The 57,671-nt window shown below is 40.7% G+C and carries 52 protein-coding genes, 11 pseudogenes and 1 riboswitch (1 of these 64 running past the window's edge); of the genes and pseudogenes, 48 read left to right on the top strand and 15 right to left on the bottom strand.

From position 1 onward, the window contains the following. On the top strand, nucleotides 1-224 hold the end of the coding sequence (locus tag BTR1S_RS11355) for a class I SAM-dependent methyltransferase (protein ID WP_029419310.1). The gene continues 373 nt to the left of window position 1, outside the view; 224 of the gene's 597 nt are visible here — the last part of the coding sequence; the start codon falls outside the window, past its left edge; the stop codon is at nucleotides 222-224. A gap of 11 nt (nucleotides 225-235) precedes the next feature. Here the strand turns inward: BTR1S_RS11355 and BTR1S_RS23250 are convergent. Next, nucleotides 236-537, bottom strand: a pseudogene (locus BTR1S_RS23250) (sigma factor-like helix-turn-helix DNA-binding protein); the annotation flags it as partial. A 105-nt stretch (nucleotides 538-642) separates the two neighbouring features. Between BTR1S_RS23250 and BTR1S_RS11350 the strand changes: the two are divergent. Continuing rightward, a complete protein-coding gene (locus tag BTR1S_RS11350; RefSeq protein WP_255265713.1) occupies nucleotides 643-1,383 on the top strand; it encodes a hypothetical protein in 741 nt (246 codons plus the stop codon). Between the two features lie 454 nt (nucleotides 1,384-1,837). Here the strand turns inward: BTR1S_RS11350 and BTR1S_RS23245 are convergent. Further along, a pseudogene (locus tag BTR1S_RS23245) lies at nucleotides 1,838-1,942 on the bottom strand (sigma factor-like helix-turn-helix DNA-binding protein); the annotation flags it as partial. Nucleotides 1,943-2,419: 477 nt separating this feature from the next. On the opposite strand from BTR1S_RS23245, the gene BTR1S_RS11340 reads away from it, so the two are divergent. The 3 genes from BTR1S_RS11340 to BTR1S_RS21925 all read left to right on the top strand — a co-directional run bounded on the left by BTR1S_RS11340 (nucleotide 2,420) and on the right by BTR1S_RS21925 (nucleotide 4,403). Next, nucleotides 2,420-3,265 (top strand): MerR family transcriptional regulator, encoded by an 846-nt coding sequence (locus tag BTR1S_RS11340; RefSeq protein WP_029419313.1) that lies wholly within the window; start codon nucleotides 2,420-2,422, stop codon nucleotides 3,263-3,265. Between the two features lie 255 nt (nucleotides 3,266-3,520). Continuing rightward, on the top strand, nucleotides 3,521-4,075 hold the full coding sequence (locus BTR1S_RS11335; protein ID WP_034326419.1) for a flavin reductase family protein: 555 nt from the start codon (nucleotides 3,521-3,523) through the stop codon (nucleotides 4,073-4,075). 19 nt (nucleotides 4,076-4,094) lie between these two features. Continuing rightward, the gene (locus BTR1S_RS21925; RefSeq protein ID WP_309521103.1) at nucleotides 4,095-4,403 is read left to right on the top strand and encodes a MarR family winged helix-turn-helix transcriptional regulator; all 309 of its coding nucleotides are present in this window, start codon (nucleotides 4,095-4,097) and stop codon (nucleotides 4,401-4,403) included. A 312-nt stretch (nucleotides 4,404-4,715) separates the two neighbouring features. On the opposite strand, the pseudogene BTR1S_RS21920 reads toward BTR1S_RS21925, so the two are convergent. Beyond that, nucleotides 4,716-4,979: pseudogene (locus BTR1S_RS21920) on the bottom strand (LysR family transcriptional regulator substrate-binding protein); the annotation flags it as partial. Nucleotides 4,980-5,710: 731 nt separating this feature from the next. Between BTR1S_RS21920 and BTR1S_RS11325 the strand changes: the two are divergent. From BTR1S_RS11325 to isdG, 11 genes are all read left to right on the top strand, one after another. Further along, nucleotides 5,711-6,169, top strand: coding sequence for an NEAT domain-containing protein (locus BTR1S_RS11325; protein WP_006637682.1), 459 nt, complete (start codon nucleotides 5,711-5,713; stop codon nucleotides 6,167-6,169). Nucleotides 6,170-6,189: 20 nt separating this feature from the next. Further along, complete coding sequence (gene isdC, locus BTR1S_RS11320) at nucleotides 6,190-6,861, top strand: heme uptake protein IsdC (protein WP_029419314.1); 672 nt, start codon at nucleotides 6,190-6,192, stop codon at nucleotides 6,859-6,861. Nucleotides 6,862-6,882: 21 nt separating this feature from the next. Beyond that, nucleotides 6,883-8,682 (top strand): NEAT domain-containing protein, encoded by a 1,800-nt coding sequence (locus BTR1S_RS11315; protein WP_029419315.1) that lies wholly within the window; start codon nucleotides 6,883-6,885, stop codon nucleotides 8,680-8,682. A gap of 73 nt (nucleotides 8,683-8,755) precedes the next feature. After that, nucleotides 8,756-9,640 (top strand): heme ABC transporter substrate-binding protein IsdE, encoded by an 885-nt coding sequence (gene isdE / locus BTR1S_RS11310; RefSeq protein WP_029419316.1) that lies wholly within the window; start codon nucleotides 8,756-8,758, stop codon nucleotides 9,638-9,640. Nucleotides 9,641-9,677: 37 nt separating this feature from the next. Further along, complete coding sequence (locus BTR1S_RS11305; protein WP_006637678.1) at nucleotides 9,678-10,664, top strand: FecCD family ABC transporter permease; 987 nt, start codon at nucleotides 9,678-9,680, stop codon at nucleotides 10,662-10,664. Beyond that, nucleotides 10,651-11,424 (top strand): ABC transporter ATP-binding protein, encoded by a 774-nt coding sequence (locus BTR1S_RS11300; RefSeq protein WP_006637677.1) that lies wholly within the window; start codon nucleotides 10,651-10,653, stop codon nucleotides 11,422-11,424. The genes BTR1S_RS11305 and BTR1S_RS11300 overlap by 14 nt, the downstream gene beginning before the upstream one ends. Nucleotides 11,425-11,440: 16 nt before the next feature. Further along, a complete protein-coding gene (gene srtB / locus BTR1S_RS11295; RefSeq protein ID WP_006637676.1) occupies nucleotides 11,441-12,208 on the top strand; it encodes a class B sortase in 768 nt (255 codons plus the stop codon). Between the two features lie 74 nt (nucleotides 12,209-12,282). Next, nucleotides 12,283-13,194, top strand: coding sequence for an ABC transporter substrate-binding protein (locus tag BTR1S_RS11290; protein WP_034326494.1), 912 nt, complete (start codon nucleotides 12,283-12,285; stop codon nucleotides 13,192-13,194). Continuing rightward, nucleotides 13,191-14,204, top strand: a complete 1,014-nt coding sequence (locus tag BTR1S_RS11285; RefSeq protein ID WP_006637674.1) for a FecCD family ABC transporter permease — start codon at nucleotides 13,191-13,193, stop codon at nucleotides 14,202-14,204. Before BTR1S_RS11290 ends, BTR1S_RS11285 begins: the two co-directional genes overlap by 4 nt. Before the next feature lies 1 nt (nucleotide 14,205). Next, nucleotides 14,206-15,003: an ABC transporter ATP-binding protein gene (locus tag BTR1S_RS11280; RefSeq protein WP_006637673.1), complete on the top strand. Its 798-nt coding sequence runs from the start codon at nucleotides 14,206-14,208 to the stop codon at nucleotides 15,001-15,003. Continuing rightward, a complete protein-coding gene (gene isdG, locus BTR1S_RS11275) occupies nucleotides 15,000-15,323 on the top strand; it encodes a heme oxygenase (protein ID WP_006637672.1) in 324 nt (107 codons plus the stop codon). The genes BTR1S_RS11280 and isdG overlap by 4 nt, the downstream gene beginning before the upstream one ends. 266 nt (nucleotides 15,324-15,589) lie before the next feature. Here the strand turns inward: isdG and BTR1S_RS23570 are convergent. Next, nucleotides 15,590-15,823, bottom strand: a pseudogene (locus BTR1S_RS23570) (RNA polymerase subunit sigma-70); the annotation flags it as partial. 206 nt (nucleotides 15,824-16,029) lie between these two features. Here BTR1S_RS23570 and BTR1S_RS11270 point away from each other — a divergent pair. From BTR1S_RS11270 to BTR1S_RS11260, 3 genes are all read left to right on the top strand, one after another. Continuing rightward, on the top strand, nucleotides 16,030-16,368 hold the full coding sequence (locus BTR1S_RS11270; protein WP_224254547.1) for an SMI1/KNR4 family protein: 339 nt from the start codon (nucleotides 16,030-16,032) through the stop codon (nucleotides 16,366-16,368). A gap of 23 nt (nucleotides 16,369-16,391) precedes the next feature. Next, nucleotides 16,392-16,586 carry a bacteriocin immunity protein gene (locus tag BTR1S_RS11265; RefSeq protein WP_034326497.1) on the top strand — a complete coding sequence of 65 codons (195 nt, stop codon included), beginning with the start codon at nucleotides 16,392-16,394 and terminating at the stop codon, nucleotides 16,584-16,586. Between the two features lie 143 nt (nucleotides 16,587-16,729). After that, nucleotides 16,730-16,918, top strand: a complete 189-nt coding sequence (locus tag BTR1S_RS11260) for a hypothetical protein (RefSeq protein ID WP_006637669.1) — start codon at nucleotides 16,730-16,732, stop codon at nucleotides 16,916-16,918. Between the two features lie 57 nt (nucleotides 16,919-16,975). Here BTR1S_RS11260 and BTR1S_RS11255 read toward each other — a convergent pair whose 3' ends face one another. After that, nucleotides 16,976-17,962: a sugar-binding transcriptional regulator gene (locus BTR1S_RS11255; protein ID WP_006637668.1), complete on the bottom strand. Its 987-nt coding sequence runs from the start codon at nucleotides 17,960-17,962 to the stop codon at nucleotides 16,976-16,978. A 291-nt stretch (nucleotides 17,963-18,253) separates the two neighbouring features. Between BTR1S_RS11255 and trpB the strand changes: the two genes are divergently transcribed. The 7 genes from trpB (at nucleotide 18,254) to BTR1S_RS11220 (ending at nucleotide 24,761) form a co-directional block, all read left to right on the top strand. Continuing rightward, nucleotides 18,254-19,444 carry a tryptophan synthase subunit beta gene (gene trpB / locus BTR1S_RS11250; protein WP_006637667.1) on the top strand — a complete coding sequence of 397 codons (1,191 nt, stop codon included), beginning with the start codon at nucleotides 18,254-18,256 and terminating at the stop codon, nucleotides 19,442-19,444. Then, a complete protein-coding gene (trpA, locus tag BTR1S_RS11245; RefSeq protein ID WP_006637666.1) occupies nucleotides 19,441-20,250 on the top strand; it encodes a tryptophan synthase subunit alpha in 810 nt (269 codons plus the stop codon). Before trpB ends, trpA begins: the two co-directional genes overlap by 4 nt. 115 nt (nucleotides 20,251-20,365) lie before the next feature. Beyond that, nucleotides 20,366-21,718 carry a radical SAM protein gene (locus BTR1S_RS11240; RefSeq protein ID WP_006637665.1) on the top strand — a complete coding sequence of 451 codons (1,353 nt, stop codon included), beginning with the start codon at nucleotides 20,366-20,368 and terminating at the stop codon, nucleotides 21,716-21,718. A gap of 527 nt (nucleotides 21,719-22,245) precedes the next feature. Then, a complete protein-coding gene (locus BTR1S_RS11235; RefSeq protein ID WP_006637664.1) occupies nucleotides 22,246-22,566 on the top strand; it encodes a PadR family transcriptional regulator in 321 nt (106 codons plus the stop codon). A 72-nt stretch (nucleotides 22,567-22,638) separates the two neighbouring features. Then, a complete protein-coding gene (locus tag BTR1S_RS11230; RefSeq protein WP_006637663.1) occupies nucleotides 22,639-22,980 on the top strand; it encodes a DUF1048 domain-containing protein in 342 nt (113 codons plus the stop codon). Nucleotides 22,981-23,249: 269 nt separating this feature from the next. Further along, nucleotides 23,250-24,011, top strand: a complete 762-nt coding sequence (locus tag BTR1S_RS11225; protein ID WP_029419318.1) for an ABC transporter ATP-binding protein — start codon at nucleotides 23,250-23,252, stop codon at nucleotides 24,009-24,011. Next, entirely contained in the window at nucleotides 24,012-24,761 is a 750-nt protein-coding gene (locus BTR1S_RS11220; RefSeq protein WP_006637661.1) for an ABC transporter permease, read from the top strand. 100 nt (nucleotides 24,762-24,861) lie between these two features. On the opposite strand, the gene BTR1S_RS11215 is transcribed toward BTR1S_RS11220, so the two are convergent. The 3 genes and pseudogenes from BTR1S_RS11215 to BTR1S_RS23715 all read right to left on the bottom strand — a co-directional run. Continuing rightward, nucleotides 24,862-25,905: a nitronate monooxygenase gene (locus tag BTR1S_RS11215; protein WP_029419319.1), complete on the bottom strand. Its 1,044-nt coding sequence runs from the start codon at nucleotides 25,903-25,905 to the stop codon at nucleotides 24,862-24,864. Nucleotides 25,906-26,005: 100 nt separating this feature from the next. After that, nucleotides 26,006-26,244: pseudogene (locus tag BTR1S_RS21910) on the bottom strand (LysR substrate-binding domain-containing protein); the annotation flags it as partial. A gap of 4 nt (nucleotides 26,245-26,248) precedes the next feature. Further along, nucleotides 26,249-26,359: pseudogene (locus BTR1S_RS23715) on the bottom strand (sigma-70 family RNA polymerase sigma factor); the annotation flags it as partial. Between the two features lie 185 nt (nucleotides 26,360-26,544). Here BTR1S_RS23715 and BTR1S_RS11205 point away from each other — a divergent pair. Beyond that, nucleotides 26,545-27,237, top strand: coding sequence for a FadR/GntR family transcriptional regulator (locus tag BTR1S_RS11205; RefSeq protein ID WP_029419321.1), 693 nt, complete (start codon nucleotides 26,545-26,547; stop codon nucleotides 27,235-27,237). Further along, on the top strand, nucleotides 27,234-28,442 hold the full coding sequence (locus BTR1S_RS11200; RefSeq protein ID WP_029419322.1) for a CynX/NimT family MFS transporter: 1,209 nt from the start codon (nucleotides 27,234-27,236) through the stop codon (nucleotides 28,440-28,442). The genes BTR1S_RS11205 and BTR1S_RS11200 overlap by 4 nt, the downstream gene beginning before the upstream one ends. Nucleotides 28,443-28,620: 178 nt before the next feature. Here the strand turns inward: BTR1S_RS11200 and BTR1S_RS21900 are convergent. After that, a pseudogene (locus BTR1S_RS21900) lies at nucleotides 28,621-28,904 on the bottom strand (aspartate phosphatase); the annotation flags it as partial. Between the two features lie 208 nt (nucleotides 28,905-29,112). Here BTR1S_RS21900 and BTR1S_RS11195 point away from each other — a divergent pair. Together BTR1S_RS11195 and prpF are read left to right on the top strand one after the other, a co-directional pair. Further along, nucleotides 29,113-29,399, top strand: a pseudogene (locus BTR1S_RS11195) (ArsR/SmtB family transcription factor). Nucleotides 29,400-29,783: 384 nt separating this feature from the next. Next, entirely contained in the window at nucleotides 29,784-30,941 is a 1,158-nt protein-coding gene (gene prpF, locus BTR1S_RS11190) for a 2-methylaconitate cis-trans isomerase PrpF (RefSeq protein ID WP_029419323.1), read from the top strand. Between the two features lie 49 nt (nucleotides 30,942-30,990). On the opposite strand, the gene BTR1S_RS11185 is transcribed toward prpF, so the two are convergent. Then, a complete protein-coding gene (locus tag BTR1S_RS11185) occupies nucleotides 30,991-31,608 on the bottom strand; it encodes an RraA family protein (protein ID WP_029419324.1) in 618 nt (205 codons plus the stop codon). Between the two features lie 127 nt (nucleotides 31,609-31,735). Here BTR1S_RS11185 and BTR1S_RS11180 point away from each other — a divergent pair, with 127 nt between their 5' ends. The 6 genes and pseudogenes from BTR1S_RS11180 (at nucleotide 31,736) to BTR1S_RS22490 (ending at nucleotide 37,607) form a co-directional block, all read left to right on the top strand. Continuing rightward, on the top strand, nucleotides 31,736-32,599 hold the full coding sequence (locus BTR1S_RS11180) for a LysR family transcriptional regulator (RefSeq protein ID WP_006637652.1): 864 nt from the start codon (nucleotides 31,736-31,738) through the stop codon (nucleotides 32,597-32,599). Nucleotides 32,600-32,760: 161 nt separating this feature from the next. After that, nucleotides 32,761-33,597, top strand: coding sequence for a DUF6282 family protein (locus BTR1S_RS11175; RefSeq protein ID WP_029419325.1), 837 nt, complete (start codon nucleotides 32,761-32,763; stop codon nucleotides 33,595-33,597). An 8-nt stretch (nucleotides 33,598-33,605) separates the two neighbouring features. Further along, nucleotides 33,606-36,320, top strand: coding sequence for an aconitate hydratase AcnA (acnA, locus tag BTR1S_RS11170; protein ID WP_034326500.1), 2,715 nt, complete (start codon nucleotides 33,606-33,608; stop codon nucleotides 36,318-36,320). A 392-nt stretch (nucleotides 36,321-36,712) separates the two neighbouring features. Next, on the top strand, nucleotides 36,713-36,868 hold the full coding sequence (sda, locus tag BTR1S_RS21885; protein ID WP_081723755.1) for a sporulation histidine kinase inhibitor Sda: 156 nt from the start codon (nucleotides 36,713-36,715) through the stop codon (nucleotides 36,866-36,868). A gap of 206 nt (nucleotides 36,869-37,074) precedes the next feature. Beyond that, a pseudogene (locus BTR1S_RS11165) lies at nucleotides 37,075-37,260 on the top strand (DUF1304 family protein); the annotation flags it as partial. Nucleotides 37,261-37,493: 233 nt separating this feature from the next. After that, nucleotides 37,494-37,607: an AbrB/MazE/SpoVT family DNA-binding domain-containing protein gene (locus BTR1S_RS22490; protein ID WP_155910175.1), complete on the top strand. Its 114-nt coding sequence runs from the start codon at nucleotides 37,494-37,496 to the stop codon at nucleotides 37,605-37,607. 604 nt (nucleotides 37,608-38,211) lie between these two features. Here BTR1S_RS22490 and BTR1S_RS11160 read toward each other — a convergent pair. Next, nucleotides 38,212-39,292: pseudogene (locus BTR1S_RS11160) on the bottom strand (class II aldolase/adducin family protein). Nucleotides 39,293-39,518: 226 nt separating this feature from the next. Between BTR1S_RS11160 and BTR1S_RS11155 the strand changes: the two are divergent. From BTR1S_RS11155 to BTR1S_RS11140, 4 genes are all read left to right on the top strand, one after another. Further along, nucleotides 39,519-40,439, top strand: a complete 921-nt coding sequence (locus BTR1S_RS11155) for a diacylglycerol/lipid kinase family protein (protein WP_326187296.1) — start codon at nucleotides 39,519-39,521, stop codon at nucleotides 40,437-40,439. Between the two features lie 107 nt (nucleotides 40,440-40,546). Then, nucleotides 40,547-41,443, top strand: a complete 897-nt coding sequence (locus tag BTR1S_RS11150; RefSeq protein ID WP_029419329.1) for a diacylglycerol/lipid kinase family protein — start codon at nucleotides 40,547-40,549, stop codon at nucleotides 41,441-41,443. 938 nt (nucleotides 41,444-42,381) lie between these two features. Continuing rightward, nucleotides 42,382-43,593, top strand: a complete 1,212-nt coding sequence (locus BTR1S_RS11145; RefSeq protein ID WP_034326426.1) for a dicarboxylate/amino acid:cation symporter — start codon at nucleotides 42,382-42,384, stop codon at nucleotides 43,591-43,593. Nucleotides 43,594-43,667: 74 nt separating this feature from the next. Further along, nucleotides 43,668-44,462 (top strand): PhzF family phenazine biosynthesis protein, encoded by a 795-nt coding sequence (locus BTR1S_RS11140; RefSeq protein WP_029419331.1) that lies wholly within the window; start codon nucleotides 43,668-43,670, stop codon nucleotides 44,460-44,462. 464 nt (nucleotides 44,463-44,926) lie between these two features. Here the strand turns inward: BTR1S_RS11140 and BTR1S_RS11135 are convergent, their stop codons facing one another. Together BTR1S_RS11135 and BTR1S_RS11130 are read right to left on the bottom strand one after the other, a co-directional pair. Further along, complete coding sequence (locus tag BTR1S_RS11135; protein ID WP_029419332.1) at nucleotides 44,927-45,811, bottom strand: DMT family transporter; 885 nt, start codon at nucleotides 45,809-45,811, stop codon at nucleotides 44,927-44,929. Nucleotides 45,812-46,105: 294 nt separating this feature from the next. Beyond that, the gene (locus BTR1S_RS11130; RefSeq protein ID WP_029419333.1) at nucleotides 46,106-47,494 is read right to left on the bottom strand and encodes a sigma-54 interaction domain-containing protein; all 1,389 of its coding nucleotides are present in this window, start codon (nucleotides 47,492-47,494) and stop codon (nucleotides 46,106-46,108) included. Between the two features lie 277 nt (nucleotides 47,495-47,771). Between BTR1S_RS11130 and BTR1S_RS11125 the strand changes: the two genes are divergently transcribed. The 7 genes from BTR1S_RS11125 to BTR1S_RS11095 all read left to right on the top strand — a co-directional run bounded on the left by BTR1S_RS11125 (nucleotide 47,772) and on the right by BTR1S_RS11095 (nucleotide 55,319). Continuing rightward, nucleotides 47,772-48,773: a proline racemase family protein gene (locus BTR1S_RS11125; protein ID WP_029419334.1), complete on the top strand. Its 1,002-nt coding sequence runs from the start codon at nucleotides 47,772-47,774 to the stop codon at nucleotides 48,771-48,773. A gap of 29 nt (nucleotides 48,774-48,802) precedes the next feature. After that, nucleotides 48,803-50,416 carry an APC family permease gene (locus tag BTR1S_RS11120; protein WP_029419335.1) on the top strand — a complete coding sequence of 538 codons (1,614 nt, stop codon included), beginning with the start codon at nucleotides 48,803-48,805 and terminating at the stop codon, nucleotides 50,414-50,416. 76 nt (nucleotides 50,417-50,492) lie between these two features. Then, nucleotides 50,493-51,467 carry an ornithine cyclodeaminase family protein gene (locus BTR1S_RS11115; RefSeq protein ID WP_029419336.1) on the top strand — a complete coding sequence of 325 codons (975 nt, stop codon included), beginning with the start codon at nucleotides 50,493-50,495 and terminating at the stop codon, nucleotides 51,465-51,467. Between the two features lie 267 nt (nucleotides 51,468-51,734). After that, nucleotides 51,735-51,838: riboswitch (TPP riboswitch) on the top strand. Between the two features lie 78 nt (nucleotides 51,839-51,916). Beyond that, nucleotides 51,917-52,228, top strand: coding sequence for a nucleoside 2-deoxyribosyltransferase domain-containing protein (locus BTR1S_RS11110; RefSeq protein ID WP_236835364.1), 312 nt, complete (start codon nucleotides 51,917-51,919; stop codon nucleotides 52,226-52,228). Nucleotides 52,229-52,604: 376 nt separating this feature from the next. Then, entirely contained in the window at nucleotides 52,605-53,009 is a 405-nt protein-coding gene (locus BTR1S_RS23235; RefSeq protein WP_236835366.1) for a class I SAM-dependent methyltransferase, read from the top strand. A gap of 244 nt (nucleotides 53,010-53,253) precedes the next feature. Continuing rightward, on the top strand, nucleotides 53,254-54,072 hold the full coding sequence (gene thiD / locus BTR1S_RS11100) for a bifunctional hydroxymethylpyrimidine kinase/phosphomethylpyrimidine kinase (protein ID WP_029419337.1): 819 nt from the start codon (nucleotides 53,254-53,256) through the stop codon (nucleotides 54,070-54,072). Nucleotides 54,073-54,083: 11 nt separating this feature from the next. Further along, nucleotides 54,084-55,319: an HAD-IIA family hydrolase gene (locus tag BTR1S_RS11095; RefSeq protein ID WP_029419338.1), complete on the top strand. Its 1,236-nt coding sequence runs from the start codon at nucleotides 54,084-54,086 to the stop codon at nucleotides 55,317-55,319. Between the two features lie 440 nt (nucleotides 55,320-55,759). Here BTR1S_RS11095 and BTR1S_RS11090 read toward each other — a convergent pair. Further along, nucleotides 55,760-56,069, bottom strand: a pseudogene (locus tag BTR1S_RS11090) (sigma factor-like helix-turn-helix DNA-binding protein); the annotation flags it as partial. A gap of 140 nt (nucleotides 56,070-56,209) precedes the next feature. Here BTR1S_RS11090 and BTR1S_RS11085 point away from each other — a divergent pair. Continuing rightward, nucleotides 56,210-56,752, top strand: coding sequence for a GNAT family N-acetyltransferase (locus BTR1S_RS11085; protein ID WP_029419340.1), 543 nt, complete (start codon nucleotides 56,210-56,212; stop codon nucleotides 56,750-56,752). 682 nt (nucleotides 56,753-57,434) lie between these two features. Here the strand turns inward: BTR1S_RS11085 and BTR1S_RS11080 are convergent. Next, a partial coding sequence (locus tag BTR1S_RS11080) for a sigma-70 family RNA polymerase sigma factor (protein WP_156483220.1) occupies nucleotides 57,435-57,671 on the bottom strand: 237 nt, incomplete at its 5' end.

Genomic DNA, 57,671 nt, shown 5'->3' with positions numbered 1-57,671 from the left:
TGTTCGGCATTTTAAATGATGGTGGCAAGCTTATAATTATTGATTTTGACAAAAACGATAAAATACAACATCCGAACGTTCATAGCGGTTTTTCGCACGAAGAATTGAAAAAAAGATTATCCGATGTTGGATTTAAAACAACTGAAATGAAGACATTTTATCATGGTCATCGTATTTTTATGAATCAGGATGCCTCAATGTTTATATCGAGCAGCATAAAGTGATTTCTTGTTTTTTATAGAGAAAGCCGGAAAATGAGATCCGGCTTCTTCTGCTTTTCCGCCCGATAAAACTCATGAAACATCTTCATCAGCACCCGTTTTTCACAAGTCCGGACATGTGCTCCGCGAAAATCCCGAGCTCCTTCGCGATTTCGCGTTGCGTTTTTTCTTTAATCAATGCCGAAGCGGCCGACGATGATTTCTTTTCAATAACGTCCAAGATGATGGTTTATTTATTACCTTTTTCAAGTCCGCGCCTAAGCTTAGTGTCGATAAAATCTTCGTTTTCCGATTTTAAGGCATCGATAAGGCAGATTTAGATGCAACCCATAGGTTACCTGTTTGGAATTCAGTTATAAAAAGATCTTTCCAATAACCTGTGGCATACAAAAAGCGATTTATTGACTTTGGGAAATTGATATTGACAAAAGTATTGTGTAAAATAACCCCTTTTTATAAAATAAAAAGTAATTATTTGGATATGGAAGGGGAGAGAAGTGTGAAAAAGAAAATGTATTTTTTAATCGTACTGCTTTTTGCAGGTGCTTGTTTTGTGACTCCGTATGACTTTGTCTCGGCTGAAGGGTTTTTAGACCATAAAACTGCCATTGACGATCTATATTACTCAGGGAAAAAGACAAGGGAAATTGTAAAGGATGGGCAGATGCATTTTACGCTGGAAACAACATACCATGAAAATGGAATCGTTGAAGCCATCGTTACGGAAAATAAACATACGACTCATATTCAATATAACCCTGCAACGGGCATGACCTTATTAAACGGTGTAATATTAGAATCAAAGAAAGAATTTGAAATGGGTTTGTCAGCGTACAAAGAAGTATACATGGGGACTGTAACAAATAACGTCCCGGCAGGCACTTTGGTTGGAGCGGCAATTTCCTTGACAAGTATATGGACCAGGGTTCCTGCGAGCAGAGTAAAACAAACAGTTTTAACCCTAACTTCATTGGCTGTAGGAGAGACGCTTGATAAATTAATAAAGGTAAAAATCAAGCAATATAGAACTTCGAAGCCTGTCAAAGATGGAAGCATGTGTTACAAACAATATAAATATAAGCATAAGTCCACATGGTATTACAAGAAAAAACAAAGCAAACAACAAAGCTCATGCTGGTTTTTACAAAGTAAGCCCTGTTAAGGAGAGAGGAAATGAGCAAATGTCCGGTATGCAGGAAACCGTTTACTTTTAGAGAAAAATATAAGCTTATTAGAACAAAGACGCCAACTTGCCCCAGCTGTAAAAGTCCACTAAAGGAAACAACAGCTTCAAAATTGCTTTTTGGTTTGATTTTTATTTTGCCAATACTTTATTATATATCTTTTTGGAGCGGGTGGGATTCAATATTAAAGTGGTTTTTTCTTTTTATTTGGATTGTGTTTTGTTTATATATTTTGCAGCCTGTACTTTATCGTTATGATAAGACAAAAAAGCTAAAGGGCTGAATCGAACAAATATTCAGCTCTTCAGCCTGTCAGGGAACTATGAATGTGCAAAAAATCCTCAGCGTATTCTTTTTTCATGTAAGATGCCAGGTTTATTTCATCCTGCCAGAGTCTCTTCACTGAATATCACTTCCTCTTCACCCATTTCTCAGATTCGAGTCATAGCTTCGCGAGATCCCGAGCTCCTTCGCGATTTCGCGTTGCGTTTTCTCTTTCTTCAAATCAAGGCCGAAACGGCCGACGATGACTTCCTTTTAAAATACAGCTATTCATGCCATTATATACACTCTATCGACTGTGAAATTGCTATAATGTGGTTAATTCTCATTCGCGTTTGGTGTCAGAAAAACCATGAACCCATCGCGAATTACTACATAAAGAAACAGAAGATGGAGCGAAAGCAATGAGACGATATATCATGTCAATTTAACATGCTCGAGTAAATCATCTGGGATATTTGGTGGATTCTCTAATCATCTTCTGGCAGATACTCACCCCTTTCATAACCATTTTTAAAGCTGCGTAACAAATCATAAAACCTTGTAGTGGCTATAGGATCAATTCTTTTGGGTAGACAGGAAAGATCATTTCTTGGTAGATATGTTTAACAAAGAACGAAAAAGAAGATTGTCTTAAACAGGTTTTTTTCAAGATCGTTCAGCTAGGACTTTAAAGGTAACCGTGTACAGTGGAAGAAAAATTCTTAGAACTAAGAAGAAAGGATGGAATTGATGAAGGAATATTTTTCAATTGGGGAAACAGCCCGTCTAAATAACATTTCAATTCAAACATTGCGCTATTATGATAAGATCGGAATTTTCAAGCCTCAATGTACAGATCAGGATAATGGCTATCGATATTACCATGTTAAACAGTTCTTTTATTTGGATATTATTAAATATCTCAAATATATTAAAACGCCTTTGGAAGAAATTAAGCGCATTATCTCGCATACATGTACCACTGAACTGATGCAAACTTTTCTTGAGGAGCAAGAAAGCGTGATTGAGCGTGAAATGGAAAGACTCGAACGTGCCAGGCAATTGCTTCAAAGAAGAAAAAATCAGCTTAATGAACAATTGGAGATACGCACTAAAAAAGAAGAAGGTCTGGTTTATGTTCGACATATAGAAGGCCAAACCATTTTAAAAGCAGCGACACCTCAAGTGAATCCTCATGACCAATCAGATTTGTATTACCGAAAATTGGCTGAAGTCCTTGAAGAAAGAGGAGATATGGTCGATAACTATTATGGACTTATTTATGATTTAAAGCCTTATAAAGATTCCGGTGATATTTATTGCAACAGTGTTTATACGACGATTTATGATGGAGTAAAGATAGATATAGGAGAACAAAATATTGGGATAGATACGATCCCATCCGGTGAATATGTGTGCATTGCATTTGATTGCTCTGCAACAAATTATTTTTCATACTATCAAAAACTGTACCATTTTATTGAATCTCACGGCATCCAAACGGATGGAAAAGTATATCAAGTTTCTCTTCCAAACAGCTATAACTCATTAAGAGAAGAAGACTTCCTCACAGAATTTAGAGTGCTGAAACAATAACGAACCCCTTGACCCTATAGTTGCTATAGGGTTTATCATTTATGCATCTTCTTATGAATATTGAAAGGAAGGATGTATAAGATGGCAGAAGATAAGACGATTGGGTTACTTATGCCGCAATGGCAAGGCGGAAACAACCTGCCGGGAGCCCATTTATTAAACTGGGAATGGTCCATTTGAAGAAGTATCTGTCGATTTAGATGTGAGCCTCTCAAATTCTAATAAAAAGTAAATGAAAACAAAGGAGCGATGAAGATGAGAGCACCGATAGATGAACCAATTTGGTACGCCTACCCTGGAATGGTAGCTGTAGTTACGGCTCAATATGAAGGCGAAAAAAACGCAATGGCTTCCGGGTGGCATACGTATATTGGATCTTCTCCTGGAATGTATGGGATATCAGTAAACAAAGAGACATTTACTTACAAAATGATTGAGAAAAGTGGTGTTTTCGGTGTGAATTTTCTTCCGGGGAGATGTTCGGAATTAATTCAAGCATTAGGCACTCATAGCGGTAGAGATATAAATAAGTTTGAAGCATTTCATATTCAATACGAAGCAGGGCTAAAAGCTGAGATACCGATTTTAACTGATGCGTATTTTGCTTATGAGTGTAAAGTACACAGTATTTCCACCTTGGGCGATCAAGAGTGGATTGTGGGAGAAGTTTTACAGAGGTATCAAGATAAAGAGCTTTTCTTAAAAAATGGAATGCCAAATTTAGAAAAAGTGGATATTCCGCTTCATATTGGAGGATCCAGCTACCGAATATTAAATAGTAAAGCGGAGGAACATCAACACCCTTTTTAGCCCAAAACTGATTGAAACATTGATTATTACGTGGCATACATGCTCTTATTCCATCTCACACGGTCCAAATGAATCTATCTTGTCCGTTGCTGGCGGGAGCATCACTTATGTTGTGGATAAGCTTGAAAAAAAGGAATTCGTTAAAAGGGAGCCAAGTCCGACAGATCGGCGATCGTCAAACGACAAAGGGCAAAACTTATTTAAAGAAATTTTTCCTCAACACGTTGAAGTAATATCTGAAAATTTGTCTTTTGTAAGCACTGAGGAAAAGATACAGCTAACAGATCTTCTCAAAAGGATTGGACTTGGTGCCAGTCAGCTTAAATAACCTGAAAAGATATGCATTTATAAAGGCAGGGAATTTAAAGGTTCCCTGCCTTTTTGTATTCTAGCCGACCTGGTGTCAGTGACATGTACAGGATTGGAAAAAACAGAGCTTTAGATCATAACGAGACACTAGAACAGGCGGTGGAGCTGGGCGTGAAATGATGAATATTTCTGTATTGTCCGGATATGTCATTTGAAAGCAGAGAGCGTAATGAAAAATAACTTATGATTCGAAGAAATGAAGATTAGATCGCAGAAGCGGATATGTTTTAATGGCTGCAAGTATATCGAGTTCGTGGTATACGCCGGGGTGTTAATCATTCTTTTGATATAGTTGTTTAACTGTTTCTATGAATATTTTTGGTGCGTGAGATGTTTGCGGTGTTGTGCAAATTCCTATTGTACGATAAGTGTTTTCCTCCAACTCAATCGCCTTAATGTTGTTGCGCGAACCCTTAATTACCAACTCAGGTCGAATATTAATACCCAAATTAGCTACGACAAGCGCTAAAATGGATTGGTCATCCGAAACTTCATATCGAACCTTTTGTTGAATGTTATGATCTTTAAAAAATGCGGCGACCTCGTTATCCGGGCTGTTGTATGTTTATCTGAGTTGAATTCTTGCCAGTATGGAAGCAATAGATAGCTTTGCATGCCGTATTTTTCAAAGCAGGCTCTGCCCTTCAGAATAGAATAAGCGATTTTGTTTTGTTCACCATTAAAAAATGCTTGTTTAAGAAATATCTCTAAATACAACGTAGGGGGGAAGATATTATGAATAATTATACAAATTCTGTTTGTGGTTAAATCGTCATGGAAATTCAGTATGTTACTATTGTTTATTTCCGGGAAAGAAATTAATTATATTTATATAATCAATTGGTTAAATGAGATTTAAAAAATTCTTAAATTAAAGGGATTAAATAAAATGTTCCTGTTATATAATTTTATGAAAATAATAAAAATAGCATATAAAGGGATTTTCATTAAGAAACATATTGACAAAAAATTTAAGGATAAGATAATATCAAGTTGCATAGGATGCATTTTCCTTTGCAAAGAATGGAGGTCATGCCATGATTTAGAATAACGGGACTTTTAGACTGTTTGTTGTTCGACAAGGGGATTCAATTTCACATGCGGGTAGACATCTTTGATTCGGCAGAGAACAAAGATTTATTTTTTTGAGTCAATTGAGAATGATTATCATAATCATCTGTAAATCTCTTTATACAATACACCGGAAGTTTATTTTTTTTCATCTCAATTGATAATAATTATCAATTTCATTTAGGGGGTTCGTTTATGAGAAAGCGCTTAGCTTCAAGTGTTTTGCTTGTTTTGAGTTTTGTTGTGCTGCTGGCGGGTGCTCCATTGCAAAGAGCTTCGGCGGCATCGCTCGAAAGCGGCACCTACACAGTGCAATATGTGGTGTGGAAAGCAAATAGCGATACGGCTTCAACAGCCAATACTTATTTTGAAAAACCGGCCACATTAATTGTGAAGGACGGAAAAATCAAAGCTCAGGTAACTTTGAATAACAGCTCCTGGATTACAAAGTTCCAAACTTTAGACAAAGGAACATATAAAGATGCTGCTGTCATCAGCACAAATTCAACTTTGAACAAAAGAACGGTGGAGTTCAATGTTTCTGATTTGAATCATGTCCTTCCTGCTAAAGTTAGCGTAAACGTTCCTTTGATCGGTTATAAAGGAAACTATGACATCAGGCTGAAATTTGATGCTGAGAGCATCCAATCTTAAATGGAAGGGTCTGTAGAACGATGAAAAAATGTCTTATCATCCTTGCTTCCAGCTGTATGGTTCTTCTGTCTATGCTGCTGTCGCCGCTTTCTGCAGCGCTTGCAGCCTCTGAGCTGAAAGACGGTACATATTCGGTGGGATATACAGTGATGAAAGCAGAAGGTAATGCGGTGTCAATGGCAAATGATTACTGGCTGAAGCCTGCAAAGCTTATTGTGAAGAACGGCAAAATAACTGTCCAAATGAAGATTAAAAACAGCGATTGGGTAACTGAATTTAAGGTTCCGGGAAACGGCGGCTATGTGGATACCCAGGTGATATCGAAAGATAAAGCGCAGAATACACGTACTGTACAGTTCGCAGTTTCAAGCTTAGCCAAACCGATCAAATCAAAAATTCATGTGACGGTTAAGTCTGCAGACTACGATCATGATTACACGATTCAGCTCAAGTTTGATACAGGAAGCATTCAACAGCTTGGCACCAGCGGCGATAACTCAAAAGATACAGAAGCTGCGGCAGCTGGTTCTTCTTCATCAAATAAAGAAAAGACCAACTCTTCTCAATCGAAGCAGGCGGAAGCTAATCCGCAAACAGGCGATTCAAATAAGGCAGGGTGGATGATCTTGCTGATTGTTGTCTCCGGAGGATTACTTGCCCGTCAATTCGCAATAAGAAATAAAAGAGTGTAATAGAAGAGGAGAGTGAGTAGATTGAAACGATTTCTGCATTTAACGGCCGGTTTTCTTCTTGTTTTATTCAGTTTTGCAACCGCGCTTCAACTTCCTGCAGATCGTGCATATGCAGCCCTTGCGGATGGCAAATATCAAACACAATTTAAGATATTAAAAGATGGTACTGATGAAGCATCAATGATGGACACTTACACAGAAAAGCCCGCCACGATAGAAGTGGAAAATGGGAAAATCTACGCTTCCTTCACACTGAAGCAAAGCGCGGAAATTACGAATTTTAAAGTTGAACAAAACGGTGTTTTAACTGAAACGAAAACAGTCAGTGAAGACAAGGATGCCAACACCCGTGTGGTTAAATTTGAAGTGGGTGATTTGTCAGCAAAGATCAACGGATGGGTTAAAATTTACTGGGATTTAGGCGGCTTTATTTACGATGAGTCATATAATGTGCAAATCGAATTTGACAATAACTTAAAGCCCGTCAATGTCCAGAATCCGGACGACAAAACAACAACCCCGGATGATAAAACAACAGATCCAGGAGATAAAACGACAACCCCGGACGATAAAACAACAGATCCAGGAGATAAAACGACAACCCCGGACGATAAAACGACAGATCCGGGAGACAAAACAACAACTCCGGATGACAAAACAACAAAGCCGGGAGACTCAACCAATTCGAATAAATTGGAAGATGGCACCTATTCCATTCAGTACAGTGTGTTAAAAGGTGATACGGATGAAACTTCCAGAATGAGCGATTATTTCTCCCATCCCGCAACTTTGACGGTAAAAGACGGGAAGCAGCTCATTTCCTTTACGATCAAAGACAGTACATCTGTCAGATCGCTTCAAACAGAGGATAACGGGGCTTTGAAAGAAGTGAAGACCGTCAGAACAAATGAAGCTAAGAATACGAGAGATGTAGCCTTTAATGTATCAGATCTGTCAAAAACGGTAGACGGAAAAGTGAAAATTTCTGTACCTGCCGCCAATTATGAAGGCACATACGATATTCGTTTCAAATTTGATCAAAAGAGCATCGCCGCGATGAAGGACGGCGGAAGCGGAAATCATTCGACAGTGCCGTCAGCGAAAAAAACTGATCAAACTTCTGTTCCGCCGACTTCAAATTCCAAAACAAAGGGTGCAGAACTTGAAGACGGCATCTATCGCTTGCCATTTACCGTCTATTACCCTGACAAAAATGAAAAATCGCGGATGAATGATTATTTCGCCAGCCCTGCGACGCTTGTGGTGAAGAACGGGAAGAAATATGCCTCCTTTACGGTGAAAGACAGCTCTTCCATTACTAAGCTGGAAATTGGAGTAGGCGGAAAATACGTTGACACGCATGTCGCAGCTGTTGATAAAAAAGCAAATACCCGCATTGTTCAATATGAAATTGAAAATTTAAATGAAGATCAACATGCGCTTGTTAAAATTGATCTCCCTGAATTCAACTACCATGAACAGTACGAGGTGCGTTTTGTTTATGATGTGAAAAATATAGAAAAAGGACAGGGCAGCGGGGTTGCGAGTGTAATCGGTCAAAAGGGCTCCCTTACATTTGACAAAAAGCCAAGCACAAGCGTGCCGACAACGGTAGCGGATCTGATCAGCCCAGTTTCTGAGAAAAACGGAGCGGAACATCTAAAATTTGATCGCGATGCTGACAGTTCTGATCATTCAGCTGATAAGACGGACACCGCAAACCCGAAAACAGGTGATGCGGGACCGCTTTTCCTGTATTCCTTGCTTCTTTCAGCATCCCTGTTTGTGCTCATTAAAAAGTACAGAACACGAACGCTCTAATACATGTTTGGATTTCAACGATGTGCCTGTGCATACCCAGGCACATCCCCTTTTCTGAAAGGAGTATCGCTTTGTGAAAAAACTATCGTTTTCTCTGCTCATCAGTTTGTTCACTTTCGTGTTATTGGCCGGCTGTTCAGCCAAAGAATCAGAGCATGTAGACAATGGTTCGGCAAAAACGGAAAAACACCGGGTCGTAGCAACGACAGTCGCAGCTGCTGAGATTATGGATGCGCTGGATATTGATTTGGTGGGAGTTCCGACAACGAAAAAGGCGCTTCCTAAAAGATATAACGGCCTTCCTGAGGTGGGCAACCCGATGAAACCGGACATGGAAATCTTGAAGTCGCTCAAGCCGACTGAAGTGCTCTCTGTCACAACGCTCAAATATGATCTGAAGGACTCTTTTAAAGGAGCAGGCATTGCAGCGAATTATTTAAATCTTGAAAGTTTGGCAGATATGGAGAAAACCATTCGAAAGCTCGGTTCAGTCTATGATCGGAAGGAAGCGGCGGAAAAACTCGTGAAGCAGTTTGAAGATAAAAAGAAGTCGGTTCAGGCAAAAGTCAAAGGGAAAGAAAAACCGAAGGTGCTCATTTTGCTTGGTGTTCCCGGAAGCTATTTGGTAGCAACGGAAAACTCTTATATAGGCGACCTCGTCCGGATAGCAGGCGGTCAAAACATTGTCCGGGGAGAATCAATGGAATACTTGGCATCAAACACGGAGTATCTGAAAAAATCGAATCCTGACATTATATTACGCGCTGCTCACGGAATGCCTGATGAAGTCGTGGACATGTTTGATAAGGAATTTAAAACCAACGATATTTGGAAACATTTTGATGCTGTAAAACATAATCGTGTATATGACTTAGAGGAAAGCCTGTTTGGCACTACAGGAAATTTGAAAGCCAATGAAGCACTTGATGAGCTTGTGAACATGATATATCCGTCATGAATGGCTCAGCGATTTTGATGATAAAAGGACGTTCAAAATGAAAAAAACATGGATCAGTTTTCTTATTGTAATTTTTTTGATTGTCGCCGTTTTCATTTACTCCGCCGTCACCGGAAGCATTAAAGCCGGGCCGATTGAATTGATAAAAGGACTGATAACAGGGCGAAGCGAGCAGGTGGAGATCATTAAAGATTTGCGCTTTCCGCGTATGTTCGTCTCGCTGTTTTCAGGAGCGGCGCTGTCTGTATCAGGGGTTCTTCTGCAATCTGTCATGAGAAATCCTCTGGCTGATGCCGGTGTGATCGGAATATCGTCCGGTGCAAGTTTACTGTCTCTCATGGCTGTCACTGCACTTCCTCAATTTTACTTTTACACTCCCATTTTTGCTTTTTTAGGTGGGGCGTTGGCTTGCTTTCTCGTTTACTCATTGTCTTGGAAAGCGGGGCTCAGTCCGCTCAGGCTTATTTTGACCGGTATTGCCATTAATGCGATGTTCACAGGGCTGACGGAGGCCTTTGTATCAATTTGCAGCTATTTTAATATTACGATTAACCAGTCTGCCGTCTCTAATCTGACGATGAAGACGTGGAGTGATGTCCACCTGATTGCGGTATACGGAATCGTCTGTATTGCAGTGGCTTTGTGTCTCAGCTCATGGTGCAACATCCTTGCGTTGCAGGACAAAACGGCGAAAAATCTCGGTATCCAAGTCGCGAAAGCAAGGATCGTCATTTCGGTTATCGCCGTGCTGCTCGCGGCCGTAACGGCTGCCGTTGCCGGTGTGATATCCTTTGTCGGGCTGCTTATCCCTCATATCGCAAGGCGTGTGGTCGGTTCAGACCACCGGGTTTTGCTGCCCTTTTCTGCGCTTGCAGGCGCTTTGCTGATTTTAACGGCGGATACGATCGGCAGAACCCTTGTCGCACCGAATGAAATTCCCGCATCGACGATCATGGCCGTCATAGGCGGACCCTTTTTAATAGTTCTGCTGAGAAGGAGTGATCGGATCAATGGAAATGAATAATGTGACCTTTTCCTATGAGAAGAAAGGGATCAATCGGGTGAAGTCCTTGACAGCTTTCGTCGATATGGGAAAAATAACAACGATTATCGGACCGAACGGCTGCGGCAAATCGACGCTTCTTTCGCTGATGGCGAGAAATTATTTGCCGGATAGAGGGGAGATCGTCCTTGACGGCAAGTCTATCGAAACATTTAAACCAAAGGAATTTGCAAAAAAATTAGCAGTTGTTCATCAGCAGAACGAAGCTCCGTATGATATGACAGTCGAACGCCTGGCAAGCTTCGGTCGAATCCCTTATCAATCAATGCTTTCCCAGAAAAAAGAAGAAGATGAGGAAGCGGTTGAATGGGCTCTAACATGCACCAATCTGCTGGACAAAAGAAAGAAAACCATTGCTGCTTTGTCAGGCGGAGAACGACAAAGGGTATGGATCGCGATGGCACTTGCCCAAAAAACGCCCATTCTGTTTCTGGATGAACCGACGACATATCTTGATATTTATTATCAGTTTGAGATTTTGGAGCTGATTAAAAAATTAAATGAAAGACATGGTTTAACCATTGTTATGGTGCTGCATGACATTAATCAGGCCGTACGCTACAGTGACAGCATTTGGGCCATGAGAGAAGGCGAGCTGATCTTGAAGGGGAAGCCTGAAGAAATGATGACGGAACAGGTTATTAAACAGATTTACGGAGTGGAAGTCATGATCAAATCAGACGAAGAAGCGGGCATGTATATTGTGCCGATAGGGATTTGACAGAGCGGGTGAAAAAATGAAGCGAACGGGTACCGATCAAAAGAAAAAATCATCGCCATTTCAAAGGCTGCTGACAGTCATCTGTTTATGCGTTTTGATATACAGCGGGTGGCAACTTGCAGGTGAGCTGTTTGGATATTATCAAAACCGCAAAGTGCTGGCAGAAGCGCAAACGATGTTTGATAGGAATGCTGCAAAAGCGGAGAATAAGCGGGGGATCCGCCCCCAGTTTGATCAGCTTCGTAAGGTCAATAGAGACATCGTCGGCTGGATTGAATTGAAGGATACGATGATCAATTATCCAATTGTGCAGGCTGAGGACAACGATTTTTATTTGTTTCGCAACTACAAAAAGGCAGATACAAAAGCGGGCAGTATTTTTATGGATTACCGCAACAGCGTCAAAAACGAAAGCCCCAACACGGTTATATACGGACACCGGATGAAAGACGGCTCCATGTTTGCACAATTGACGAAGTACTTAAAAAAGGATTTTTTTGAAGCTCACCGGACGTTTCATTATGACACTCTGTACAAGAGCTATGAAGCAGAAATTTTTGCGGTGTATAACACAACTGTTGATTTTGACTACATTCAGACGGATTTTCAAGACCTTGGAGAATACGCGCAATTTCTTCATCAAGTTAAAAATAAGTCAATCTATCAAACAGATACAGATGTGTCTACAGATGATCTCATTCTTACGCTATCGACATGCGACTACTTTCTTTCATCGGAAACAGGCCGCCTTGTCGTTCAGGCAAAGCTGAAGGAAGTAACATGAGACATCCCGATAATCAGGAATAAAAAAAGAAAGGTGTGTTGAAGTTGAGACGCTGTCAGATTACAGCATTGGTGATGGTACTCATGATGATTGCGGCAGGCTGCGGGCAGACGGCATCCAAGTCAGCAAAGGAAACATCCGAAGGCAGCGTTCATATCCAAGATTTTGCGGGCAGGGATATCACCTTTGATAAGGTGCCTGAAAAGATCGTTGCGCTTTCAAACGGAGACATGAGCATCGTCTATGCATTGGGGGGAGAGGTTGTCGGGAGGCCGTCGGCTGAACTCCCTTCATCTTTGAAAAAAGCGGAACATGCAAAACAAATCGGAACGACTCATCAAATGGATTTGGAGCAAATCACAAGTTTAAAGCCTGATGTTGTTTTAGGGAATAAACAGCTGAATGAGAAAGACATCTCTTCAATTGAAGGAATTGGGTCAAAGCTTGTGCTTACACAAGCGAACTCAGTGAAAGATATTCAGAAGCAAATCACGCTTTTCGGGAAGATGCTCAATAAGCCGGCTCAAGCGAAAAAGCTTAATAATCAAATCGATCAAAAGATCGCTTCTCTAAAAGGTTCCTCAAAAGGGATTCGAACTTTGGTCGTATATGGTGCACCAGGAACATACATGGCTGCACTTCCGAATTCACTGAGCGGAAATTTGCTTGAATTGGTCGGCGGAAAAAATATTGCTGCTGACGCTCCTGCAATTGAACAGTTCCCGCAATATGCTCAAATTAATACTGAAAATGTTATCCGGTCTGATCCGGATCTCATTCTCCTCATGACTCACGGAAATGCAGAAGAGGTTAAAAAAGGCTTTTTAAATGAGATGGAGCAAAATCCCGCCTGGAATGACGTAAAAGCGGTCAAAGAAGGGAGAATCGAGATTCTGCCCAATGACTTATTTGGTACAAACCCAGGCGCAGCAGTTATTGATGCACTCGATTATCTTGAGAAAAAAATGAGGACGGCAGCCAAATGAGAATGCAGACTGTGCTTACTGAAGAAAAAAGAAATTTGAGAAGGAAATGGCTTTTTCCAGTTATGTTGGCAGCACTTCTTCTCGTCATGTTTTATGGGCTGACTCTTGGCTCTGTGCATATTTCACTGGCTGATATATGGGCCGTCTTTACGTCCCGGTCAGATCCTGTAAACGAAAAAATCGTCATGGATTTGCGCTTGCCCCGCGTATTGACCGGACTGCTTGTCGGTGCAAGTTTAGCCGCTTCAGGCTCACTGCTGCAAGGAGTCGTAAAAAATCCGCTTGCAGATCCGGGAATTATCGGCGTAACAGCAGGCGGAGGACTAGCGGCTGTGACTTGCATGATCCTGCTTCCTCAATATATCTATTTGCTGCCGGCAGCAGCATTTCTAGGCGCTTTTCTTGCGAGCCTTGTCGTATACGGACTGTCTTGGGATCAGGGAACATCTCCATTGAAGCTGATTTTGGCAGGGGTAGCCGTCAATGCGCTGCTGGGAGCAGTGATGAACGGTTTGATGGTGGTTTACAGTGATCGCGTTCAAGCGGTGCTTCCATGGCTTGCGGGCGGTTTGAACGGAAGAAGCTGGCATCACTTGGGCTTCATGGCGCCTTATGCCATTGGCGGACTCGTGCTCTGCTTGTTTGCAATAAAGCCTGCAAATATTTTGAGGCTCGGGGATGATTCAGCCAAGCTCCTGGGCCAGAATGTGGAGCTGACACGGTTCTTCTTAATTGTGCTGGCTGCGCTGCTTGCGGGTGCGGCTGTAAGTGTGGCGGGTCTGGTCGGTTTTGTCGGCTTGGTTGTTCCCCATGTGATCAGGCTGCTGATTGGTGATGACTATCGTTTTCTGCTGCCGTTGTCTGTGCTATGCGGAGGGATTCTTGTCGTACTGGCGGACACTGCTGCGCGTGTCTGGTTCTCGCCGGTTGAGCTGCCGGTCGGCATTTTGCTGGCTTGTCTCGGAGCACCTTTTTTCCTTTATTTGTTAAAAACGAAAGGAGGCATATGACGTGTCAGTCATTGATCTGCAGAACATCTGTCTCAAACAGGGGGATTTTTCATTTTCTTCAGTTTCTTTGTCGGTTCCAAAAGGGAAAATCACGGGGATTATCGGTCCGAACGGTTCGGGAAAATCGACTTTGGTTAAAATCATCGCCAAGTTGATCCAGCCTAGGGAAGGCACTGTATATATTCATGACGGCCTCCTTACAGCGATGAGCCGGAAAGAGCTCGCCAGGGAAATAGCGGTACTTATGCAATCCAAAGAAAGAGTGCCCCAAATGACAGTCCAAGAGCTTGTGACATATGGAAGAACGCCCCATCGCCCTTTCTACAAAGGTCTCAGCCCCCGTGATCATGAAGCTGTTCATTGGGCAATGGATGTCACCGGAATTGAGGAAAATGCAGACAGAATGGTGTATACACTATCGGGGGGAGAAAGGCAAAAAGTATATATCGCGATGGCGCTTGCCCAGAAAACGAAGACATTGATCCTTGATGAGCCGACCACATTCCTGGACATTGCCCACCAGCTTGACGTTATGGAGCTGCTGAAGGAGCTAAACGAAATTCACGATTTGACGGTTTTAATGGTGCTGCATGATTTGCAGCAGGCTGCTAAATATTGTGATTATCTGATTGCGATGAAAGGAGGCGATGTCTTTCAAACAGGTGCGCCAAATGAAGTTATGAACGAGTTTTTTTTTCAGGAGTTATACGGCATAGAGGCCGAAGTCGAGATAAGAGAGTACCCGCGTATTATGCCAATCGCAACAATTAAAAAGAAAAAAGGGGGAGAGTCAGTATGATTATCGTTAATAATCAAGTGCAAGTCAAAAAAGGCTGTGCCGATCAGTTGGTGCAGCGTTTCAATAAACAAGGGCAAGTCGAATATATGGAAGGCTTCCTCGGAATGGAAGTGTGGGTGACTCGACATACGACTGACTACGATGAAGTGATTATTACGACGCGCTGGAATCGAAAAGAAGACTTTACAAATTGGACGAAAAGCCAGGCGTTTCGGGATGCGCACTCACATGGAAAAGAAAAGCCCGATTTCATTATAAAAAATAAAATTGCTTACTACGATGTTCTTGTGACAAGACAGGCTTTGCGCAAAGATGCGTAATTATGAAAAATAAATCAGCTTGCCGGAGAAGCCTCAAAAATAGGCTTCCCCGAGAAGCTTTGTAGTTAAAATAAAAATAGAATCATCCTTAACGTCCAATCTCAAAAAAGGGAGTTAGATGTCTTCAAATTTACTATTAGTGGTGTCCCAAAAAGACCATCTTTCAATCTAGGTAATAAATAAAAAAAAGGCCAGTTTTCAATCATTCCGGCCTCTTTTTTATGTCACTTCCCCTTCGCCCGCTTCCTTTTCTCCTTCTCCGCCCGTTAAAACTCATGAAACATTTTCATCAGCGCGCGTTTCTCAGGGCTCTGCTAGATTTCGAGCTCCTTCGCGATTTCGCGCCTGCGTTTTCTCTTTCTTCAAATCAAGGCCGAAGCGGCCGGCGATGACTTCTTTGTCTCTCCCACCTGAGGATGTCGATGTGTTTTTTGACTTTTTCAAGCTCCATGGCTGAGCGGGATCGTGTCGATGGCGTCTTTGTTTTCCGATTTGATAAGCCTTCAGGTGTAGAAGGATGGATTAAGGGAAAATTCTTTGGACAATTAACACAATTGGCCAGGATACACTTATGAAGTTTGAGGTACATACGGTACTATAAATGTGGAGGTTAATTATGCAGATTATTAACTGGAGAAAACGCAGTACGTTTAAAGAGGAGAAATTCATAGTCTTGAACAAACTCTGAACATCGAGTTTCCGTTAGATTTCAGAGAGTACATTAAAAGAATTCAATGGCTGTTCTCCAGTAGATAAGCGTGTTGTTATTTTTGAGGGATTTAGAGAATCGATGAATAATCTACTAAGCATGGAGACCCAGAGAGACCAATTGGACTTTAATAACTTTAAGGATAGATTAGTTGACAACCTTATTCATTTTAAAACAGATGCAGGGGGCAACTTATTTTGTGTTGATTATAGAGATTCTGCTAGAAATCCCACTGTATTTTTTGGGGATAACGAAGAAGCATTTGAGAATCCAGAAGCTGCGGTAACCTATGTCTGTGATAATTTCACTGAATTTATTAATAGTTTGAGAGTATGATGAGGAGGAGTAAAGTGATCTCCATGTTAAAAATAGAGTTAGTGTCCCTTGTGGAGAGACTAATGGATCCTGAAACAGATGATGAAACTATAAGTGAATATATCGACATTTTAGAAAAAAACGTACCACATCCATCACCTAGTGACCTAATTTTTTGGAGTAATGAGGATTATTCGGCCGAGCAAATTGTTGACATAGCCCTTAACTACAAAGAATAGGGGGATTTTGAGGCGTCGTTTAATTTCGTTTTATTCCTTATTTTTAAAAGGAAAAAAGCATGTGACCAAAATAATCATTAAAAAAAGGACATACAGGAGCCCGAAAAATATGGAAGAGAGACTCATATAAAGGGGAATAGATGATGATTCAAGAAATAAATTGGCTTAGTCCATCGATGCGTACCGATAAAAACGTAGTTGAAATTAGAAGTTTTAAAGAGTCTTTTAATTTTCTTCTGACAATTGAAAGAGATAAGTATTTAGGGATACAAGAAGATTACGACTCTGATCTGACGGCGTTCGCCTGGTCCTCAAAGGAGCTGAAGCTTTAACAAACCTTACGGTGAAATCAAAAAAGAGGCTTGCCTGACAGCGCCTCTTTTTGATTTTTAAGGATGTGATGAACTATCGTTTTTGGCAGAGTGGTGCAGTGATAACACTTCCTTGGCAGTGGCCATATCTGTTATGAGGAAATCAATCCATCCCCCGCGCAATGCCGCCCCAATCGCCGCTGCTTTTTTTCGGCCGCTTGCGATGGCCATTACATTTTGGGCGTTTTTTAATTCATGTACCGATAAACCGATCATTCTGGATTCCTCTTCGCACTTGATCACGTTTCCGTTTTGATCTAAAAATGATGTGCACACGACCGCTTCAGCACCTTTGTCCCTTAATCGATGAAGATCCTCCTTGCTGAAATAACCCGAAGTGACAATTGTATCTTCTTCTGATACGGTTCCGATCCCCACCACAGATACAGCGGCTTGACGGGCAAGTTCAATCACGTCAGAGATTTCCCGTTCAGCCATGATAATATCCCTCGCCTGTTTTGATACGACAACGGCGGGTGCGTTGATCAAAAAGTATTTTGACTTTAATTTTTCGCCGAATAATCTTGTATTTGAGTTTGCGTGCCATGTCGCACCTTCGGCACCCCAACCGCCGACAAGGGGGACAAATTTCAGGTTTTTCCGCGAAAAAAAAGGCATTTCCTGGGCGAGGAGATTGACGCTCTTTCCAGCCATTATCCCAATAATGTCGTGATGTTTGATGATGGATTCCAGCAATACGGCACCGGCTCTTGCAAGGTGCAGGTCGATCATCTGCTGGTCGGCGTCCGGCACATTGATGACGACGGCGTTTTTTATACCGAATGTTTCCTTAAGCTGTCGTTCGTATTGCTGTTCATCACCATAAGGATTTTTAATTGTAATTTGGACGATTCCTTCCGATTTGGCCGTGCTCAGCATCCTGCTGACATGTGAACGGGAAACAGAAAGCTGCTCGGCGATTTCCTGCTGGCTCAATCCATCAAGATAGTAGAATGTGCTTATTTTGACAAGCTGACGAGTTTTTTCTTCATTGATGTCCGGCATTTTGACCTCTCTTTCTTTTGAACAAATGTTCAAATGTTCACCATTGAAATTATGTTCAGTGAGGAGATATAATAAATGTGCAAGAAAATTTTTCTAGTTGAGCAGAGTAGAGTAGAATTGAGCAGAGCAGAGTAAGTCAATCAAGCAACAGAAAAGGCACCGATCGGTCGCGAAACACATCAGGCGGCACCTTCGGGTCGTTCGTTTTTCTGCTCTATTCCTCTACTTCATTGTAGAGGATTTCTTTTTTTTATCAAAGAAATTCTTTGCAGAAAGACGGGGGGATATATTATGAAAACTCAAGTTGCAGGAAAGTTTGGCAAGTACGGCGGCAGGTTTGTCCCTGAAACGCTCATGAGCGCGCTGGTTGAGCTCGAAGAAGCTTACTTACGGTTCAGGGAGGATCCCGATTTCGTAAATGAAGTCAGGCAGCTGCTGAAGGATTATTCCGGCAGGCCGACCCCGCTTTATTATGCGGAAAGGCTTACCCAGCATTTGGGCGGACCCAAGATTTATCTGAAACGGGAGGATCTCAATCACACGGGGGCTCACAAGATTAACAACGCGATTGCACAGGCCGTTTTGGCAAAGCGGATGGGAAAGAAAAAAATCATCGCCGAGACCGGAGCGGGGCAGCATGGGGTAGCCACCGCCACAGTTGCAGCGCTTTTAGGAATGGAATGCAAAATCTTTATGGGTGAGGAGGATATCCATCGTCAGCAGCTGAATGTCTACCGGATGCAGCTGCTTGGGGCCGAGGTCGTACCTGTTTATTCAGGCTCAAAAACGCTGAAGGATGCCGGCAATGAGACGCTTCGCTACTGGGTTGCCAATGTAGAAGATTCTTTTTTCCTGTTTGGAACAGCCGCAGGTCCGCACCCGTATCCCATGATGGTAAGGGATTTCCAAAGAATCATCGGCGATGAAACCCGGGAGCAGATTCTGGCGAAAGAAGGGCGTCTCCCCGATTCTATCATTGCGTGCGTAGGCGGAGGCAGCAATGCTATAGGGATTTTCTACCCATTCTTAAACGACTCGCAAGTTCGTTTAATCGGTGCCGAGGCGGGTGGAAAAGGATTGGATACGAATGAACACGCCGCCACATTATCCATGGGCTCTCCGGGTGTTTTTCAAGGATCGATGAGCTATCTTCTGCAAAGCAGTTCCGGTCAAGTACAGCCGGCGCATTCTGTTTCAGCAGGATTGGATTATCCGGCGGTCGGGCCTGAGCACGCTTATTTGAAGGACTCGGGCAGAGTTGAATATGCTGCTGTCACAGATAAAGAAGCACTTGAAGCCCTTCATGTACTGAGCCGGATTGAGGGAATTATTCCCGCTTTGGAAAGCTCGCATGCCTTGGCTCAATGTGTGAAGCTGTCATCAGAAATTTCCAAAGACCATTTGATGATCGTCAATATCTCGGGAAGAGGGGATAAAGACATGGATACGATCATGAAACATTCCGGAGGTGAGGTTCATTGAATCCGATTGATCAGACCTTTGCGCGATTAAAACGGGAAGGTAAGCCGGCCTTTATTCCGTATGTAACGGTCGGCGACCCCGATATTAGCACGTCATTAGACATTTTGAAAGAACTGCAAACCGCGGGTGCCAGCGTCATTGAATTGGGTGTGCCTTTTTCAGATCCTTTGGCAGACGGACCCGTTATTCAAAGAGCTGCCTTGAGAGCATTAAAAAACGATGTCAGCATATCGGATGTCATCAGCCTTGCGAAATTGGCCAGGCAGGAACAAATTCATACACCGCTCGTATTATTTACCTATTTTAATCCACTTTTGCAGCTTGGGATTGAAAATGCGTTTTCAATGATGGAGGACTCGGGCATAAACGGAATTATTGTTCCGGATCTTCCGGTAGAGGAGGGTGGGGAGATACGCCATATTTGTACGCAGAAGAACATCCATTACATTCCCTTGGTGGCCCCTACTTCCGAGGGACGGATTGAATCGATCGTCAATCACGCTTCCGGATTTGTTTACTGTGTTTCTTCTTTGGGAGTCACCGGTGAACGGCAAAACTTTCACAATGATATTGAAGGATTTTTAGCCGCCGTTAAAAAGGCGACTGCTTTACCTTTGGTCGTGGGCTTCGGCGTTTCCAATGCCAAGCAGTTCAAAAAGCTTTCATCTCATTGCGACGGGGTAGTGGTGGGCAGTGCGATCGTTCATACAATTGAAAAAAGCCTTCCTCTGCTTCAGCATTCAAACACCTACACCGACGGATTATTACGCATAAGGGGGTTTGTAGATGATTTAATTCCTGTGTGACAAAAGCCGGCTTGCTGCGAATTGGTTTTAGGTGATCCATCTAAAAGAGTTTAACATCCACTTCTTAGTTTTAGACTTTGCGACAAAGCTCTTAAAATCATTGGGAGTGAGAATAATGTTAGATGTAAAGAAATCCTATCAAGAGAGAAATACCGATTATTTTACGGATGACTACTACAAGTATGTTTCTATATTGCGGGATTACAAGGGGCCTGTGCGCAGAAAGGAATCTTACTACGCCGACAATTTTAGGGAGAAAGGCAACGCTTTATTTGAATGCTTAGGGATTGAAATCGTTCATCAGCTGCACTGTCAATTGAAATGTGAATACTGTTATGTAGCATTGGATACTAAAAGCGAGTCGATTAAACCGGTGCCGGTTGAAGAAATTATGAACATCATTGATCAAGCGGTAGAGGTTGATGAAGTCACAGGGAAAACGCTTTTTGGTCAAATTGCATTCATCGGCGGAGAACCGACTTTGCACCGCCATTTGCCAAGTCTCTTGGAATACACCTTAAGCAAAGGATTGACCCCGATACTGGTCACCAACGCAGTCAAGCTGGCAAAAATTGATTATGCAAGAAAGGTGTGCCTCCCCGGAACGGTTATTGTCACCCACCTGCCTTATCTTGATAAAGAAGGGGATAAGGAACATGATAGAATCACCAGATTTCCGGGTTACACCAAAACATTAGAGACGGCGATCCAAAATATTTTGACGATCAGAAAAGAGCTGAATGCCGTCGGCCAGGATTTTGAAATTGTCGGCGACTTTGTTTTAAGCAATCAAACACTTCAATATGCGTTTGGAGTACACAAATTTTGCAGAAAGAACGGCATTAACCCATTTTTTGAACGGATGAGGATTTCTGATGATCAAAGAAATCACCATCTTGTTCCCGGCAGGGACGATATGAAAGAACTGCTGAACAAAATCTTTGAATATGATAAGACCCATTATCCGCAGCTTATCTTTAAATCGGACGAGGTTCAGGAAAAGGACGTCTTGCTGAAGAAGATCGAATATTTGATTACTCCTGCTTTCGCCAACGCCTGTTCCATGACACAGACGGGAATTCATGTGAAATATAACCAAAATGGCTTTGGAGAGGCTTTGTCATGCGTCGGCCAGTCTATTCCGCATGGAAACCTCCGAAAGAACAGTTTGCAGGAAATCGTCAATCAGAAAATCAAATCGCGCATATTCAGCGAACAAGAAACATTTATAGTAGGTCCTTGCTCCGTTTGTGAATTATATCACTTAATCGGATGTGAGGGAGGATGCCGAGGCAATGCCAACAGCACGTTTCACTGCGGTCGGGCGTCTGATCCGGAGTGTTTGTTCCTTAAAGAAGAATACAGAATGAACAAATCGGTCATGGCTCCTGAAAATTGCGACGGGTGCCCGGTCAGCGATTGGGCTCCATGCAGCAGCTATGTTCAAAGCGAAAGTATATTGAAATGATGTTCGCAAAAACGGAGATGTCGATCCTGAATTCACAGCTTTTCAGAAAAGAATGGGAAGAGTTATGTGAACTCAAGGAGAGGTATAGGCAGACCGCTCTGAAGAAGGAGTAATCTGATTGGAACAGCTCTCCGTTCCGTTTTTGAGATAAACAAACTCGTTTTTTTGAATTTTTTGAATAGAATATGTACGAATTAAAAATTGTTCCAATTTCAAAAAAGCACCTTGAAAGGTGCTTTCAGCTTATCGACAAAGTCACAAAAAGTGGCTTCATCGACAAGCTTTTTTTGTTAAAAGGCAACACGTTTCAGTTGCAAAGGACACGCACACTATAAGCAGCTTACAAAAACTTCCGTGGAGTAATATTTTTAAGAAAAATAGTTGACACCCCCGCTACTCGTTGATACAATATACTCGTAGTAAGTATTGCTGAATAGCGTGATTTCCCAATAGCTATTCAGCAAAAATTTCCCTTAGTACTAAGTTATACTGAATATAAGTCGGACAAAATAGGGGAGGTTCTGAACATGGAAAATTTAACTGAAATGCTGAAGGGTTCGCTGGAAGGCTGCGTGCTGGAAATCATCAGCCGCCATGAAACCTATGGCTATGAGATTACCCGCCGCCTGAACGAGCTTGGGTTTACCGAAGTGGTGGAAGGGACGGTCTACACCATCCTCATGCGATTAGAAAAGAAAAAACTTGTGAACATAGAAAAGAAACCGTCAGATATGGGACCGCCCCGTAAGTTTTACTCACTTAATGAGGCTGGCCGCCAGGAGCTTGAATTGTTTTGGAAAAAGTGGGATTTTGTATCATCAAAAATCAACGTCTTGAAATCAACCTAGCTTCATAAGATATTCCGTCCAAAATTTTTTGGAGTGTCTTGTTCAGCTTTATAAAAAAGGAGGAAAAATAACATGATGGAAATGTTCAAAAAAATGATTGGTGATAAAAAAGAGTACAAGATGATGATGGCACGGGTTAAAGCCCTGCCAGAGGACTACCAGTTCGTATTTAAGAAAATTCAAAACTACATGTGGAATTTCTCAGCGGGCAGCGGGATGGACATGTTGCATATTCAGTATGAATTAATCGAGTTGTTCGAAGCCGGTGCGGCGGAAGGCAGACAAGTGCTGGAAATCACTGGGGACGACGTGGCGTCCTTTGCCGACGAACTAGTGGCAAACGCTAAAACCTATGTTGCCAAGTATCGTGAAGATTTAAATCAGAGTATCATGAAGCGATTGGGAAAAAAATAAAGAATTCAACAGATAATACCGACTGAATAGCTGGTTACAAAGTGAATTGCCGCCTTCGCTATTCAGTTATATTTTCAACCTGGTACTAAGTTATACAGATTATCAGTCAGACTAAATAGAAGAGTATAGGCAATCTAGCTCAGTAAGGTGCTCGACCGGATAATTACTCCGCTTTGTCTGAACGCACCCGCTCGCTTATCAGACAAAGCCCCGTCATTTCCGGATTTCGCAAGCGGCCTTGCTGCGCTTTTTATAAGGAGGAAAAAAGTATGAGCAATGCAGCGATTTCTGTAAAAAGGTTAAAAAAAACCTTTAAAGACAAGGAAGTCTTAAAGGGGGTGGATTTTGAGGTGCGGCGTGGCGAAATTTTCGCACTGCTGGGCTCAAATGGAGCGGGCAAGACGACGACGGTCAACATCCTCTCGACGTTGATGAAGCTCGATGGCGGCGAAGTAGGCATTTGCGGCTTTGACGTTCAGCGTCAACCGGATCAAGTTCGCCAGAGCATCAGCCTGACAGGGCAGTTCGCAGCTTTAGACGGCATGCTCACCGGGCGGGAAAACCTGATGATGATCGCCAAGTTGCGGGGAGTTTCCAATCCCGCTCAAGTTGCCGACAATCTGCTTGCAAGATTCAGCCTGACCGATGCGGCAAACCGCCGGGCCGATAAGTATTCCGGCGGGATGAAGCGCCGGCTTGACATCGCCATGAGCCTAATCGGGACGCCAGCAGTCATTTTTCTCGACGAACCGACGACAGGGCTTGACCCCGAAGCGCGGATTGAAGTCTGGGATACTGTCAAGGAGCTTGCCGGCGGCGGCACGACCATCTTGCTGACGACCCAGTACCTGGAGGAAGCCGAACAACTGGCGGACCGTATCGCCATCCTGCATGGCGGAAAAATCATCACGACCGGCACTCTTGCCGAACTCAAAGAGATGTTCCCGCCAGCGAAAGTGGAGTACATCGAGAAGCAGCCGACATTGGAGGAAATTTTCCTCGCGATCATTGGCAAAAAGGAGGAAATGTAAATGAAAAGCAAAACAGGGGTACTACTAGGGCGTTTAATGCGCAACATTATGCGCAGCCCGGATACGATTATTACGGTGGCGATTACGCCGATTATGATGATGCTGCTGTTTGTCTACGTATTTGGCGGCGCCATAGAGACAGGCACGGACAACTACGTTAATTATTTATTGCCGGGAATCTTGCTGATGGCTATCGCATCCGGCGTCGCTTACACTTCCGTGCGGCTGTTTACAGATGTAAAGAGCGGACTGATGGCGCGTTTCATTACCATGCCCATCAAGCGCTCGTCGGTATTGTGGGCTCACGTGTTGACCTCGCTTGTTTCCAATGCGCTTACTGTCGTGGTGGTTATCCTCGTCGCGCTCTTGATGGGCTTCCGTTCCAGCGCTGATATCCTGGATTGGCTCACGGTAGCTGGGATACTCGGGCTGTTTACGCTGGCGCTGACATGGCTGGCGGTCATTCCCGGATTGACAGCGGGGTCTATGGAAGGGGCGACAGCCTACTCGTACCCGCTGATTTTCCTGCCGTTTATCAGTTCGGCCTTTGTCCCCACGGAAACCATGCCTAAAATTGTCCGTGCGTTCGCTGAGAACCAGCCCGTGACTTCAATCGTGAATGCGATTCGTGCCCTCTTGTATGAAGGGTCTGTTGGCAACGGTATCTGGATCGCGCTTGCCTGGTGCGTCGGCATCACGGTCATCGCTTACTTCTTCGCCAGTAAAGAATTTAAACGCAAGTTAGGGTAGTACACCATTATGTGATTAGCCATAGAAGCGACAGCGAAGATACACGCATCAATTGATAGCTGATGAGCACCTTGTTGCCGTTATCCTAGACCAGATGCGCCTATATTTTTATATCCTCTTGGCAAAGTTTATTTAAAAGTTGTTTTACCGAAATTTCTTCAGTCAGTGATCGTATTCCTTGGCCTGCCCACAAAGACATCTGATCATGGTTGTTTTGAAGTGAAGCCTGCTGCCTCATTGCTTTAGTCAGTGTATTTTGATAAGGATATGGAAGGGTTTGTGTCTCAAATCCTTCTTTTTCTTCCATCCATTTATTCACGATTCCTCTTGCCTCTTTACCTGAAAATAGTTTCGTAAGCTTTGTATCTGCTTCGTTCGCTTCGAGTACTTTCTGTTTATGTACCGCATGTGCGTTACTCTCATGGCAAATTAAAAAAGCAGACCCGATTTGTACTCCTTGTGCTCCAAGCGTTAAAGCTGCTTTTACTCCTCTGTGGTCTGTAATTCCGCCAGCGGCTATGACTGGAACACCCAGTGCATCTGCTGCTTGTGGAACCAGAGCCATTAAACCTACGGCAGATTCACCTTTGGAAGGTAAGAATGCTCCACGATGCCCACCTGCTTCACTGCCTTGAAGGACTACTATATCCATTCCCCGTTCTTCCATTAACACTGCTTCTTCTACAGTTGAAGCGGTTCCAATCAAACGGCATCCAGAGGCTTTTAGTTCTTTTACTGCGTCTTCAGGCGGCAGATCAAAAGTGAATGAGCAAGCCTTCACTTTGTATCTTAAGATAATATCAATTTTTTGATAGAAGTCATCCCACTCTTCTTGTACAGATTTGAATTGATTTACTTGATCAGCTAACGGGATGTTTTTTTTCCACTTTTCAACTTGTTCTTCTGATGGCGTTTCTGGATCTGACGGAACAAACACATTAATTTGAAAAGGAGCGTCTGTCAGCTCAAACATTTCCTTCGTTTGTTGTTCTAGTATTTCTGGCGTAAGATATCCCGATGCTAAACTCCCGAGAGCACCTTGATTCGAAACTGCAGATGCAAGTCGAGGCTTTGTAATACCACCAGCCATTGGAGCCTGAATAATAGGTTTTGTTAACGAAAACATCTTCATAAATTCATTCATACCGAATCCCCCGCTAAGACATGGCTTTTTGAAAAAAAGTGTCATTTTCAATTTTACTCAAAGATCCGTATTCGCTTAAACATTTAGTTTTCCTTCTTTGTCAACTCATGTTTTTTTGAAAATGAGTCCTCATATGAGTTAAAAAAACGGATAAAGCAGGTGTAATTAAAGTATCTTTTCGCCTAATAAACATAGTTGTTACTAAAGAATATTTGTCAGAGATAGTATGGCTGCGGATGCGGTCTTGTTTTTCATGGGCGGCAGTGGCAGCATTGAAATACCCAAGCCGGCGCTGACACAACCAATGATCGCCTCAAATATTCCGAATTCCATCAATCTGCCTGAGGATTTCGATGTATTTTTTGACTTTTTTAAGATCAATATTGAGCTGGATGGTATCGATGATGTCTTCGTTTTCCGATTTCAGGACATCGATGACCGAAATTTCAATGCCGCTCACAGGTTATCCGTTTTTGTAGTAATAAAGAATTGACTGTTCAAATCATCTTCCATTTGATGCAGCTTTGTTTCATTAATTCGTATTAAACTTATTTTGTTGTCTTAATTTTATAGATATGATAAAATGCCGATTAACCAAACATCCTATGTTTGATAAGTGAATTATGGGAGGATAGACATATGCTTCAGAAAACAAACCGGCAGACGCTGGTTGAGCAAGTCGCATTACAAATGGAAAGTTTGATCGAATCTGGTGAGTGGGGTGTCGGGATGCGCATTCCGGCCGAGCCGGAGTTGATGACCGAGTTGAATGTCAGCCGCAATACATTAAGGGAAGCAATTCGGGCATTGATACATGCGGGACTCTTGAAGACGAAACAAGGTGACGGAACTTATGTTTGCTCTTCAAGTGCTTTGGGGGTGGTATTGAAAAAACGCATTTTGCGCTCTGATACGCTGCAAACGTTAGAAGTCCGATATGCACTCGAACGTGAGGGAGCCCATCTAGCTGCACAGCGAAGAACCGACGACGAGGCGCGCGAACTTCTTCTCCAGCTGGAACGCTGCGAGGAAGCAGCGGAACTCGGTGACATTGATAGCTTTGTAATGGCGGATATTCATCTACATCAAAGCATCGTCAAGGCGTCTCATAATGAAATATTGATCGAAATATACAGCCATATCGCTGAAGCATTGCAAGATTCGATTACAAGCTTGACTCGTTATGAAGTCGATGCGGATTTCTTGAAAATGCACCGGCAACTGGTCGAAGCAATTGTCGCTAAGGACGCCGATTGTGCTGTGGAAGCGGTCCACCGCTATATCGAAGAATCGAAGGATGTTATCGCCGTCGAAGAGGGGGAGCGGCCATGAGCGTACAAAGTGGTACGAAGCCGGCTGTGTCAAAGCGTTCGCTCTCATTGAGTTGGCCGATCATCATAGGCATCGTCCTAATTTCATTGACGATGCGGTCACCGCTAACATCGGTAGGCCCGATGGCTGGATCGATTCGCGAGTCCCTTGGGTTATCGAACGCTGCGGCAGGCCTGCTTACGACATTGCCGTTGCTTGCTTTCTCGCTTCTTTCCCCCTTCGCGCCTATCTTGGCGCGCCGCTTCGGGATGGAACGGATCATGCTTTATGCATTGGTTCTGCTCATGGCGGGTATCGCTGTCCGCTCGCTGACCTCAACAGTTCCTTTGTTTGCAGGCACCACTTTGCTTGGGCTCGCGATTGCGGTGTGCAACGTGCTAATTCCGAGTCTGGTAAAACGGGATTTTTCTCGTCATGTCGGTCTTATGACAGGGATGTATTCAGTGTCGATGAATTTATGCGGTGCGATAGCATCCGGTGTAAGTGTCCCGCTCGCCCGCAATCTCGGTTTTGGCTGGAATGGCGCACTTGGAATCTGGGGCCTGCTCGCTCTGATAGCCGCACTATTCTGGTTTCCTCAAGCTCGGGCGAGTCACGCGTCAGCCGGGATAACAACTAGCGGTATGTCGGCACGGCGAAGTCTGTGGCGTTCACCGCTGGCATGGATGATTACACTTTTTATGGGATTGCAGTCTCTGCTTTTCTATGTTTTGATCGCTTGGTTACCTGAAATCATGACAAGCCGGGGCTTGGGTGAAGACAGCGCTGGTTGGATGCTATCGCTGTTTCAAATCGCTTCGCTCCCCGTATCATTTATCGTGTCGATCGTTGCGGGACGCATGAAGAACCAACGTGTACTGGTCATAATAATGACTGTCCTGTTTTTTGTTTCATTAGGCGGCCTTTATTTCGGCGGTAATGCACTTATTTCGTTATGGACCATTTTACTTGGAATTGCCGGGGGATGTGCGTTCAGTTTGGCTATGATCTTTTTGAGCTTGCGGACGAAAGATGCCTCCGAGGCGGCTTCTTTGTCCGGTATGTCGCAATCTGTTGGATATTTGCTGGCGGCAGCTGGACCAACCTTGTTTGGTTTGCTCCATGACGTCACGGCAAGCTGGAGCCTCCCGCTATTACTATTGCTTGTCGTCAGCGCTCTGCTGTTCATATGCGGCCTGGGTGCGTCAAAAAATCACACGGTATAGGGGGGGCAGTAAAGCTCCTGCTGGAAGAGTCCATGAACTGCCCAGAATAAATAAAAATGACTTGAATTAGTGTAAGTCAAATAAATTGCAATAGAGATGGACTTTTTACTAGGTTTAGGGCCCAGTGGAATAAAAGAGAAGCCGGAATTTTTGGACCGGCTTCTTCTTCATCACTTTAGATGTTGTATGAAAGCTCGGCGTAATGCATCGAGATATGTGTCATTTTCATATGATAATAGACTTCGGATAACTTAAAATAAAACTCAGCTTTTTCAATCTTGTCGGAATTTTACGTTCAGCTTTTTTGTAATATGTAATGGCTTTTGTGTATTCACCGTTTCTAAACTCATACATCCCACGGAAAAAGTTATAATAATATGCCCGCATATTGTCTCGCTTCTTCTTATACCCTTCGGTTTTATTCGAATATTCTGAAAGTTATATTCGGTTTTCATCAGTGTATTTTGATATTAATTTGTATAGAAGAAGACCCTCAAAAGAAGGGTCTTCTAAACATTGTTAATTTAAGAACTAGTCACACTTTAAGCTATTAATTAAAACTTAAGCATTATTGCCAAGTTGACGGAGAGCATCATGCATATCCACATGAAGTCTCTGTTCAATAATTTTACCTTCTTCAATACGCAAAAGAATCAGGGGGGAGGGGATTTTGAACGGGAAAAATAAAAAACGTGATATTTTACGTAGCCATCGCTGATCCAACAAGACGTAAATTGCTACGTTTGTTGGCGGAAGTGGAAGTATTGTCACTCAAAGAGTTGATCGTTCATTTTGACAAGGGTTGTACTGCGGTTTCAAAGCATTTAGCAATCCTTAAAGATGCAGGCCTCATAATCAGAAGAAAGGTCCGGCAGGGAAACTGGATATTGGCTGAATGCCGCACTATTGAGAGAAATTAAAGATCTGGTGATCGATTTGAAGGTAATTCTTTGGTGAAAGAAGGTGAAGAGTACTTAACAAAAAGAACTCGATGAGATGCCAGAGTTCTTTTTGTTTATGTGTTTATAAGTATGTTCATTTTGTAAAGCATCATTTTTACGTCGCAAATACTTGATTGATCCTACAATTCTGAGTAGTCATTTGTATTTAGGAATAGTTTCAACGGTTTGTGCCTTTTTATTGTGGAACCGTGGATTAAATTATTCTTGTTTTTATAAATCTGTTATTCACTTATTGAATAACTGGATATCAAATATAGTTATTTTTTTTATTTCAAACCCTGCAATAAAATATTTCTTATAAGAGTGTTGAAAAGTACTTTTAACAAGAGGAAATCCATTCTTTTTTATGAACGAAAAGAACATGGAGGGAACGACGGTGATGAGTAAACGGGGAAAACAAATCAAAATTCCGGCAATTTATATGCGAGGGGGAACAAGCAAGGGCGTCTTTTTTCTCAAAGAAGATTTACCAACTGATCCATCTGAACGTGATAAAGTTCTACTTCGTGTAATAGGCAGTCCAGATCCTTACGGCCAGCAGATCGATGGTATGGGTGGTGCCACATCGAGTACGAGCAAGGTGGTTATTGTTAGTAAAAGCAATCGCCCTGGATGTGATGTAGACTACCTGTTCGGACAGGTGGCCATCGGACAGCCATTGGTTGACTGGAGTGGAAATTGCGGGAATCTTACTTCAGCTGTAGGTCCTTTTTCGATATATCGGGGTCTGGTAGATGCCCCGCTGGATGGCATGGCTGCCGTGAATATCTGGCAGGAAAATATCGGGAAGAAGATCATAACGCATGTCCCGATGAAGGATGGAGAGGTGCAAGAGCTTGGAGATTTCGTACTGGACGGAGTCACTTTCCCGGCAGCTGAAATAAAGCTTGAATTCCTTGATCCGGGTGCCGATGGGGGGACCATGTTTCCAACTGGGAATCCGATCGATATCATTCATGTCCCAAGTGTAGGAGAGGTGGAGGCTACCTTCATCAATGCTGGAAACCCTGCCATCTTTGTTTCGGCGTCTTCGATGGGATTAACGGGAGCGGAACTGCAAGGAGATATCAACGGCGATGTGGATCTATTGACCCGTTTTGAAGCGATTCGGGCGCATGGTGCGGTGATGATGGATCTGGCGGAAAGTGTGGAGTACGCAATGACCAAGCGTCAGCACACGCCGAAAATTGCGTTTTTTGGAAAAGCGGCAAGTTACACAACATCCGATGGAAAAGAAATACGTGGAGAGGATATCGATATCTTGGCACGCATCCTTTCCATGGGCAAGCTTCATCATGCCATGACCGGTACAGGCGCTGTAGCTATTGCTGCCACAGCTGCGATACCGGGAACGATTGTCAGCAGGATTTTAGGAGATGCGAGGTCGGAGCTTCGCTTCGGTCATCCATCCGGTACTTTGAAAGTGGGTGCAGAAGCTGCTCATGATCAAGCAGGATTTGCAGTGAAGAAAGTTGTCATGAGTCGAAGCGCTCGAAGATTAATGGAGGGTTCGGTTTTGATACCGAATCAGGAATAGCAGTTCATAAAAGGGCTGCATGGATGGCAGCCCTTACGTTTACACTCAGTTATTTGGAAATCATTGAATCTAAGTATTTGATCGTCGCTTCTTTGTCACCAGAAATCGATGATTCCCGTTGTTGATCTTTAAGCAGCTTTTCCTTGGCTTTTTTTAGTGTTGCTTCTTCTAATTCCATTGGGACCACAACAACGCCGTCTGCATCTCCGACAATAATGTCACCGGGTTTCACTGAAACACCCCCGCAAGAAATTGGAACGTTTAATTCGCCAACACCTGCTTTACCGCTTGCAGCAACGGTTGTCCCTTTACAAAAAACAGGAAAATCCAATTCCTTTATTCCCTTCGAATCCCGGATGACTCCATCCGCAACAATTCCGCCTATTTCCAGTGTTTTGGCCATGCCGACGACAAAATCTCCTGCAATTGCTCTATATTCATCGCCTTTGGCATCAATGACAAGAATATCTCCAGGTTTGGCTGTTCGAATGGCTTTAAGTACGGCTACATTATCACCTACAGGCATTTTTACCGTAAAAGCTCTTCCGCTAAGGATGTAATCTTCTTTTAGCGGCTTAATGCTCGGATGTAAGTTATTCAACCCGTCCAGAGCATCAGAAATGCAGGTAGTAGGAATGGAGCGAAACTGATCAATTATTTGATCCATGAATTCAAGCACCTCTTTTTTGAATTTTTTCATAACTATACTATACCGAAAAAATGAGCTGCATCAGTATTCAAAAATGTTATACTTAGCTATAACAAAAAACGATTTATATGATGGAGTGGCCAGGATGGATGATCGCGATTGGTTAATACTTAAAAACCTGTATATACATAACAACATTTCTAAAACTGCTCAGAATCTATACATATCCCAGCCTGCTTTAACAAAGCGTATTAAGCAAATCGAGAAAGAGTTTGAAGTACCTATCATTGAGCGCGGAACCAAAGGGGTTCGGTTTACCGCAGAGGGAGAGTATCTCGCTAAATGCGCTGATGAAATGATTGAAAGAATACGTCAAATGAAAGAAACCGTTTGGAACATGAATCAAGAGGTTGTGGGAACCATCCGGTTAGGCGTGTCTAATTTTTTCGCGAAAAATATGCTTCCAAAAATACTGAGGCTTTTCAAAGATCGATATCCAAGAGTAGACTATAAGGTTATCACCGGGTTGAGCAGCGAAGTGTTTAATCTTGTCTATAATAAAAAAGTTCATTTTGGAATTGTGCGTGGAGAATTCGCATGGGCGGAATCGAAATGCTTCCTCTTTGAAGAAAATATTTGTGTTGCATCAAAAGAAAAGATCGAACTCGAACAACTCCCCGAATTGCCGAGAATTGAATATAAAACGGATGCAAGTCTAAAAAGGCTGATCGATGATTGGTGGAGCGGGAAATTTTCACAACCTCCTCTCATAGAGATCGAAGTGGATAGTACGGATACATGTAAAGAAATGGTGAGAAATGGACTGGGATATGGCCTTCTCCCAAGCGTCCTTTTAAAAGAAGATGAAGATATTACACGTTTCACGATAAAAGATGAAAATGATGAACCCATTATTCGAAAAACATGGATGATCTATCATAACGAAACCATCAAGTTGAAAACGGCAAAAGAATTTGTCCGTTTTATTGAGAATTATACATTTGATTAAAACCGCGTGGTAAGCAATCACGCGGTTTTAATATTGCGGTTTGAAATTCTAATTTATTATAACTGGATATAACATTTAGATATTTTAATAAAACGATGATCAATTCTAAAATAATGTATAAATTGCCACGACATGTTCGCTCAGTTGGGAGGTGAATGAAGGTGAATAAAATTGATTTAACCGGAGTTATCGATCTGCATGTACATTCCGCTCCTGATATTCGCAGGCGGTCTTTAGATGATATTGAACTTACAAAAGAGGTGATTCGGACTGGAGCAAGAGCTGTCGTTATCAAATCTCATCTAGTGCCAACGATGGATAGAGCTTGGCTCATGCGAAAAATGTTTCCCGAGGTTTCGATTTTTGGAAGTATTACTCTGAATGATCCAGTCGGAGGAATCAATGTTCACGCGGTGGAAGCAGCGTTGGGTCTTGGAGCGAAGACGGTTTGGCTTCCAACCCTGCATGCGAAGCGTCATCGGGAGGCAGAAGGGAAAAGTGGTGGCGTGGAGACGGTTAATGGCAATAAGGTTGTTCCTGAACTTCGTGAGGTATTGAAGTTGATTGCGGATAAGAACGCAATTTTAGGTACGGGACATCTTTCTCCCCGAGAAATATTTATTATCGTGGAGGAGGCAAAAAAACAAGGGGTAAAAAAAATCGCAATCACGCACCCCGAATTTCATGTAGTGGGAATGACCATTCAAGATCAAAAACGAATGGTGGAAGATTATCAAGTGTTTTTAGAGCGCTGTTATGCACAACCCATGGGAGGAGGTAAATATAAATCCAACCTCAAAGACAACCTCCGTGCAATCGAAGAAATAGGTTATGAATCAACCGTTGTATCAACGGATAGCGGACAAATGGAAAATCCAATTTGGAGTGTCGCGCTAACCGAATATATACAGTTTTTAGCTGACAACGGTGTACCAAACGATGCCATTGACGTAATGACGAAAAAAAATCCTGCGGCCTTGCTGGGATTAGAAAGCTGAGGTTTATGATGACTATGACAATGTTTGATACAGCTACACTTATGATAAATGGGGAAGAAATTCATTACTACCCTATAAAAGCGGTTGAAGACTTGGGAATTGCAAAAATCTCAAGATTACCGTATTCAATAAAAATATTGCTAGAAGGGGTGATGCGAAAGCTGGATGGACGTATCATTAATGAGGACCATGTAAAGCAAGTCGCTAATTGGAATCCGGAATCGCCAAATGATGTAATTGAAATTCCTCTTATGCCTTCTTCCATTGTTCTTCAGGATTTCACCGGAATTGCAGTAGCTGTCGATTTGGCAGCATTACGAACTGCGATGAAACGATTAAACGGTGACATACATAAGATTAATCCGCTTGTGCCGGTAGATCTCGTCATTGATCACTCCATCCAAGTGGATAGTTTTGATTCCAATGATGCGCTATTTATTAATGAAGAGATGGAATTTGGACGCAATAAAGAAAGATTTAAATTTTTCAAATGGGCTTCGAACGCATTTGATAATTTCCGCGTAGTGCCTCCATCTGTAGGCATCATGCATCAGGTAAATCTGGAGTACTTATCTTCGGTTGTTCAAACCCAAGATGTGAACGGTAAAAAAATCGCGTATCCTTGTACTGTGGTTGGAACGGATTCTCATACCACCATGATCAATGGTTTAGGGGTACTTGGTTGGGGAGTGGGAGGAATCGAGGCAGAAGCTGCCATGCTTGGTCAACCAGTCTATTTTGTGTCGCCTGAGGTAGTGGGTTTTAAATTGAACGGTAAGTTGCCAGAAGGTACTACGGCGACAGACCTGGTGTTAACGATCACCAATATATTAAGAAAAAAAGGAGTGGTCGGGAAGTTTGTTGAGTTCTTTGGTCCTGGAGTTAGTCACTTAACCTTGGCTGACCGAGCAACGGTTGCCAATATGGCACCAGAATATGGTGCTACAATGGGTTTCTTCCCTGTTGATCAAGAGACGCTCAACTATCTGCGGATCACCGGTCGAACAGAAGAACAAATTCAATTAATCGAAGCTTATACAAAAGCACAAGGGCTTTTTCGGGATGATGACATGCCTGATCCTCATTATACGGAAGTCATGGAACTGAATCTTTCCACGGTGCAGCCTACTGTAGCCGGCCCAAAACGCCCTCAAGACCGAGTTGATTTAAAATCACTCAAGCAAACATTAAACGATGTGTTGAGATTGCCTGTGAAGCAGGGCGGATTTGGTTTAACAGAAGAAGAAGTCGCCAAGACGATTCCGTTGCAATTGGCAAATGGGAAGACATCGGAGCTGAAGACAGGCTCACTGGTACTTGCCGCGATAACCAGCTGCACGAATACATCCAATCCTTCCGTAATGATTGCTGCAGGTCTTTTGGCTAAAAAAGCAGTAGAACGCGGTTTGCAAGTTCCTCCCCATGTAAAAACCAGTCTTTCACCAGGCTCCCTGGTAGTGACGGAATACCTAAAACGCGCTGGTCTGATGCCGTATTTGGAACAGGTTGGGTTTAATGTCGTTGGTTATGGCTGTGCTACTTGCAATGGAAGCAGTGGACCATTAATCCCTGAGGTGGAAGAAGCGATCAGAAAATACGATCTTACGGTATCCTCCATTCTAAGCGGAAACCGCAACTTTGAAGGCCGTGTTCACTCTTTAATCAAAGCAAATTACCTTGCATCTCCGCCATTGGTTGTGGCTTATGCACTGGCAGGAACACTTGATTTTAATCTTTTACATGAACCAATTGGTTTTGATCAAAATCAAGAGGCCGTATATCTCAAAGATATCTGGCCGACATCCAATGAAATCAATCAGATTATTCAAGAACATGTGACACCTGATTTGTTTAAGAAAAAATATAAAAATATTTTCAAAGTTAATCAACGGTGGAACTCTTTAGAGGTAGGAGAAGATCCGGATTATGAATGGAATTCTAATTCCAACTATATACAAGAACCGCCTTTCCTTCAGAACTTAGCAGTGGAAGTTGCTCCGATTCAATCGATAAGAGGGGCTCGTGCATTAGTTGTACTTGGGGATTCAATCACAACCGATCATATCTCACCAGCAGGATCGATTTCTGCGAAAAGTCCGGCAGGAGAATATTTGAATAAACTTGGTGTGAAGGTTGCTGACTTTAATACGTACGGCGCCAGACGCGGCAACCATGAAGTCATGATCCGTGGAACGTTTGCCAATGTTCGTCTGCGCAATGAGATGGTGCCGAAAATTGAGGGCGGCATGACCAACTACATCCCTACAAACCAGGTCATGTCGATCTATGACGCAGCGATGAAGTACCAGGAACATAACCAACCGACAATCATCATAGCTGGAAAAGAGTACGGTTCGGGCAGCTCAAGGGACTGGGCTGCTAAAGGAACGAGATTATTAGGGGTAAAGGCGGTGCTCGTTGAAAGCTTTGAAAGAATTCATAGAAGCAACTTGATTGGAGTGGGAGTTCTCCCATTGCAATTCTTGCCTGGAGAAAGTCGGAAATCGCACGGATTGACCGGCTTAGAAACGTTTGATATTCTCGGTTTGGATGATCAGTTTCAACCTAAGCAAATGGTGAACATTGCTGTTACCCGAGAGGATGGATCAACATTTACTATCCAAGCGATTGCTCGTTTGGATAGTCCGGTTGAAATTGAATACTATCGACATGGTGGTATCCTTCAAATGATGCTTCGCAAATTTATAAGTGGTGTAAATTAAAGGGATGTAGGAAAATAGGTAAGTTGGGTACAAAAAGGTGCCCAAATCATTTTGTACATGTAAAAGTTTGGGGTAAAGAAAAGCTATTTCACAGGCAAGTATACATTAGTCAAAAGTATTGGACAAACCTTTTGAAAAAGGCAATGAAACTGGATTACACGCGATTGTTCATAAACAGCGGGTCAAGTCTCTTCATTGTCGTCACTTCCCCTTCGCCTCGAACTATTTTGTCAACGGTCTGAAACTCTAATCGTTTAGATTAGAGTTTTTTGTGTGTGATAAATTTTTCATTTCGGTTTAAAAAATCTTGGATTAAAAACGTTGACAATAGTATTTTAGAAGATGGAGTGTTACTTCCCATTTCGTAAGAGAGGAGTTAAAAAGGAATAGTAATGAAGAGATTATCTGATAAAGAACTTGTAAATACTTATTTGTCGGCGAAGAAATTGCCGAATATTGATCCTTATTTTATTGCGCAACTAGAAACAGAACTGAAAAGACGTTCGATCAACATAGATGAAATAAATGAGCTGAAAAAAGAGTGCTAATGCTATTCTTAAGAAATAACCACAGTTTGCCCATATCAATCATTTTTGGAAAAGGTGATACCTGAAATCGATGTATATACAAAAGGTCTTGGGGGTGCTTTAATGGAGTAAAACACACACAAAGGAGTGGTGAATGTGACAACAACTAGAATTGCACAATGGAAATAATACAAACTGATATTAGGGAACAGAAAGGAGAGAAGTGTGTGGAAATACTTGCGGCAGTTTTAGTTAGAGGAATCGTAGCATTAGAACATTTATTCATTATGATTCTTGAAATATTTTTTTATGATTCAAAGATAGCAAAACAATCTTTCAAATTACCGAAGTATTTAGAAGGAGATCGGAAAGTGACCGTCATGTTTGCAAATCAAGGTCTATATATGGATTTTTAGCAGCTGTACGATTTTTGAGCATCACAGGAAGAAAATAATTAATTTTATTCTAAACCTACACTTACAATACATATACTTAATTGCTGAAAACCCCAGAAGAAGAAGAATTCTAAGTGTTTAAACATCATATTGAGCTTAAAAAAATAAATGCGTATAATAATCCAAAAGATTTTAACAAGTGTATACCAGGAAGAATAAAGGAGGACTTTGATGGCTGAATTAAAGCAAAAATGAAATGGACAGGCGTTGTTCGTCAAGTAGATGAACAAGGAAGAATTGTTGTGCCAAAAGAGCTAAGAAGGCTATTGAATATTAAGGCGAGATCCAGTAGAGATATCTATTGAAGATGACAAAAATGGCCAGATTAGAAGAAAATAAAAAAAGCGACGTTCTTCAAGGAAGAAACATCGCAATCCAGAAATGGGGAGGGTATCCCTTAAAAATATAACCATCTTTCCATTGATTAATCCAAAAAACAAAGAATTTTCCTGAAAATTTGATTTTGTTCATTATTGGATAAACAAACTCATGATTAAGTTTTTTGAATAGACTATGTACGACTAAAAAATTTGTCCCAATTTCAAAAGGTACCTCGCGAGGGTGCTTTTTTATGATTAATCTAAAAAAACACACCGATGGTTAAATCGGTGTATCAAGGTCGACAAGAGGTTCTCACTTTAATATATATTCCCAAAAGGATGCCTTTAACTATTTGAATGAGACCCTTCTAATTAGAGAGGGGCCGTATTTGTTTAACTCCAACTACATCCTCAAGTTTAATGAGATTGCGTTAAAAACCTTGGAGTGCTTAGATATTTATCATTTCTCTGAAGCAACGAAGATATTACAGCCTTTAAATCATATTGTAGTAAACACGCCGACTATCTTAGGTGATACTTTCTTGATGCATCAATTGGAATTAAGACTAATTTTCATGATAATCTATTCTTATAACATTGGAACTTGCGTTTTTACTCGTCCATCAATACGCTCGAAAATATCATCTAAATCACGCCCTGTTATGGTCAGACCGTGATTCTTCAGCCCAACGATCGCCCGTGACGGATCATCGGCATTTCTCACCAAATGTGCGACGGCTTCTGCCAGCTGCAGCGTACCGCACGGATAATTAACTTCGGTTGCCTCAACATCATCGATCCAAGCGTGTATATGTACGATGGCACCGACGTTTGGATGCTCTTTATAAATCATCCAATGCTCGATCGACAGAGGCCCGTCTCGGTGTCACATGCGGAGGTATGCTGATTTCCATCGCATTTTTTTCCGGATTGTATCCTTTGATACAGAGAATGTCCTGTCCAATCACTTTCATATTGGCTTTGTTAATTCCGCTAGCACTCATCCAAAAACGTTTTTCATCCTGCCGGCTGCTTAAATTTCCAAAGCTGAGTCCGCCTATTCCGTAAAGCTTCTTCAGCCTGCGCATATCACGAAAGGTTAAGTATTCTTCAAGGGGAAACGGAGCCGGAAGCAGGTTCATTTTATCAAGCTTTTTTCCGGAGAGGCTGATTTTTCTGGTGATCTCGTTCCCGTTAGCTAACGTTTCATGCAAATCTTCGCTGAAATGATTGTTGATCACCAATTGGGAAGAGGCGATCGGCTCCAGCCTTTTAAAAACCCTCCGAAAAAAAAACGCTTCCTGTCCCGGATTGTACGGTATTTTATAAAATCCCTGTTCAGGTGTAACAAAATAAACATCCGTTTTTTCGGATGTGCGGACGATATAGATTAAGTGGTTGGCCAATGATTTGATCAGGTAGGGATATGCTGATTTAAACACATGTTCCGGTTCATCTTCCCGCTCTAAAATCGATACGACAAAAGTGGCTTGCGCCTTTCTACGAAAAGGGCGCGGCCTCTCTTTGTTGATACAGTGAAAAACAATGCCGACGGCTTCTTCCAACTTTTGAGCATAACGATATCCTGCGGAGGAAAATACGTCTTTTAATCCTGCCGTGAACCATGAAAGAAACGGGTTTTTTTCACCTGTCACAATAAAACTCCCCATCGTTTATCTTCCTTTTTGTATTGTTTTTTATTTAATTGAATAAAAGACGATAAATAACAGAATCTAATATTGGGATGGCTGAAGTTTAAAAACGGATTGCGAGTGCAGAGGTGGTCGTGAAATCAGAGTCCGCCCCCATCGGCATGATTGCCAGGTGGCTTCAGCACCTATAAAGTATGGTAGTGAACCATATGATCGCGGTGGTTCATCCCTGTATCATGAAAAAATGAGGTATTGTTTCATGAACGTTTATGAAAAAAGGGCTTTGTTGATTTATAACCCGCTCTCGGGTAAAAAGAAAAACCATAAATATTTCCCAATTTTGTTACGAAGGCTATCGGAAATGGGCTATCTTCTATCAATTCACAAACTTGAGGAGTTAAAACAGGCTGAAAATCCTATTCAAAAAGCCTGTAGACAAAAATGGGACGCCATTTTTATTGCCGGCGGAGACGGTACCGTCAATCAAGTGATCCAATTTTTGGCAGAAGAGGCGTGCAGGCCGAAAGTCGGCATCTTCCCGTTCGGAACAAGCAATGAATTCGCCAAGTTTATTGGGATGCCTCCTCATGTTTTGAAAGCTCTTTCCGCAATTGAAAGCTGCTCGGTCAAGCCCGTGGATATTGGGAAAATCGGCCATCGGTATTTTGTTAATATTGCTGCGGCCGGCTGGCTTACGAACATTACATATGAGACGTCCCCCCGCCTGAAATCTAAACTGGGAGAGTTGGCTTATTGCCTCTATTTTATTAAGACGTTTTTAAAAGGAAATACACATCACGGGATTTCAGTGAGAACCGTGGACGATCAAGTGATTTCAGATCTATCATTATTTTTAATTATGAATGGAAACTCGGTCGGTCCTATCAACAAGCTGTTCAACGGACCGGTGCATGACGGGCATTTTTACCTTGTCGCTTATAAAAAGACGGGGCGCATCCGGCTGTTGGCTGCTTTACTAAAAAAACTGCTCTTCAGTGAAAAGAAGGTTTCTGTCATACAATATCTTCCTGTTAAGTCGGCCGATTTTTCAATGACAGGATGGAATTCGTTTAATCTCGACGGAAAGCAGGCTGATATCAAAGATTTACATTTTCAGGTCATGCCAAAACATCTTCAGGTTTTTTCGCCTCTTCCGAGAAGGTGAACCTTTTGTATATTATTCCCGCTACAAGGGAAATATTAAAAAGATTCAACAAAAAAGGAAAAAGAGCATGAGGAATATTTCAAATCTTTTTGATACAGGTGAGCAATTTGTACTGTTTTATAGTGAACAAAATATCGGGTAACGGCAAAGCTCTGAAAATTTGGAACTACATCGAAAAGCATCTTCAAGAGAAACATATCGAGTACCAGGTGCGTTTTACGGAAGGACCGAACCATGCGACGGCATTGGTGAAGGAATTGATCAAGAAGGAAAAACCATCTGTCATTACAGCTGTCGGAGGAGATGGAACCATCCATGAAGTGATCAACGGGCTGCTTGACGCTAACATACCGCTCGGCGTCATTCCGGCCGGCTCGGGAAACGATTTTTGCCGGGGGCTTGGCATTCCGCTCAATTATAAAAAAGCTTTAAAGCAACTGTTAAAAGGCGAATGTACCACGGTTGACATTGGTTGTTTAAATTCAACCTTTTTTTCGACGGTCGTAGGGGTCGGATTTGATGCGGAGGTAGCCAAAGTCACAAATGATTCCAACTATAAAAAGCTGCTGAACTGTGTCCGGCTCGGGAATCTTTCCTATTACGCCAGTGTGCTAAGGGTTTTGTTTCACTATAAACCCGCCGACATCTTTTTGAAAATTGACTCGAAACATTATCAAATTCAAAATGTCTGGCTTGTTGCGATTGCAAACACACCGTTTTACGCAGGCGGGCTATTAATCTGCCCGAATGCCAAATATCAAGATGGATTATTTAATATCCGCCTCGTACACGGAGTATCAAAATGGAAGTTTTTAAAACTGTTTTTGTACGTTTTTAAAGGCAAACATACGGCTTTCTCTAACGTGGTCAACATTTATGAAGGAAAAGAAGTTGAAATTTATTCTGTTTCATCCAGCCTGAGTGCACACGGAGACGGTGAACTTATCGGACAGACACCCGCCAGGCTTAAAATCGAACATAATGTTTTATCTGTTATCCGTTAAGACTGCCGATTCTTAAAGTGAAAATTCAAACTCTATATACAAATATAAGTCTACAAGAGCCTGCGGACATTGATCTTTTGCACTTGGATGTTGTGTAGCTGATTGTGGAAGCGAACAATTAAGACAATAATTAATTCAACACGAAAATACGATCCAGCAACATCAACGACAATTCGCTGAACCGATGGAAACTACAGGGTGAACGAAACCCAGTATAAAGGTTCACATGGAAGACATGAATCCTCACTTTATAGTGGGGATTCATGCTGCTGTACACGCACCTTTACATTATTACGCTTACAAAGGGGACCGATGTCTTACGGGCGGCGTACATTAAAATTGATAACAAGGTATTGGAAACCGATACAAAGCAATGATAGCAGGGGCTATGAATAGTTACACAGCAGAAATTGAAGTAAGGGAAAATCAAACGCAACAAGTATCAATCAATCGTTCACTGGTAAATTCCCTTCAAGAGGGCGGCTATAATCTATGCCGGGCACGGGGAGGCCAAACATAGGAAAAGATCAACCGAATGAAATCTTTCCGATGAAGGAAGAAGACAAGTTGTAATATATAGAGAGATACTTCGTGATTTACGAATTCCTATTGAGTATCCCATCCTCTTAGCTAGGTTATATCTCGAAAAGATTCGAATTCACCAGCTTTCAATCCAACAAACAAGATAAAAAAAGAAAAGAGGTCAGTTCAAATCCATCGACCATTACTTCATCAAAAGCATGTATTCCTCATTGAATTTTCAAAAAATTTTTGCTATAACTATATACAAGATAATTGATCGGAAAAGTATGATTAATAGAAGCTGATTTTTACTATTCTAACTGTGCAAAGATTCTTGTATTGAATTGAGAATCTCTATTTGTAATATTTAAAAAATTAAAATTTATTATGCGAATAGTAAGAAAAGGGGCTAGCAAATGAAGAAAATACCTCTATGGGTTCAAATCATTATTGCATGTATACTCGGTGGAATATTGGCAACTTTAAATAAACCATTAGGTGTAGAGGCGAAAATTCTAGGTGATGGTTTTATACGTTTAATTAAAATGACAATTGTACCTTTAATATTTCCAACTATTGTACTTGGAATTGCCCAAATGAGTTCAGTGAAACAACTTGGTCGTCTATCTTTTAAAACACTTCTATATTTCTTTAGTGTCACGACACTAATTATAATCATGTCAGTATTTCTTGCCAATGCATTTAAAATTGGGGAAGGAGCTAACCTTGCTGGAGTAGATCAAGCAAATATAGCTAGTTTTGTAGGCAAAGAAATCAACTTTAAGGAGTTTTTGATTAACATAATTCCTCAAAATGTAATTGCTAGTTTTGCAGAAGGAAATATATTGTCAGTACTGTTTTTTGGTAGTGTTTTTGGTGTAGCATTAGGATCGCTTGCTGGCCGCGCTAAAGCATTAGAGAACATACTAGAGTGCTTAGTTGCTGTAATGTTCAAGATTCTTGATTATGTAATAAGCTTATCACCAATTGGTGTTTTTGGATTTATAGCCTATAGTGTGGCAGCCTATGGATGGAATAAAATTAAACTTCTAGGTGATTTAGTCTTAGTGGTTTATATTGGTCTTGCAGTGGTTATATTCGTAATATTTCCGATTATATGCAGAATCTTTGGCGTTAAATATTTTGCACTCCTCGCAGAGATAAAGGACTTGTTATTGATAGCTGCGTCTACTCGAAGTTCTGAATCGGTGCTTAGCCCGCTGATGAAACGATTGGAAAATTACGGTGCGAATAAATCAGTAGTATCTTTAGTGTTACCTCTTGGATTCTCGTTTAATTTAGACGGAGGAATGACATACTTTGCACCTGCCATTTTGTTTTTGGCCAATGCTTATGGTATGGATTTGTCAGTAGCACAACAGATTCAAGTAGTTCTGTTAATTTTGTTGCTCTCAAAGGGAATGGCTGGAGTTGCTGGAGCACAATTTATAGTTTTAACATCCGTCACAGTAGCGATCGGGTTGCCACCTGAAGGCATTGCTCTCCTTTTTGCTGTTGATTTCGTCATGGATATCGCCCGAACTACAACGAATGTAATAGGAAATGCAGTTGCCGCAGTAGTGATGTCTAAGTCTGAAAGAATGTTTGAACCTAACCAATACTCGTAGTCAAGCATGCAAACAGTTGATTACGAAGTTGTAAGAATAGGAATTTAGTTTTGGAAAACGGTAGGAGGCCGATTATGATAGAAAATGTTTTTTTAATTAATGCTTTTACTCAAAGTCCTTTTAAGGGAAATCCTGCTGTAGTTTGCTTACTTGATGATACCGCGGATGAACTTTGGATGAAGAAAGTAACTAAAGAGTTTAATCAACCTGTTACTGCATTTATTCAACCTAAACAAGATGGTAGCTATCACTTACGTTGGTTCAGCCAAACAACAGAATTGAAACATTGCGGTCATGGAACGATTGGATGTGCGCATATATTATGGGAACAGGAGTTTCTGAAAGCCGATGAGACAATAAAATTTCATACTTATAGTGGACTGCTTTTTGCTAATCTTACTGAATCTGGAATTCAATTGGATTTCCCAGCTTATCAATCAAAGCAGATTGAAGCGCCTCAAGAGCTTTCAAGTGCATTAAATGTGCCATTGACATTAGTGGAAAAAAACCAATTGGGGTACTTAGTTGAGATGAAGGATGAGGATATGGTGAGGTCCATAAAGCCTGACTTCAAATTACTGGATTCACTTACGGTCACCGGTATTATTGTAACTAGCAAGTCTAATTCATCCTCCTTTGACTTTGTATCTCGATATTTTGCTCCAAGCATCGGGATTAAGGAAGATCAGGTAACAGGATCAGCCCATTGTGCATTGGGTCCGTATTGGTCAAAGAAACTGGGGAAAAATCCAGTGATGGGTTATCAAGCTTCAGAACGTGGAGGAGTTATTAAAGTTAAAGTGGATGGTGATCGTGTTCAATTAATAAGTCATGCTGTTACCCTTTTAAAGGGGAATTTTCTTAGATAATCAGGTAATTAAATCAAAGTATTTTAGACACACTTCATTTTGTAGGGATGTTGTTCTTTTTTATCATATTCATTGCTTTGGGTACCAATCTTAGAAGATATGTATATTCTTTAAGAAAGTGTCATATATTTTGAATCTCCATCCTATCAAATAAACACCAGACTAAGAAGAAACAAAGGGTAAAGAAACTAAGTTAGAGGAGTAAACCGTGTGTTTGCTCCTCTTTTTTGCCAATGAGACAAGGTGTGACGTCAAGTCGCAAGAGTATTACTATAACCGTAAAAAACCGTAAAGGGGTAGATATAATGCACCTTTGCCTAATTAAAGGCTGTGTGTGAGGTTTTTATCTGTTTCTAAAATGATATGACTGGTTTAATTAAAGGTATAAAGCAAAAAAGCTTATAGAAAAAATTCTTTTCTCTACAAGCTGAGCAAATTCTCTCTCATATAATTTGCATTTCTTTTTATGAACTTACTTCTTTCTCTTTCTCTTTAATTACTAATAAAACACCACTAATAATTAAAAACGAACCTATCCAAAATGTCCCGCCTAGTTGTTCGCCCAGCAAAAGCCATCCAAGTAATGTTCCAACTAGAGGTTGAAAAAAGAAAAATAGACCTCCACTTGAAGCATTTAATAATTGTAATCCGCGATTCCACAATAAAAAGGCACATGCTGTTGACACAATTCCTAAATACAAAAGGCCACCTAGAATTTTAGGGTCAAGTAGTTGTGGTGTGAAAATAGTACTCGGTTTTACAAAAGGGGTTAGGACCACAATTGCAACAAAAGTTGTATACGTTGTAACGAGTATAGGTGAATATCTGCTTGGAACGCGCTTTATAAGCACTGACATAAGCGCCCATGTAAGTGCTGCAACAAGCAGAGAAATACCGCCAATTTGATTAGAAGAATCAATATGGCCGTTTCCAACAATAAATAGTACACCTATTGTGGCTAAAATAATTGAGACTCCTTTTTTTATATTCAAAGGTTCTTTGAGTAGTAAACGAGCAAAAATAACCATAAACGCTGGTGTGGCAGAAGTAATAATTGCTCCCATTTGTGCTGTAGATAACATCGTTCCATATTCTTGTGTAACAATTGAAATTGTGTTGCCAACTATTCCAATGACAACAATTATTAAAAGGTCGCTTTTATGGATTTTCCAGGATTGCCTCTTTATCAAGCCAACAATAAAGAGTGCGATGATTGCTATTACATATCTAATCCAAACCAATTCAAAAGGCGGAATTACTACGACAACAACCTTAACTACAACGTACATGCCACCCCAGATACTTGCGGCTAAAGCTAAAAATATAGAACCTAACAGGGTATTTTTCATTTTTGTTCCCTCCGTATTTAAAATTAGGTCAATAATTGCCCTAACGGAGAGAAGTAGTCACTTTACTCCATTAAGGGCGGAGAAGTGCTACTGGAACATCATTTTCAAATAGTGGAGCCAAGAACAAATATTTTCACCTCGATTTCATTTTTGCCTCTCATTATACAATGTTTGTTTTCAAACCGTAAACATCTTTATTTATTATGGTGTTTAAATTGTTCGGTCAATACGCGAATGCATTTTTTTAAAAGAGTGCTCTGTTGTGATAAATGCTTCTCTGATAATTAAGTGTTGTTATTTTGAAAAACTAATCCCATATTTCCTCATTTTTTTATAAAGAGTAGCTCGAGACATTCCTAATTCTTTTGCTGTAATACTTTTATTTCTATATGTTTTTTCAAGAGTTTGAAGAATACGTTCTCTTTCTAAGTTTTCTTTTTCCTCTGCAAGTGAAGGAGTAACGGGATTAAAAGATTTTGTGAGTGATATTTTGTTTGGCAACAGCTGGTCAATATCTTGTTCGAAAATTTCACTGCCCTCGTGAAGAACAATCATTCTCTCAATTAGGTTGCGCAGTTCTCTTATATTCCCTGGCCAATGGTATTCGCACAATCGATTAAATGCTTCTTGATGAACGGTTGGAATCGATTTGTTGTATATAGAAGAGAATTCTTTCAAGAAATCATAAACCAAAATAGGAATATCCTCCAAACGTTCTCGAAGAGGAGGGACTCGAGTAGTGAATACGTTTAGGCGGTAAAATAAATCGGATCTGAATGTTCCGTCCGCTACCATATTCTCTAAAATACGATTTGTTGCTGCGATAATTCTAACATTTACTTTTACGGGAGTTTGTCCACCTATTCGATAAATTTCTTTTTCTTGTAAGGCCCTCAATAATTTTACTTGCATATCCAGCGGAAGTTCTCCCACCTCATCTAGAAATAATGTACCTCCTTCAGCTAATTCCATTTTTCCGGGTTTTCCTTTATTTGAGGCTCCAGTAAATGCTCCGGCTTCATATCCAAATAGCTCACTTTCAAACAATGATTCGGGAATTGCACCACAATTAATAGGGATAAATGATTTTTTGTTTCGCGAACTTTCTTGGTGGATTGCTTGCGCAAAAAGTTCTTTTCCAGCGCCACTCTCACCAGTGATCAATACAGTAGCATCTGACCTAGCTGCCTTCTTCGCATCATTTATAACGAGATGAAGGGATTTACTTGTCCCCTTTATTTTATTAAATGGATCATTTAAATCATTACCAGAGATTTTTTGTTTTAATTGTTGCAACTCTTGCGATTTGGCTGATAACTTTTCAGTTAACCTTATGGTATTGGTAATATCTTTTTCCACTGACATCGAACCAATAAGCTGATTATGATCATCAAAAATAGGGATGGTGCTAATTAGAACATGATGGTTGGGAAGAGGTTGGTGGTGAACTTCTCGGACGGGCTTTTGAGTCTTAAGGACTTTCAAGTTCATTACATCTTCTTCTCTAAAAAAATCTGTTACGTGTCTTCCAATAATCTCTTCTTTTTTTATATGAAAAGTATCTTCTGCGACTTTGTTCCAGTAAACCATTTCTCCTTTTGTGTTGACAATAGAAATTGCTTCTTCCAAATTTGCCAGTAATGTGTTCAACGTATGCACAGGAAAAGAATCTGGAATTTTCATAAAATCACCTCTTAAATAAAAGAAACAAAAATGTTTAACATGTATACACTTTGTATACGTTTTTGTTTATAAACAATACATTAATTATTAAATACTGTAAATGTTTTTCGTGAATTAATTAATATTCTTAGCTTCTTTAAAATTGGCATAGAACTTGCATTGTTTAGTAGTGAAACATTCCAGTCATCTAGAAAGAGGTGTGCCTTATGAGAAGTTAAAATTAGAATTTTATTTATATGTAATTTTAAATAGTAAAACGAAAATTGGAGGAATAAATATGAAATTTAATAAGTTATTTACTACGATTGATGTTCATGTGGCGGGAGAGCCGTTACGTATTATTACGGGAGGTTTACCAGCGATTAAAGGTGAAACGCAACTAGAAAGACGTGCATACTGTATGGAACACTTAGATCATGTCCGGGAAGTATTAATGTACGAACCACGTGGCCACCATGGCATGTATGGTTGTATCATTACTCCACCAGCAAGTCCTGATGCCGATTTTGGAGTATTATTTATGCATAATGAAGGTTGGAGCACAATGTGCGGACATGGAGTGATTGCTGTAGTAACAATGGCAATTGAGACAGGAATGGTAGAGGTTAAAGGTGAAGAGCAAAAATTCATTATCGATTGTCCGTGTGGGCCTGTCACTGCTTATGCGAAGTGTAATGGAGATGAAGTGGAAACTGTTTCTTTTGAAAACGTTCCTTCTTTTGTTTATAAAAAAGACGTTCCAGTCAAAATTGATGGTTACGAATTTAATGTAGATATCTCTTATGGTGGGGCTTTTTATGCTGTTGTAAATAGTAAAGAAGTGGATTTAAAAGTGAATAATGAAGATTTATGGGCTTTACAATTATGGGGGGATAAAATCAAGCATTATATTGAAAGTCAAATGGAAGTCACTCATCCTTCGGAAGATATAACAGGGATCTATGGTGTTATTTTCTCTGACGAACCAAATAATAATGATGCTGATTTACGAAACGTAACAATTTTTGCTGATAAACAGATAGATCGTTCGCCTTGTGGTTCAGGTACTGCCGCAAGAACTGCTACTCTTTATGAACATGGCGTACTACAAGAAGGTGACAGATTTGTCCATGAATGTATAACTGACGAACATTTCGCAGGAGAAGTACATGCCCTTGCAAATGTAGAAGGCTATAATGCAATAATTCCTAAAGTAACAGGTAAAGCTTATATAACGGGATTTCATCAATTTGTGATCAATCCAAAAGATCCACTTAAGAAGGGTTTTCTGCTTAATTAAATGTCTTAGAGGCATACAGGGGGGAATATATGAACGGGAAATTCAAAAGGGAAATATCCTTACTGGATCTATTCTTGATAGGGTTAGGGGCTATTTTCGGATCAGCATGGCTGTTTGCTGTAAGTAATGTTGCTTCTATGGCGGGACCAGCTGGGTGGATTTCTTGGCTTATCGCTGGTTTGATCATCTTGGTCCTTGGAATTGTATATGCAGAGCTGGGTTCCTCTTTGCCAAGAGCTGGAGGTATAATACGCTATCCTGTATATTCTCATGGACCTCTAGTGGGGTATATGATTTCTTTTATCACGATCATTGCCTATACAAGTCTTATTGCCCTTGAGGTTGTGGCAGTACGTCAATATGCAACATTTTGGTGGCCTTCATTAACGATTGAAGGTTCAGATTCTCCGACTCTTTTTGGATGGTTTGTACAGTTTATATTACTGGCTGCTTTTTTCTTGCTTAATTATAGGGGCGTAAAAGCATTTGTTAAATTCAATACACTATTATCGTTTATTAAATATATCGTTCCTATACTAATCATTGTTATTTTGTTAATGCACTTTAATAGTGCAAATTACACTATTCATGGATTTGCACCATTTGGTACATATGGCATTCAATCAGCTATATCAGCTGGTGGTGTTATTTTTGCCTATCTTGGATTACATCCAATTGTTGCGGCTGCCAGTGAAGTGAAAAATCCTAAAAAAACAATACCAGTTGCTTTAATTCTAACGATTATTGTCTCAACAGTCATATATCTACTTTTACAATTATCTTTTATAGGAAGCATTCCTACAAATATGCTGACAAATGGTTGGGGAGATATCCATAAGGGATTTAGTTTACCTTTCAAAGACATAGCCATTATTCTTGGCTTAGGCTGGTTAGCTAATTTAGTAGCATTAGATGCGATTATTTCTCCTGGCGGGAATGGAAACATTTATATGTCTACGACTTCCCGTTTAATGTATGCATGGGCAAAAAACAGAACTTTCTTTAAAAAGTTTGCTTCAATTAATAATAAAACCGGTGTACCCCAAGCATCGCTGTTTCTAACTTTTATAATGTCAGTTTTTTGGACACTACCATTCCCTTCTTGGAATACTTTAGTCAGCGTGTGTTCAGTAGCCCTTATTCTTTCTTACGCCATCGCACCAGTTTCTGCTGGGGCTTTAAGAAAGAATGCCAAACATGTTGAGCGGCCTTATCGAGTTAGAGGTATGAAGATGGTAGCTCCATTGGCATTTATCTTTGCTGCCTTTATCGTATACTGGGCCGGATGGCAAACAGTGTCATGGATTTTAGGTGTTCAATTTTTAATGTTTCTTTTCTACTGTGCATCTAAAAAGAGAGTTCCTGTTCAAGATGTTAGCTTTAAACAGCAATTAAAGTCTGTATGGTGGATGTTAGCTTTTTATCTAGGGATGATGATTGTTTCTTATTTAGGATCATTTGGAGGAATCGGGTTTCTAAAAAATCCTTTTGACCTTATTAGTGTAGGAGCTATTGCTCTTTTATCCTTCATCTGGAGTCAGTACACCGCCTTGCCTAAAGCAATCATTGACTATGATGAAGTAGAAGAAGAAATGAATAATCAAATGAATATAGCAGATAGAAATAGAAAAATAGGGAGTTAAAGAAATATGCTTATGAGATCTTTAACATCTTAACTTGTTAAACAAAAACATAAATAGAAATGGAGATGAAGGAAGCATGTTAATCCTAAACGCAGATGAACAAAAAAAACTAGTAGATATGAAAGAAATTATTGAATATGCAGCCGTCGCTCTAAAGGAATTTTCAGCAGAAAGAACGATAACACCTATCCGCGCTGCTCTTTCTTTTCATAATGATCAAAATACTTCTTTAATCATGCCATCTGTAGCCGAAAAGCTTAATAGCGTAGGGGTAAAGATCGTAAACGTAGCTGTCGATAACCAGAAACTGGGTAAGAAAACAATAAACGGTGTGGTAATGCTTTCAGACTTCAAAACAGGCGAGCCATTAGCTCTTTTGGAAGGCTCTTATTTAACAATGGTTAGAACAGGCGCTTTATCAGGTGCAGCAACGAAATACTTATCTCGTGAAGATTCAAAAAAACTATGTATTATCGGTACCGGTGAACAAGCAAAGGGTTTAGTTGAAGCTGTTTTAGCCGTTCGAGATATACAAGAAATTTTTCTTTATAACCGAACTGAAAAAAGGGCGCATAAATTTGCGGAATATGTAAGAAAAACATTCAATAAGTGTGTCCAAGTATATTCAGACGCTGATATGGCAATGCGTGAAGCAGACATTATTGTTACTGCCACGAACTCTTCAACACCGGTATTTTCAGAACGATTAAAACCTGGAGTTCATGTAAATGCTGTAGGATCATTTAGGCCTACAATGCAAGAATTGCCGTCTCATGTTGTATCTTCTGCTGATAAAGTTGTAGTAGAATCGAAAGAAGCAGCATTAGAGGAGGCAGGTGACTTTCAAGTTCCAATAAATGAAGGAGTTTTTAATGCTAGTGACATTTATGGAGAGCTCGGGCAACTTATAGAAGAAGGTAAAGGGAGAACAGAAGATAAAGAAATCACTTTATTTAAATCAGTTGGACTAGCAGCAGTGGATATTGTCATAGCTAAGTATTTTTACAAAAAAGCCGTCGAAAATAAGGTGGGGATAACTATTCAGTTATGATAAAGGTTCTTGTAAATGAAGATATGCTTTTACTATAGGTTGAGGGAATCGAACTTATAAAGAAGATGCCGAATTATATTGGTATCTTCTTTTGTTTTGCTTTAAAGTTATTAAATCTTCTAAGTGTACCCATGACGTGGCATCAAATGCAACTCATGATTAACTTTCAAAAACCTTTTGTCGGTTGATACGTAGGGTTCAACATTAATCCTATCATTGTTTGACTAATGGTATGGAATGGTTTAGGGTAAAAGTAAATATTTATATTTTATCCACTGGGGGAGCTTTTAGAAGCTGAGAAGAGACATAAGTCCTGACCCTTTGAACCTGATTTGGTTAACACCAGCGTAGGGAAGTGAAAAAATTAGAGAGATTTTTTTATCTTATCTATATTTAAGCCACTTTCCATATGAAAGTGGCTTTATTTATTTTGAAAGGGTGATATTAAAGTGACAACTAAAAAAGTTTTTTTAGCAGGGCCTTTTAAAAGTTTAGTAGATGAGAATACCGGATTGATGAGTTTACATGAAAGGGGAAAGTTAGAGTCATTAATTTCTTTTTTTGAAAATGAAGGATGGTTTGTTCATAATGCCCACAAGCGAGAAGTATGGGGGAAAGATTTCATGACACCCCAACAATGCACTAAAATTGATTTTGAAGAAATAAGCACTTGCGACCTTTTTGTAGCTTTTCCTGGCTCACCAGCTTCTCCTGGAACGCATATAGAAATTGGATGGGCTTCAGCCTTAAAAAAAAGATAGTTGATAGGGATTACGCATTCTTAGTTCAAGGGTTAAATGTAGTAGCTGATGTTGAATACATAAATTTTAAAGATACTGATGATTTATTAGAGAAGATTAAAAGTATCCTTTTCTTTTACTTTTCAGTATATATCAGCATATTGCTTATAAACGAGATATGGATCATTCTCTATTTCAAGGGTTACTTCCTATTTATCAATTTTTTGTTAGAAATAAGTGGTTTAATTACTTCTGAACTAAACAGGAGGGAATTTAATGAAAACTTCTTGGAAAGTAGACAGTGTTATTGGTAAATTCGATGCTTATAACGACGTTTTAGAACAAACATTAGGTTTTGAGTATGTTTTTCGTAAATTTAAAAGCGGATATTAAAAAGATGCTCGATTTTGGCTGTGGTCCCGGAAAGGTAGCATATAGGTTAGCTGACAGAATAGATTGCAATGTAATCGCAGTAGATGAATCAAGTAAGATGTTAGATATAGCAAAGACAAAAAGAAAGCATCCACATGTTGACTATCATTTAATTGATCATGATAATCTTTCCTTCTTACCAGATCATTCAGTTGATGCTGCTATGGCCTGTTACGTCTTTATTAATACAGAGAATGATCAACGTATCAAAAGAATTATGGATGAAATTTTTCGTGTGTTAAAACCGGGTGCTTCTTTTGTTATACTCGATACCAACCCTGATTCAACCGGAATAGACCGGAATAGAATTTTCAACCTTTCGCAACGGAATACCGGGGAAAGAATATTCTTATGGAGAAGAAAGAAATGAGTGGCTTCATGTTCCTGAACAAGCAGATTTAATTTTAAATGACTTTCATTGGCCGAAGTCAATGTACTATAAACTTTTATCTAATGCAGGTTTTGAAAGTGTAACTTTACTAGAACCAACGTTAAAGGAAATTGACGGAGAGCAGTTAAAGGCTATCGAAATTTAATAATTGGAAAAGTGAAAAGGAATATCCACCTTTTATCATTTTTGAAGCAGTTAAACCTGCTTAGAGGAGGAGTATGAGATGACGGAAATTTATAAAGCACTTTCGATTGCAGGAACAGATCCAACCGGGGGAGCGGGAATTCATGCAGACTTAAAAACCTTTCAGGAGCAGCAAGTATATGGAATGGCTGTTATTACATCAGTTGTTGCTCAAAACACACTTGGTGTGAAAAGTTTTGAGGAGGTATCTCTGAATAATATATCTCAGCAAATAGACTGTGTCATTGGAGACATAAAACCGGATGCTGTAAAAACCGGTATGCTTGCAAGTGTGGAAATTATTGAACTGATAGCTGAAAAATTAAAAGCGGCTAATATCCAATCGTATGTGATGGACCCAGTTATGGTTGCTAAAAGCGGACATCATCTGCTTCATAAGGATGCCGTTAATCATTTAAAAAAATTATTACTACCTCAAACAACTGTTATTACACCAAATATTCCGGAAGCGGAAGTAATCATCGGCAAATCGATAAAAACGATACAGCAGATGCGTGATGCTGCTAAAGAAATTGTGGAAGTATATGGAGCAAAGAGTGCTGTCGTAAAAGGAGGGCATTTGAACGGAGAAGCTCGCGATATTATGTACTTTGACGAGGCCTTTGAGGAATTTGTTTCTCCTCGCTTTGATACAAAACATACCCATGGAACAGGCTGTACTTTTTCTGCCGTTATAACTGCAGAGCTAGCAAAGCAGCACAGTATACCAGAATCGGTAGCGACTGGAAAAGAATTTATTTCAGCAGCCATTAAACATCCTATAGGGATTGGGAAGGGACAAGGGCCTACAAATCATTTCGCGTATCGCTCAATTATTAATCAAGAGACAACGACTTAAGGAGTGTTACGATGATCTATAAGGAATATGATGTATTTTTATTCGATTTAGACGGAGTTATTTATATAGGAGACAAAGCTTTACCAGAAGCTGTTTCTTCTTTAAAACGCCTCCGTGAAGAAAAGAAATCCATTCGTTTTTTAACGAATGATCCCTGTGTTACAAGAGAAACGATTGTTAAAAGGCTTCATAAACTCGGTTTTTCAGCAAGTATTGATGAAGTGATTACTTCGGGGTGGGCAACAGCTGATTACCTTGTTAAGGCTGGAATAAAGAGAGCATATATATTAGGAAATGATGAACTTAAAAGCGAGATTCAAAAAGCTGGTATTGATCTTGAAGAAGACCTAGCAGAGGCTGTTGTCATTGGATGGGATCACAATATTACTTTTCAAGATATACATAAGGCGGTAAATCTCATCCGCAGCGGGGCTTCATTTATTGCTACAAATGGGGATAAAACATTTCCCACCGCTAAAGGACCAGCTCCAGCTACAGGTGCCATAGTTGAGGCTGTTAAAACGGGAGCAGATAAAGAGCCCATCATCATTGGAAAGCCGGAGTCTTCAATATTTGAAAAAGTACTTGAGTCCTTTGAAGACAGAGAAAGATGCGTCATGATTGGAGATACACCTGAGACAGATATTATTGGAGCGAACCGAATGGGTATACCTTCTATCTTAGTTTCTGATCAAAATACTTTATTTCCTGTAGAACATGACTTTAGAAATCCAGATGTTGTGATCCGCGATTTGAAGTATTTGTTCGATAGTGAAGTTAAGATAGAAGTACGTGAGAAACCAGATTATCAATGGACAGAACAAGTTAAAGCTGGAGTCGCTGGAATAATAATCAAAGAATCAAGTTCGGTTTTATTAATGAAGCGTGCTGATAATGGTCAATGGGGCATACCTTCAGGACATGTGGAACCTGGTGAATCAGTTGAACAAGCGATAATAAGAGAAATAAAAGAGGAAACCGGATTAACTGTTAAAGTCTCTAAAATGATTGGGGTTTATTCAGATCCAAGCTCACAGACATTTATTTACCCTGACGGAAGAGTCAGTCACTTTATTACCAACTGTTTTCAATGTGAAGTGATTGGAGGAGAATTGAAAAAATCCACAGAGGAGGCTTTAGAAATTAGGTATTTTAATATCCACGAGTTACCAGAAAATCTACTGCCAATGCACCCTAGGTGGTTGGAGGATGCCTTAGCACAGAAAGACCTAGCTTTTATTCGTTAAGTTAACTTTATATTTTCCATTAGTAAGATGAGATATGCTAACAATTGTAGAGGGAATCAAATAGAGAAGACGCCAAAGATTAAATTGGTATCTTTTTTGTTTTTCATCCCTACAGGTTTATCCTTGATGCAGTATCAGTGACTATTTTGTACACAAAATGAATGTAACTTTACGCAAACATAGAGATTGAATGGGCCTCCACGCTTGAAATATAGGATCGGAAAAAACAAAGAATTGCAAAATGAAAAATGACTGGCATGCCGAATTGGGGACGTTAGGCTCTCCATTTTTTAACCATAATTCATATAAACGTATAGAAATGGTGCAAAGTGAATATACGAGTGTAATGAGAATAAGCTTTCATAACCAATGATATGGATTCAGTATGTTGAGGGCCTAATGGAATGAAAAGAAGCCGGAGTTTTAGACCGGCTTATACATCATTTCCCCTTGGCCTTCTTCCGCTTCTCCTTCTCAGCCCGATAAAACTCATGAAACATCTTTATCAGCGCGCGCTTCTCAATCCGGGACACATAGCTCCGCGAAATCCCGAGCTCCTTCGCGATTTCGCACTGCGTTTTCTCTTTTTTCAAATCAAGGCCGAAGCGGCCGACGATGACTTCTTTTTCTGTGCCGTCGAGGATGTCGATGTATTTTTTCACTTTTTCAAGCTCTGTGCCTGAGCTGGATGGTGTCGATGACGTCTTCGTTTTCCGATTTGAGGACATCGATGAGCGAAATTTCGTTGCCACTCACAGGTTATCCGTTTTTTACTGAGCCTTTTTTCATTAATAAAAGTAATTATTGTTCGTTTTTGTTATAATTTTGGAATATGAGACTGTGTTAGTTAAAGGTTCGATATATTAGGAAGATAGATAGGAGGAAGGTTGATGTTTCCTGCATTAGAAACAGAAAGACTAATTTTAAGAGAAATAACTTACGATGATGCAGAGGGGATTTTTGCTTGTTTTTCGAATCATAATGTCACACGTTTTTATGGCCAAGACTCGTTGGAAACTATTGATCAAGCAAGAGGTCTTGTGGATTTTTTCGCTAAAAACTTTGAAGAGAAAAAAGGAATTCGTTGGGGAATTGAAAGAAAAGGCGAAAGAGGGTTGATTGGGAAAATTGGATTAAACGCGTGGTCTCCAAAACACAAACGTGCAGAAATAGGTTATGAAATTCACCCGAATCACTGGAGAAAGGGATATATGTCCGAGGCATTATCCAAAATCCTTTCATATGCCTCTGAAACTTTAGGTTTAACAAGAATAGGTGCGGTTGTGTTTATTGAAAATGCAGCTTCAAACAATTTATTGACCAAGATGGGATTTCAAAAAGAGGGTATTTTAAAAAAGTATATGTATCAAAACGGAAAGGTATATGATACATATGTTTATTCTTTTCTTCCAAAAAAGTACGTAGTTAAATAAAAAAAGAGCACACGACTTAGAGTGTACCTGTGCTCGTATATAGGACAGTTGTACGTTATACACAAAGTAAGAAGAATGAATAAATATAATAGCTGATGGCTTTCATTATTAACTGCCTGAATAAGGCTATTTACACCTGTTAAAGATGAAGAATTATTTATTTCTATGGCAGAAGTCTTTTTATTTTTAAATAAAATAGTTTTTCTTTGTATTGAGATTTATTCGAAGGTAGCATCGTATTTCCGTTTGCTACATTAGGTATTTGAGGCTGTTTATCATTACATTGCACAGTGATAATGATCTGGTCAGCAAAGAATAAACAAAAGCCAGTGCCGATTTAAGTGGGTGGAAATAATAAATAGACTGGGATATCGATGTCTATCTCTGAGACTATACACTTCAAAAAGGTTTATTCACGTGATTCTATGAATGTCGCTACGGGATTTATAGAGACATATTATTAATTTGAATTAATGAGAGGAATTGCCTAGAGGAGTGAAGGGGGTATCTAAATTAAAAGACGGTAAGGAAGAATAGGTTACTATGCAACATCTATACTTAGACTCCCATGTGTATTTACGGTCACAGATAAAAGGATAGCAAAAAATGCCAGAAAGTCATCTCGTTTTTTAAAGATCCATAAAAAGAGGCCGAATTTTATTCTCCGGCCTTTTCTACGGCATCACTTCCCCTTCGCCTTCTTCCGCTTCTCTTTCTCCGCCCGATAAAACTCATGAAACATCTTCATCAGCGCACGCTTTTCAATCCGGGACACATAGCTCCGCGAAATCCCGAGCTCCTTCGCGATTTCGCGCTGTGTTTTTTCTTTCTTCAAATCAAGGCCGAAGCGGCCGACGATGACTTCTTTTTCTCTGCCGTCCAGGATGTCGATGTATTTTTTCACTTTTTCAAGCTCCAA

The organism is Bacillus sonorensis NBRC 101234 = KCTC 13918, from assembly GCF_001592005.1.
Taxonomy (GTDB): Bacteria; Bacillota; Bacilli; order Bacillales; family Bacillaceae; genus Bacillus; species Bacillus sonorensis.
Note: the sequence above shows the minus strand (reverse complement) of the source record. Positions and strands in the feature narration are given on the sequence as shown.

Coding starts and splice junctions, on each gene's coding strand:
- BTR1S_RS11085 (WP_029419340.1), top strand. CDS start 56,210: ATGTTTCCTGCATTAGAAACAGAAAGACTAATTTTAAGAGAAATAACT.
- BTR1S_RS11225 (WP_029419318.1), top strand. CDS start 23,250: ATGAGCAATGCAGCGATTTCTGTAAAAAGGTTAAAAAAAACCTTTAAA.
- sda (WP_081723755.1), top strand. CDS start 36,713: ATGAAGAGATTATCTGATAAAGAACTTGTAAATACTTATTTGTCGGCG.
- isdC (WP_029419314.1), top strand. CDS start 6,190: ATGAAAAAATGTCTTATCATCCTTGCTTCCAGCTGTATGGTTCTTCTG.
- BTR1S_RS11325 (WP_006637682.1), top strand. CDS start 5,711: ATGAGAAAGCGCTTAGCTTCAAGTGTTTTGCTTGTTTTGAGTTTTGTT.
- BTR1S_RS11200 (WP_029419322.1), top strand. CDS start 27,234: ATGAGCGTACAAAGTGGTACGAAGCCGGCTGTGTCAAAGCGTTCGCTC.
- BTR1S_RS22490 (WP_155910175.1), top strand. CDS start 37,494: ATGAAATGGACAGGCGTTGTTCGTCAAGTAGATGAACAAGGAAGAATT.
- srtB (WP_006637676.1), top strand. CDS start 11,441: ATGAAGCGAACGGGTACCGATCAAAAGAAAAAATCATCGCCATTTCAA.
- BTR1S_RS11135 (WP_029419332.1), bottom strand. CDS start 45,811: ATGAAAAATACCCTGTTAGGTTCTATATTTTTAGCTTTAGCCGCAAGT.
- BTR1S_RS11235 (WP_006637664.1), top strand. CDS start 22,246: ATGGAAAATTTAACTGAAATGCTGAAGGGTTCGCTGGAAGGCTGCGTG.
- prpF (WP_029419323.1), top strand. CDS start 29,784: ATGAGTAAACGGGGAAAACAAATCAAAATTCCGGCAATTTATATGCGA.
- BTR1S_RS11255 (WP_006637668.1), bottom strand. CDS start 17,962: ATGCCGGACATCAATGAAGAAAAAACTCGTCAGCTTGTCAAAATAAGC.
- BTR1S_RS11335 (WP_034326419.1), top strand. CDS start 3,521: ATGAGAGCACCGATAGATGAACCAATTTGGTACGCCTACCCTGGAATG.
- BTR1S_RS11215 (WP_029419319.1), bottom strand. CDS start 25,905: ATGAATGAATTTATGAAGATGTTTTCGTTAACAAAACCTATTATTCAG.
- BTR1S_RS11130 (WP_029419333.1), bottom strand. CDS start 47,494: ATGAAAATTCCAGATTCTTTTCCTGTGCATACGTTGAACACATTACTG.
- acnA (WP_034326500.1), top strand. CDS start 33,606: ATGACTATGACAATGTTTGATACAGCTACACTTATGATAAATGGGGAA.
- BTR1S_RS11220 (WP_006637661.1), top strand. CDS start 24,012: ATGAAAAGCAAAACAGGGGTACTACTAGGGCGTTTAATGCGCAACATT.
- BTR1S_RS11240 (WP_006637665.1), top strand. CDS start 20,366: ATGTTAGATGTAAAGAAATCCTATCAAGAGAGAAATACCGATTATTTT.
- BTR1S_RS11290 (WP_034326494.1), top strand. CDS start 12,283: ATGGTACTCATGATGATTGCGGCAGGCTGCGGGCAGACGGCATCCAAG.
- BTR1S_RS11300 (WP_006637677.1), top strand. CDS start 10,651: ATGGAAATGAATAATGTGACCTTTTCCTATGAGAAGAAAGGGATCAAT.
- BTR1S_RS11125 (WP_029419334.1), top strand. CDS start 47,772: ATGAAATTTAATAAGTTATTTACTACGATTGATGTTCATGTGGCGGGA.
- BTR1S_RS11115 (WP_029419336.1), top strand. CDS start 50,493: ATGTTAATCCTAAACGCAGATGAACAAAAAAAACTAGTAGATATGAAA.
- BTR1S_RS11120 (WP_029419335.1), top strand. CDS start 48,803: ATGAACGGGAAATTCAAAAGGGAAATATCCTTACTGGATCTATTCTTG.
- BTR1S_RS11155 (WP_326187296.1), top strand. CDS start 39,519: ATGAGGTATTGTTTCATGAACGTTTATGAAAAAAGGGCTTTGTTGATT.
- BTR1S_RS11285 (WP_006637674.1), top strand. CDS start 13,191: ATGAGAATGCAGACTGTGCTTACTGAAGAAAAAAGAAATTTGAGAAGG.
- BTR1S_RS11265 (WP_034326497.1), top strand. CDS start 16,392: ATGTTAAAAATAGAGTTAGTGTCCCTTGTGGAGAGACTAATGGATCCT.
- BTR1S_RS11230 (WP_006637663.1), top strand. CDS start 22,639: ATGATGGAAATGTTCAAAAAAATGATTGGTGATAAAAAAGAGTACAAG.
- BTR1S_RS11260 (WP_006637669.1), top strand. CDS start 16,730: ATGATTCAAGAAATAAATTGGCTTAGTCCATCGATGCGTACCGATAAA.
- BTR1S_RS11095 (WP_029419338.1), top strand. CDS start 54,084: ATGATCTATAAGGAATATGATGTATTTTTATTCGATTTAGACGGAGTT.
- BTR1S_RS11305 (WP_006637678.1), top strand. CDS start 9,678: ATGAAAAAAACATGGATCAGTTTTCTTATTGTAATTTTTTTGATTGTC.
- BTR1S_RS11340 (WP_029419313.1), top strand. CDS start 2,420: ATGAAGGAATATTTTTCAATTGGGGAAACAGCCCGTCTAAATAACATT.
- BTR1S_RS11185 (WP_029419324.1), bottom strand. CDS start 31,608: ATGGATCAAATAATTGATCAGTTTCGCTCCATTCCTACTACCTGCATT.
- trpB (WP_006637667.1), top strand. CDS start 18,254: ATGAAAACTCAAGTTGCAGGAAAGTTTGGCAAGTACGGCGGCAGGTTT.
- thiD (WP_029419337.1), top strand. CDS start 53,254: ATGACGGAAATTTATAAAGCACTTTCGATTGCAGGAACAGATCCAACC.
- BTR1S_RS11140 (WP_029419331.1), top strand. CDS start 43,668: ATGATAGAAAATGTTTTTTTAATTAATGCTTTTACTCAAAGTCCTTTT.
- BTR1S_RS23235 (WP_236835366.1), top strand. CDS start 52,605: ATGCTCGATTTTGGCTGTGGTCCCGGAAAGGTAGCATATAGGTTAGCT.
- BTR1S_RS11180 (WP_006637652.1), top strand. CDS start 31,736: ATGGATGATCGCGATTGGTTAATACTTAAAAACCTGTATATACATAAC.
- BTR1S_RS11145 (WP_034326426.1), top strand. CDS start 42,382: ATGAAGAAAATACCTCTATGGGTTCAAATCATTATTGCATGTATACTC.
- BTR1S_RS11205 (WP_029419321.1), top strand. CDS start 26,545: ATGCTTCAGAAAACAAACCGGCAGACGCTGGTTGAGCAAGTCGCATTA.
- isdG (WP_006637672.1), top strand. CDS start 15,000: ATGATTATCGTTAATAATCAAGTGCAAGTCAAAAAAGGCTGTGCCGAT.